At 69.7% G+C, this 56,224-nt stretch carries 57 protein-coding genes (2 of these 57 only partly in view); 24 read left to right on the plus strand and 33 right to left on the minus strand.

Annotated features, from left to right (window positions below):
• From VF557_13990 to VF557_14000, 3 genes are all read right to left on the minus strand, one after another.
• Positions 1-1,071, minus strand: the start of a protein-coding gene (locus VF557_13990; GenBank protein HEX8081316.1) for a hypothetical protein. The gene continues 1,395 nt to the left of window position 1, outside the view; 1,071 of the gene's 2,466 nt are visible here — the first part of the coding sequence; it begins with the start codon at positions 1,069-1,071; its stop codon lies off the left edge, out of view.
• A 149-nt stretch (positions 1,072-1,220) separates the two neighbouring features.
• Positions 1,221-1,532, minus strand: coding sequence for a contact-dependent growth inhibition system immunity protein (locus tag VF557_13995; GenBank protein HEX8081317.1), 312 nt, complete (start codon positions 1,530-1,532; stop codon positions 1,221-1,223).
• Positions 1,529-2,824 (minus strand): RNase A-like domain-containing protein, encoded by a 1,296-nt coding sequence (locus VF557_14000; GenBank protein HEX8081318.1) that lies wholly within the window; start codon positions 2,822-2,824, stop codon positions 1,529-1,531. The genes VF557_13995 and VF557_14000 overlap by 4 nt, the downstream gene beginning before the upstream one ends.
• 282 nt (positions 2,825-3,106) lie before the next feature.
• Between VF557_14000 and dnaK the strand changes: the two genes are divergently transcribed.
• The 4 genes from dnaK (at position 3,107) to VF557_14020 (ending at position 7,144) form a co-directional block, all read left to right on the plus strand.
• Positions 3,107-4,960, plus strand: a complete 1,854-nt coding sequence (dnaK, locus tag VF557_14005) for a molecular chaperone DnaK (protein ID HEX8081319.1) — start codon at positions 3,107-3,109, stop codon at positions 4,958-4,960.
• 48 nt (positions 4,961-5,008) lie between these two features.
• On the plus strand, positions 5,009-5,647 hold the full coding sequence (gene grpE, locus VF557_14010) for a nucleotide exchange factor GrpE (protein HEX8081320.1): 639 nt from the start codon (positions 5,009-5,011) through the stop codon (positions 5,645-5,647).
• Positions 5,648-5,717: 70 nt separating this feature from the next.
• Complete coding sequence (locus VF557_14015; GenBank protein ID HEX8081321.1) at positions 5,718-6,707, plus strand: DnaJ C-terminal domain-containing protein; 990 nt, start codon at positions 5,718-5,720, stop codon at positions 6,705-6,707.
• Positions 6,704-7,144, plus strand: coding sequence for a helix-turn-helix transcriptional regulator (locus VF557_14020; GenBank protein HEX8081322.1), 441 nt, complete (start codon positions 6,704-6,706; stop codon positions 7,142-7,144). The genes VF557_14015 and VF557_14020 overlap by 4 nt, the downstream gene beginning before the upstream one ends.
• 36 nt (positions 7,145-7,180) lie before the next feature.
• Here VF557_14020 and VF557_14025 read toward each other — a convergent pair whose 3' ends face one another.
• Positions 7,181-7,954 carry a hypothetical protein gene (locus VF557_14025; protein ID HEX8081323.1) on the minus strand — a complete coding sequence of 258 codons (774 nt, stop codon included), beginning with the start codon at positions 7,952-7,954 and terminating at the stop codon, positions 7,181-7,183.
• Between the two features lie 152 nt (positions 7,955-8,106).
• Positions 8,107-8,628 carry an RNA polymerase sigma factor gene (locus tag VF557_14030; GenBank protein HEX8081324.1) on the minus strand — a complete coding sequence of 174 codons (522 nt, stop codon included), beginning with the start codon at positions 8,626-8,628 and terminating at the stop codon, positions 8,107-8,109.
• A 248-nt stretch (positions 8,629-8,876) separates the two neighbouring features.
• Here VF557_14030 and clpB point away from each other — a divergent pair, with 248 nt between their 5' ends.
• On the plus strand, positions 8,877-11,471 hold the full coding sequence (gene clpB / locus VF557_14035; GenBank protein ID HEX8081325.1) for an ATP-dependent chaperone ClpB: 2,595 nt from the start codon (positions 8,877-8,879) through the stop codon (positions 11,469-11,471).
• Between the two features lie 88 nt (positions 11,472-11,559).
• Here clpB and VF557_14040 read toward each other — a convergent pair whose 3' ends face one another.
• Positions 11,560-12,234 (minus strand): hypothetical protein, encoded by a 675-nt coding sequence (locus VF557_14040; GenBank protein HEX8081326.1) that lies wholly within the window; start codon positions 12,232-12,234, stop codon positions 11,560-11,562.
• Between the two features lie 148 nt (positions 12,235-12,382).
• Between VF557_14040 and VF557_14045 the strand changes: the two genes are divergently transcribed.
• From VF557_14045 to VF557_14075, 7 genes are all read left to right on the plus strand, one after another.
• Positions 12,383-13,174 (plus strand): RDD family protein, encoded by a 792-nt coding sequence (locus VF557_14045; protein ID HEX8081327.1) that lies wholly within the window; start codon positions 12,383-12,385, stop codon positions 13,172-13,174.
• 66 nt (positions 13,175-13,240) lie between these two features.
• Positions 13,241-13,603, plus strand: coding sequence for a DUF2752 domain-containing protein (locus VF557_14050; GenBank protein HEX8081328.1), 363 nt, complete (start codon positions 13,241-13,243; stop codon positions 13,601-13,603).
• Positions 13,604-13,625: 22 nt separating this feature from the next.
• Positions 13,626-14,354, plus strand: a complete 729-nt coding sequence (locus VF557_14055) for a hypothetical protein (protein HEX8081329.1) — start codon at positions 13,626-13,628, stop codon at positions 14,352-14,354.
• On the plus strand, positions 14,351-15,136 hold the full coding sequence (locus VF557_14060) for an SDR family NAD(P)-dependent oxidoreductase (protein HEX8081330.1): 786 nt from the start codon (positions 14,351-14,353) through the stop codon (positions 15,134-15,136). The genes VF557_14055 and VF557_14060 overlap by 4 nt, the downstream gene beginning before the upstream one ends.
• Positions 15,137-15,145: 9 nt before the next feature.
• Positions 15,146-15,685 carry an orotate phosphoribosyltransferase gene (locus VF557_14065; protein ID HEX8081331.1) on the plus strand — a complete coding sequence of 180 codons (540 nt, stop codon included), beginning with the start codon at positions 15,146-15,148 and terminating at the stop codon, positions 15,683-15,685.
• Between the two features lie 12 nt (positions 15,686-15,697).
• The gene (locus VF557_14070; GenBank protein HEX8081332.1) at positions 15,698-16,381 is read left to right on the plus strand and encodes an RNA methyltransferase; all 684 of its coding nucleotides are present in this window, start codon (positions 15,698-15,700) and stop codon (positions 16,379-16,381) included.
• Positions 16,382-16,445: 64 nt separating this feature from the next.
• Complete coding sequence (locus VF557_14075; GenBank protein HEX8081333.1) at positions 16,446-16,811, plus strand: hypothetical protein; 366 nt, start codon at positions 16,446-16,448, stop codon at positions 16,809-16,811.
• An 8-nt stretch (positions 16,812-16,819) separates the two neighbouring features.
• On the opposite strand, the gene VF557_14080 is transcribed toward VF557_14075, so the two are convergent.
• The 3 genes from VF557_14080 to VF557_14090 are packed head-to-tail and all read right to left on the minus strand — an operon-like array spanning position 16,820 to position 18,365.
• A complete protein-coding gene (locus tag VF557_14080) occupies positions 16,820-17,131 on the minus strand; it encodes a contact-dependent growth inhibition system immunity protein (GenBank protein HEX8081334.1) in 312 nt (103 codons plus the stop codon).
• On the minus strand, positions 17,128-17,508 hold the full coding sequence (locus tag VF557_14085) for an RNase A-like domain-containing protein (protein ID HEX8081335.1): 381 nt from the start codon (positions 17,506-17,508) through the stop codon (positions 17,128-17,130). The genes VF557_14080 and VF557_14085 overlap by 4 nt, the downstream gene beginning before the upstream one ends.
• A gap of 8 nt (positions 17,509-17,516) precedes the next feature.
• Positions 17,517-18,365 (minus strand): hypothetical protein, encoded by an 849-nt coding sequence (locus VF557_14090; protein HEX8081336.1) that lies wholly within the window; start codon positions 18,363-18,365, stop codon positions 17,517-17,519.
• A gap of 277 nt (positions 18,366-18,642) precedes the next feature.
• Between VF557_14090 and VF557_14095 the strand changes: the two genes are divergently transcribed.
• Positions 18,643-19,635, plus strand: coding sequence for an IS1595 family transposase (locus VF557_14095; protein ID HEX8081337.1), 993 nt, complete (start codon positions 18,643-18,645; stop codon positions 19,633-19,635).
• Here VF557_14095 and VF557_14100 read toward each other — a convergent pair.
• Together VF557_14100 and VF557_14105 are read right to left on the minus strand one after the other, a co-directional pair.
• A complete protein-coding gene (locus tag VF557_14100; protein HEX8081338.1) occupies positions 19,632-19,805 on the minus strand; it encodes a hypothetical protein in 174 nt (57 codons plus the stop codon). The two genes, VF557_14095 and VF557_14100, sit on opposite strands and share 4 nt — an antisense overlap.
• Entirely contained in the window at positions 19,806-20,465 is a 660-nt protein-coding gene (locus tag VF557_14105; protein ID HEX8081339.1) for a hypothetical protein, read from the minus strand.
• A 540-nt stretch (positions 20,466-21,005) separates the two neighbouring features.
• Between VF557_14105 and VF557_14110 the strand changes: the two genes are divergently transcribed.
• Positions 21,006-21,767, plus strand: a complete 762-nt coding sequence (locus tag VF557_14110) for a hypothetical protein (GenBank protein ID HEX8081340.1) — start codon at positions 21,006-21,008, stop codon at positions 21,765-21,767.
• Between the two features lie 246 nt (positions 21,768-22,013).
• On the opposite strand, the gene VF557_14115 is transcribed toward VF557_14110, so the two are convergent.
• From VF557_14115 to VF557_14125, 3 genes are all read right to left on the minus strand, one after another.
• Positions 22,014-22,316 (minus strand): helix-turn-helix transcriptional regulator, encoded by a 303-nt coding sequence (locus VF557_14115; protein ID HEX8081341.1) that lies wholly within the window; start codon positions 22,314-22,316, stop codon positions 22,014-22,016.
• The gene (locus tag VF557_14120; protein HEX8081342.1) at positions 22,309-22,788 is read right to left on the minus strand and encodes a hypothetical protein; all 480 of its coding nucleotides are present in this window, start codon (positions 22,786-22,788) and stop codon (positions 22,309-22,311) included. Before VF557_14120 ends, VF557_14115 begins: the two co-directional genes overlap by 8 nt.
• A gap of 310 nt (positions 22,789-23,098) precedes the next feature.
• Entirely contained in the window at positions 23,099-24,748 is a 1,650-nt protein-coding gene (locus VF557_14125; protein ID HEX8081343.1) for an FAD-binding dehydrogenase, read from the minus strand.
• A gap of 92 nt (positions 24,749-24,840) precedes the next feature.
• Here VF557_14125 and VF557_14130 point away from each other — a divergent pair, with 92 nt between their 5' ends.
• The gene (locus VF557_14130) at positions 24,841-26,664 is read left to right on the plus strand and encodes a gamma-glutamyltransferase family protein (GenBank protein HEX8081344.1); all 1,824 of its coding nucleotides are present in this window, start codon (positions 24,841-24,843) and stop codon (positions 26,662-26,664) included.
• A gap of 12 nt (positions 26,665-26,676) precedes the next feature.
• Here VF557_14130 and VF557_14135 read toward each other — a convergent pair whose 3' ends face one another.
• The 3 genes from VF557_14135 to VF557_14145 form a co-directional block, all read right to left on the minus strand.
• Positions 26,677-27,027: a hypothetical protein gene (locus VF557_14135; protein HEX8081345.1), complete on the minus strand. Its 351-nt coding sequence runs from the start codon at positions 27,025-27,027 to the stop codon at positions 26,677-26,679.
• 149 nt (positions 27,028-27,176) lie between these two features.
• On the minus strand, positions 27,177-28,055 hold the full coding sequence (gene map / locus VF557_14140) for a type I methionyl aminopeptidase (protein HEX8081346.1): 879 nt from the start codon (positions 28,053-28,055) through the stop codon (positions 27,177-27,179).
• 1 nt (position 28,056) lies between these two features.
• Positions 28,057-29,823: a ribonuclease J gene (locus VF557_14145; GenBank protein HEX8081347.1), complete on the minus strand. Its 1,767-nt coding sequence runs from the start codon at positions 29,821-29,823 to the stop codon at positions 28,057-28,059.
• A gap of 102 nt (positions 29,824-29,925) precedes the next feature.
• Here VF557_14145 and VF557_14150 point away from each other — a divergent pair, with 102 nt between their 5' ends.
• Both VF557_14150 and VF557_14155 read left to right on the plus strand, forming a co-directional pair.
• The gene (locus tag VF557_14150; protein HEX8081348.1) at positions 29,926-30,234 is read left to right on the plus strand and encodes a hypothetical protein; all 309 of its coding nucleotides are present in this window, start codon (positions 29,926-29,928) and stop codon (positions 30,232-30,234) included.
• A 178-nt stretch (positions 30,235-30,412) separates the two neighbouring features.
• The gene (locus tag VF557_14155; GenBank protein ID HEX8081349.1) at positions 30,413-30,655 is read left to right on the plus strand and encodes a hypothetical protein; all 243 of its coding nucleotides are present in this window, start codon (positions 30,413-30,415) and stop codon (positions 30,653-30,655) included.
• Between the two features lie 61 nt (positions 30,656-30,716).
• Here the strand turns inward: VF557_14155 and VF557_14160 are convergent, their stop codons facing one another.
• The 7 genes from VF557_14160 to VF557_14190 form a co-directional block, all read right to left on the minus strand.
• Positions 30,717-31,583: an oxygenase MpaB family protein gene (locus VF557_14160; GenBank protein ID HEX8081350.1), complete on the minus strand. Its 867-nt coding sequence runs from the start codon at positions 31,581-31,583 to the stop codon at positions 30,717-30,719.
• A gap of 60 nt (positions 31,584-31,643) precedes the next feature.
• Entirely contained in the window at positions 31,644-32,501 is an 858-nt protein-coding gene (locus VF557_14165; protein ID HEX8081351.1) for an amino acid ABC transporter permease, read from the minus strand.
• Positions 32,498-33,145: an amino acid ABC transporter permease gene (locus tag VF557_14170; protein ID HEX8081352.1), complete on the minus strand. Its 648-nt coding sequence runs from the start codon at positions 33,143-33,145 to the stop codon at positions 32,498-32,500. The genes VF557_14165 and VF557_14170 overlap by 4 nt, the downstream gene beginning before the upstream one ends.
• Positions 33,146-33,177: 32 nt before the next feature.
• Positions 33,178-34,062, minus strand: a complete 885-nt coding sequence (locus VF557_14175) for a glutamate ABC transporter substrate-binding protein (protein HEX8081353.1) — start codon at positions 34,060-34,062, stop codon at positions 33,178-33,180.
• Between the two features lie 61 nt (positions 34,063-34,123).
• Positions 34,124-34,885, minus strand: coding sequence for an amino acid ABC transporter ATP-binding protein (locus VF557_14180; GenBank protein HEX8081354.1), 762 nt, complete (start codon positions 34,883-34,885; stop codon positions 34,124-34,126).
• Between the two features lie 131 nt (positions 34,886-35,016).
• Positions 35,017-35,679 carry a VTT domain-containing protein gene (locus tag VF557_14185; protein ID HEX8081355.1) on the minus strand — a complete coding sequence of 221 codons (663 nt, stop codon included), beginning with the start codon at positions 35,677-35,679 and terminating at the stop codon, positions 35,017-35,019.
• Between the two features lie 63 nt (positions 35,680-35,742).
• Positions 35,743-36,747: an NAD-dependent epimerase/dehydratase family protein gene (locus tag VF557_14190; GenBank protein HEX8081356.1), complete on the minus strand. Its 1,005-nt coding sequence runs from the start codon at positions 36,745-36,747 to the stop codon at positions 35,743-35,745.
• A 104-nt stretch (positions 36,748-36,851) separates the two neighbouring features.
• On the opposite strand from VF557_14190, the gene fbaA reads away from it, so the two are divergent.
• The gene (gene fbaA, locus VF557_14195; protein ID HEX8081357.1) at positions 36,852-37,889 is read left to right on the plus strand and encodes a class II fructose-bisphosphate aldolase; all 1,038 of its coding nucleotides are present in this window, start codon (positions 36,852-36,854) and stop codon (positions 37,887-37,889) included.
• A gap of 17 nt (positions 37,890-37,906) precedes the next feature.
• Positions 37,907-38,299 carry a DUF3151 domain-containing protein gene (locus tag VF557_14200; protein HEX8081358.1) on the plus strand — a complete coding sequence of 131 codons (393 nt, stop codon included), beginning with the start codon at positions 37,907-37,909 and terminating at the stop codon, positions 38,297-38,299.
• A 1-nt stretch (position 38,300) separates the two neighbouring features.
• Here the strand turns inward: VF557_14200 and VF557_14205 are convergent, their stop codons facing one another.
• The gene (locus VF557_14205) at positions 38,301-38,720 is read right to left on the minus strand and encodes a hypothetical protein (GenBank protein HEX8081359.1); all 420 of its coding nucleotides are present in this window, start codon (positions 38,718-38,720) and stop codon (positions 38,301-38,303) included.
• A gap of 160 nt (positions 38,721-38,880) precedes the next feature.
• A complete protein-coding gene (locus tag VF557_14210) occupies positions 38,881-39,462 on the minus strand; it encodes an XRE family transcriptional regulator (protein ID HEX8081360.1) in 582 nt (193 codons plus the stop codon).
• 92 nt (positions 39,463-39,554) lie between these two features.
• On the opposite strand from VF557_14210, the gene VF557_14215 reads away from it, so the two are divergent.
• Positions 39,555-41,252, plus strand: coding sequence for a methyltransferase domain-containing protein (locus VF557_14215; GenBank protein ID HEX8081361.1), 1,698 nt, complete (start codon positions 39,555-39,557; stop codon positions 41,250-41,252).
• A gap of 57 nt (positions 41,253-41,309) precedes the next feature.
• Here the strand turns inward: VF557_14215 and VF557_14220 are convergent, their stop codons facing one another.
• Genes VF557_14220 through VF557_14230 form a run of 3 tightly spaced genes read right to left on the minus strand, consistent with a single transcriptional unit; the run spans position 41,310 to position 43,991 of the window.
• Positions 41,310-42,170, minus strand: a complete 861-nt coding sequence (locus tag VF557_14220) for an ABC transporter permease (GenBank protein HEX8081362.1) — start codon at positions 42,168-42,170, stop codon at positions 41,310-41,312.
• Positions 42,167-43,048, minus strand: a complete 882-nt coding sequence (locus VF557_14225; protein HEX8081363.1) for an ABC transporter permease — start codon at positions 43,046-43,048, stop codon at positions 42,167-42,169. The genes VF557_14220 and VF557_14225 overlap by 4 nt, the downstream gene beginning before the upstream one ends.
• The gene (locus tag VF557_14230) at positions 43,038-43,991 is read right to left on the minus strand and encodes an ABC transporter ATP-binding protein (GenBank protein ID HEX8081364.1); all 954 of its coding nucleotides are present in this window, start codon (positions 43,989-43,991) and stop codon (positions 43,038-43,040) included. The genes VF557_14225 and VF557_14230 overlap by 11 nt, the downstream gene beginning before the upstream one ends.
• Positions 43,992-44,082: 91 nt before the next feature.
• On the opposite strand from VF557_14230, the gene VF557_14235 reads away from it, so the two are divergent.
• On the plus strand, positions 44,083-44,412 hold the full coding sequence (locus VF557_14235; protein HEX8081365.1) for a PadR family transcriptional regulator: 330 nt from the start codon (positions 44,083-44,085) through the stop codon (positions 44,410-44,412).
• Positions 44,412-45,050, plus strand: a complete 639-nt coding sequence (locus VF557_14240) for a hypothetical protein (GenBank protein HEX8081366.1) — start codon at positions 44,412-44,414, stop codon at positions 45,048-45,050. Before VF557_14235 ends, VF557_14240 begins: the two co-directional genes overlap by 1 nt.
• A gap of 31 nt (positions 45,051-45,081) precedes the next feature.
• On the opposite strand, the gene VF557_14245 is transcribed toward VF557_14240, so the two are convergent.
• The 4 genes from VF557_14245 to VF557_14260 form a co-directional block, all read right to left on the minus strand.
• Positions 45,082-45,531 carry a hypothetical protein gene (locus VF557_14245; protein ID HEX8081367.1) on the minus strand — a complete coding sequence of 150 codons (450 nt, stop codon included), beginning with the start codon at positions 45,529-45,531 and terminating at the stop codon, positions 45,082-45,084.
• Positions 45,532-45,582: 51 nt separating this feature from the next.
• The gene (gene thpR / locus VF557_14250) at positions 45,583-46,155 is read right to left on the minus strand and encodes an RNA 2',3'-cyclic phosphodiesterase (GenBank protein ID HEX8081368.1); all 573 of its coding nucleotides are present in this window, start codon (positions 46,153-46,155) and stop codon (positions 45,583-45,585) included.
• 19 nt (positions 46,156-46,174) lie between these two features.
• Entirely contained in the window at positions 46,175-47,371 is a 1,197-nt protein-coding gene (locus tag VF557_14255) for a PrsW family intramembrane metalloprotease (GenBank protein HEX8081369.1), read from the minus strand.
• A gap of 74 nt (positions 47,372-47,445) precedes the next feature.
• A complete protein-coding gene (locus VF557_14260) occupies positions 47,446-48,192 on the minus strand; it encodes a hypothetical protein (GenBank protein ID HEX8081370.1) in 747 nt (248 codons plus the stop codon).
• 111 nt (positions 48,193-48,303) lie between these two features.
• Here VF557_14260 and VF557_14265 point away from each other — a divergent pair, with 111 nt between their 5' ends.
• Positions 48,304-49,590: an adenylosuccinate synthase gene (locus tag VF557_14265; GenBank protein ID HEX8081371.1), complete on the plus strand. Its 1,287-nt coding sequence runs from the start codon at positions 48,304-48,306 to the stop codon at positions 49,588-49,590.
• 191 nt (positions 49,591-49,781) lie between these two features.
• Positions 49,782-56,224 carry the 5' portion of a DNRLRE domain-containing protein gene (locus VF557_14270; GenBank protein ID HEX8081372.1) on the plus strand. 3,154 nt of this gene lie beyond the right edge of the window, so only the first 6,443 of its 9,597 coding nucleotides appear in the window; its start codon is at positions 49,782-49,784; its stop codon lies beyond the right edge, outside the window.

Consider the following 56,224-nt stretch of genomic DNA (forward strand, 5'->3'; position numbering starts at 1 on the left):
GACGATCGCAGCCGGCAACTCGTTGGCCTGGCCGTCCCACAGCCGTGGCACGAAGGGCCCCGAGATGACCGCGTCGAGGATCCCCAACCCCACCAGGTCGAGCCAGGATTGGGTGGCGGCCAGGCCGCACACCCACGTGGTAACGCGCAGTCCTGCCGTCCGGGCAGCGATCCCCAGCGCTGCCATGCCGATCACCGCGACGCCGAACTGCAGCCAGAGGGTGGCCCCGGTTCTGGCAACCGCGCACAGCAGCCCGACGTAGGCCGCGCCACCCAGAATGAGCTGGGTGCTGACCAGCGGGCGTCCTAGCGCCGAGCGTCGGGTGGCCACCGTGCTGCCCAGCGCCGCCGCCCCCACCGCTACCGCGCCCAGGGCGGTGAAGACGCGCGCGTCCACCGATGACCACCCGGCCAGATCGACCCGGCGGATCGCCCAGACGTCCAGCGTGAGATTCAGCAGGGTGCTGGCCCACAGCGTTTCGGCGGAGCCGCGCAGACCCCTGCGGGTCACCGCCGCGGCCGCGAGGCCGAAGATCGCGGTCACCGCGGCCAGCACCGCGGCCTTCGCGCCGAGCGACAGCGTTCCCCAGGACACCGACACGAAGATGACCGCCGCGACCAGCAGGCACAGCCCCCCGAGGCCGAGCACGATGGCCGCCCCGCTCGCCGCCGGCAACCGCCTGCCGCCGGCGGCGACAGGGGCCGGATAGCCGGGGAACGCGCCGGCGCCGCCGACCTGCCCTGGCGCGGCGGTCGCTACGGGCGCCGCCGACACCCACTCACCCTGCTGCTGGGGAACGCCCTGCGGGGGAACGCCCTGCTGGGGAACGCCCCGCGGGGGCACGGCCTGCGGGGGCACGGACTGCTGGGGGACGGCCTGGGACTCGAATCGCAGCTGCGCCATCGTCTGGTCAGCCGCGACCAGTTGCTCCGCGAGCCGGCTGGCGGTGGGGCTGGTCAGCAGCAGCCCGCATCCGGCGCACCTCGGTGTAGCGGCGGTGATCGGCATGCCGCAATCCGGACAGCGGTGGGGTGTGAAGAACCGGTGGCGGTCGGCGGTGGGATAGGTCACGACGCTCCTATCGGTGAAGTCCGGCCGCCGGACAGGCCCGGTAGGGGCGAAGCTAGCCCACTCACGTCATCGCGGTACAGGTCCTAAGGGCAGCAGTACCGCGTAGTGCAGGCTCGGGGGCGGGCACCCTGTCGTGTCGGGAGCGGGCCTCAGGCAGCCGGGGACTTGCGCAGGACCTTCTCGACCCGGTCGGCGACCGCCAGCAGCCAGTCCCGATGCGATGTCCAGCCATTGAACTGAATCCGGTACCCGAGGCCGAGCCGCGTCAGCTGGGCGTCCAAGGCGTCCTCGGACGGGTACTGACGGATGATGTCCGTAATCTCGAGACGCAGGTTCACGGCATCGCTGTGTTCCGATTGCACGAAGTCGTCTACGGCCTGCCATGGATCGGCATAATCGTCGGTCCAGTCCTCGTTCAAATAGCCGCCGAGGAGCTGTTCCAACGCTTCGTATTCCGTCACATGATCACCATCGCAGTATGAATCCGGTACCCGAGGCCCAAAGCATCAGATCTCCGGAGCACAACCCGTATCACCGAGGATTCTAGGGGATCAGCCGCAGGGGCGAGTAGCACGGAGCCACATACCTGTGGGGTGGGACTTGAAATCAAAAGCGTGCGTTTCGGCCCTGCAAGCCAGCTCTGAATTCTCTTGTCATGGGCGTTTAGAACTTCGGCGATGGAGTTCTCGGCGACTTCTCGGTTGTAGAAAGTGGATGCGCCTTTGATCTCCGGTTCGGTGGCTAACCGCTTGCGCAGGAACTCGGGACTCTTGCCGACATGCTTGGCCAGGGTGTGGCCGCCGTTCACGCCTTCGTGGGCTGCCAGGCCGCCGCCTGGAACAAGGTGGGTGACGTTGCCCGCAGCTCGCAAGCCGCGGACGGCGCTGCCGCCGATAGGAATGGCGGCGGCTAGTTGCAGGCCGAGGGTGGCGTTGCTGACCTGTTCGCCCTGGGTCCGGCGGGTGGCGTCGACGGCTAGCTGGGTCAGGGCCAGCACGGTGGCCACGGCCAGGCACGCGCCGGCCGCGGGTGGGCAGATGAGCAGCAGGCCCAGGCCCAGCACGGTGAGGTCGGTGGCGAGGGTGCTGAGGCAGTCGGAGATGTTGGCCAGGGTGGGGTTGGCCAGGGCCCGCTGGTAGGGGCTGAGGTGGCGGGCGACGGCGCCGGTCAGCTGCTGCGCCCATGCCGCCCAGCCGGACCGGTCCCGGGTCGGGTCCGCTTCGTCGGCCTCGAACAGCGCCCGGATGCAGCGGTCCAGGGCGTCGGCCCACCGGTCGTAGCCGGCCTTGAAGTTCCGGGCGAGGAGCAGCAGTTCGGCGGTGTCCGCTCGGCTGGCCGACAGCCCGGTGGCCTCAAGATCGACCCTGGTGACATCGCGTGAAGCCAGCTCGTCGTGGCGCTGTCGCAGCCGGTGACGGACGGCACGCAGCCAGGGCGCGGTCTCGTCCAGGGCCCCGGCGTAGGCGTGCAGCGCGCTGGCGTAATGCTCGTAGCGGTCGGCGGTGGCCGACATGGAGGGGGTCCGGTCTCGGAGCTGCTCGACGAAGGCCCGGTGAGCGGCGCCGGTCCACAGCGGCGTGTCAGCGCTGGACAGCAGCGCCGAGGCGGCGCGGCGCAAGTCGGCGGCAGTGCGGCCGCAGCGGTGGGCGGCGGCGCGGATCCGCACCGGGTCACCGGCCGGCATCCGCTGGTCCAGGCAGGCCCGCGCCGCCAGCAACCCGTCGCCGGGCAGCTCGAACCGGCTAGCCGTCATGACCGCTTACCGGTCGCGCTCCCCATGCCGGCCGACGCTAGGCAACCAGCCGAGTCCATGCGCTGAGTTATCCACAACCCGGCGGCGGTCGACTGAGTCCGCTCGCGCCCCGCCAGATGTGACGCAGGCCACGGCCCTTCAGGGAACTTGAGCGTACTCGACTCAGTTCTTTTGACAGAAGGCCGATCCAGGTAGCACCATCGGAGCTGCCGTTACTTGGCTGACAGACCACAGACCAGACCACAGACCATAGACAGATAAGCACTCACTGAGGAGTTCACCATGGCACGCGCGGTCGGAATCGATCTCGGCACCACCAACTCCGTCGTCGCCGTCCTGACCGGTGGCGAGCCGGAAGTCATCGCGAACGCGGAAGGCTCCCGGACCACCCCGTCCGTCGTCGCCTTCGCCAAGAACGGCGAGGTGCTGGTGGGCGAGGTAGCCAAGCGCCAGGCCGTCACCAACGTCGACCGCACCATCCGGTCGGTCAAGCGCCACATGGGCACCGACTGGTCGGTGGACATCGACGCCAAGAAGTACACCGCTCAGGAGATCAGCGCCCGCGTCCTGCAGAAGCTCAAGCGTGACGCCGAGGCCTACCTGGGCGAGACCATCACCGACGCCGTGATCACCGTTCCGGCGTACTTCAACGACGCCGAGCGGCAGGCCACCAAGGAGGCCGGCACCATCGCCGGCATGAACGTGCTGCGGATCGTGAACGAGCCCACCGCGGCCGCGCTGGCCTACGGCCTGGACAAGGGCGAGAAGGAGCAGACCATCCTGGTCTTCGACCTCGGCGGCGGCACCTTCGACGTCTCGCTGCTCGAGATCGGTGACGGCGTCATCGAGGTCAAGGCGACCAACGGCGACAACCACCTCGGTGGCGACGACTGGGACCAGAAGATCATGAACTGGCTGGTCGACAAGTTCAAGGCCGCGCACGGCGTCGACCTGACCAAGGACAAGATGGCCATGCAGCGCCTGCGCGAGGCGGCCGAGAAGGCCAAGATCGAGCTGTCCTCGAGCCAGCAGACCTCCATCAACCTGCCCTACATCACCGTGGACGCCGAGAAGAATCCGCTGTTCCTGGACGAGCAGCTGTCCCGCGCCGAGTTCCAGCGGATCACCTCCGACCTGCTCGAGCGGACCAAGGTGCCGTTCCAGAACGTGCTGCGTGACGCGGGCATCCCGCTGGACCAGATCGACCACGTGGTCCTGGTCGGCGGCTCGACCCGGATGCCGGCCGTCGTCGAGCTGGTCAAGGAGCTGACCGGCGGCAAGGAGCCCAACAAGGGCGTCAACCCCGACGAGGTGGTGGCGGTCGGCGCCGCCCTGCAGGCCGGCGTGCTCAAGGGCGAGGTCAAGGACGTCCTGCTGCTCGATGTCACCCCGCTGTCGCTGGGCATCGAGGTCAAGGGCGGCATCATGACCAAGCTGATCGAGCGCAACACCACCATCCCGACCAAGCGCTCGGAGATCTTCACCACCGCCGATGACAACCAGTCCAGCGTGCAGATCCAGGTGTACCAGGGCGAGCGTGAGATCGCGGCCTACAACAAGAAGCTGGGCGTCTTCGAGCTGACCGGCATCCCGGCCGCTCCCCGGGGCGTTCCGCAGGTCGAGGTCACCTTCGACATCGACGCCAACGGCATCGTGCACGTCTCGGCCAAGGACCTGGCCTCGGGCAACCAGCAGGGCATGACCATCACCGGCGGCTCGGGCCTGTCCAAGGACGAGATCGACCGGATGATGAAGGACGCCGAGGTGCACGCCGCCGAGGACAAGGCACGCCGCGAGGCGACCGAGATCCGCAACTCCGGCGAGCAGCTGGTCTACCAGACCGAGAAGTTCATCGCCGACTCGGGCGAGAAGATCCCGGCCGAGTCCAAGACCGAGCTCGAGACCGCGCTGGCCGAGCTGAAGACCACCCTGGCCGACGCCAACGCCAGCAACGACACGATCCAGGCCAAGACCACCGCGCTCAACGAGGTCAGCGGCAAGGCGGCGACCGCGGTCTACGCGGCCCAGCAGTCGACCCCCTCGGCCGACGGGGCCAGCCCCAACGGCAGCGGGCCGGCCGCCGAGGGCGCCGACGATGACGTGGTCGACGCCGAGGTCATCGACGAGCAGCGGTAACCGGCGATGAATCAGAAAGATCCGGCTGCCGCGGAGCAGGAGCCCGACATGACGCAGTCAAGTCCGGCGCCCGAGGAGGAGACCGGTGCTGGCCCCGAGAAGGCAGCACCGGGCTTCACCTTCGCCGACAAGCGAAAGATCAGTCCGGACGGTTCGGCCAAGCCGCCGGCCGGCGGGGCGGACCCCCCGCCGGCCGGCGAGGCGGCGACGGCCGAAACCGGCGGCGCCGACCCGGCTGCCGCGCAGGCGCCGGACCCCCACGAGCTGCTGGCCGCCGAGCGGCTGGCAGACCTGCAACGCCTGCAGGCCGAGTACGCCAACTACCGCAAGCGGGTAGACCGGGACCGGACGATGACCCGGGACCTGGCGGTGGCCTCGGTGATCGAGTCGCTGCTGCCGGTGCTCGATGACATCCACCTGGCCCGCCAGCACGGTGACCTGGAGGCCGGCCCGCTGGCCAGCATCGCCGACAAGCTGGAGACGACGCTGGCCAAGTACGGGGTCGAGCGCTTCGGCGAGCCCGGCGTGGCTTTCGACCCGGCGGTGCACGATGCGCTGATGCACGTCGACGAGGAGCTCGCCGAGGGCACCGAAGTGACCACCGTGGTGGGCGTGCTGCAGCCGGGGTACCGGATCGGTGACCGGGTGGTGCGCCCGGCCAGGGTCTCGGTCGCCGATCCCGCCTAGCGGTCGCCGATCGGTAGTACCAGCACCACTGGAGCAACACAGGCAAGAGCAGTGAAGGAGGCATGACGTCATGGCAAGCCAGGACTGGTTCGACAGGGACTTCTACAAGTCCCTCGGCGTCGCCTCTGACGCGACGGATGCCGACATCAAGAAGGCCTACCGCAAGCTGGCCAAGGATCTGCACCCGGACAAGAACCCCGGCGACGTCAAGGCCGAGCAGCGGTTCAAGGAGATCAGCGAGGCCTACTCGGTGCTGTCGGACCCCGGCCAGCGCAAGGAGTACGACGCGGTGCGGGCGATGGCGCACGGCCGGGCCCGGTTCACTGCCGGCAGCGGGCCCACCGGTGGCTTCTCCGACGACGTGTTCTCCGGTTTCTTCAGCCGCCAGTCCGGGCGCCAGCCGGGTGGCGGCTTCGGCAACCAGGGCGCGAACATCAGCGTCGAGGATCTGCTGTCGGGGATGTTCACCGGAGGCGGCGGCGCGGGTGGTTTCGGGCAGGCGCCGCCGCGTACCGGCGCCGACGTCGAGGCCACCACCACGCTGAGCTTCCGGCAGGCCGTCGAGGGCGACACGGTGAGCCTGCGGCGCGGTGACGGCTCCACCATCACCACCCGGGTGCCCGCCGGGGTGAAGGACGGCCAGAAGATCCGGTTGCGGGGCAAGGGCAATCCCGGGCCGGCCGGCAACGGCGACCTGATCCTGACCGTGGCCGTGCAACCGCATCCGCTGTTCGGCCGGTCCGGTGACGACCTCACCGTGACGGTTCCGGTCACCTTCGCCGAGGCCGCTCTCGGAGCCCAGATCGCGGTGCCGACCTTCGACGGCTCGACGGTCACCCTGAAGCTGCCGCCCGGCACCCCGTCCGGCCGGGTGCTGCGGGTCAAAGGCAAGGGCGTCGCGCGCAAGGACGGCTCGGCGGGCGACCTGCTGGTGAACGTGTCGGTCGCGGTTCCGCAGAAGCTGGACGGCGCCGCCCGGGAGGCCGTGGAGGCCTACGCCGCGGCCACCGCCGGCGATGACCCTCGAGCCGGATTGCTGGAGCAAGCGAGGTCGTCATGAGCGTGCCACGATTCGCCGAGTCAGCCGCCGTCTTCGTGATCTCGGTGGCGGCGGAGCTGGCCGGGATGCACCCGCAGACGCTGCGCCAGTACGACCGGCTGGGCCTGGTGTCACCGCACCGGACCCCCGGCCGTGGCCGCCGGTACTCCCCGCGCGACATCGCGCAGCTTCGCGAGGTGCAGCGGCTCTCGCAGGAGGAGGGCGTCAACCTGGCCGGCATCAAGCGCATCCTCGAGCTTGAGAACGAGGTGCACGCGTTGCGGGCCCGGCTCGCCGAGGTGGAGGAGGACCGCCGTCGCTCCAGCAGGATGCAGCCCAAGCTGGGCGCCCGGCGACTGTTCGCGGCCGGACCGGCCGGTGACATCGTCTCGGTCCCGATGGGCCGGCCGTTCAGCAAGCCGTCCGGCGAGCTGGTGGTCTGGCGGCCGCGAAGCTGACCGATCCCTCGGGTCGAGATTCGGCCGCCGCGTCCGCTAGCGCATGCTGTTCGCGATCCGCAGCAATTCCTTGGCGCTGAGCGAGGCCCGCGGCGGATTGGCCCCTACGGAGCAGATCGACCACCAATATTCGGAGTCGTTCCAAACCACGCATATCACATTGGGCGCGGCGTTGTACGTGAACACCTTTGCCGGATGTCCGAGCACCTTTGCGGTGGTGAGCACCTTGTCACTCGACGTGGTCGGAGATTCGGGACCGCGCCCCACCCGGAGCAGGCCATCGGGGCCGTCGTATTCCTGCATCACCCCTCCTTGCGGGCTGTCGTCCTGCCACCGGATGATCCGGTCGACGTAGCCGGCTGGCAGCCAGGACGGCGTCGGCAGCGTTCCCGCTTCGAACACCGGATGCCGGGTGCCGGTCTTGGCGTCGAGAAGGGATCGCGTGCCGAGCGGCTGCTCGAGCTGCACCGTCACCGTCACCGGCCGGTAGCCGCGGCCCGAGCAAGCAAGAACGGCCCCAGCCGGCACGCTCTGCGTCGGCGAGGGGTTGCTCGGTCGGAAGGCACGGGCTCGGATGGATACCTTCGTCGCGGTTTCCGATACCACCGGGCGCAGATCGGGCAGCCCGGAGTCGAAGCAGTAGGAGCCCGCGATCGTGTTGATGTCGACGGCGATGGTCAGCTTCCTGGGGTCGATCTGCAGCACGGCGCCGCTCCATTCGACATCGGCCAGAAAGCCGGCTGGGCGGGCTGACTGGTGCGAGCCGGAGATCCCCACCACGGTCAGCAGCGGAATCACCAGCAGCGCCACGGCGGCGGCCGACGGCCACAGCCAGCGGGTGCGGTGGTGCGTCTGAGTGGTAGCTACGGCCAGCATGCCTTCCAGCGGTGGTGGCCCGAACGTGGTGAGCCACTGCTTACCGTGCCGGTCCAACAGCTGGTCGATGGGATCAGGGTCCAGGCTCATCGGTAATCCTCTCCGAGTAGCGCGCGGATCCGACCGCGCGCGTCGGCAAGCGTTGATTTCGCGGTGCCCTCGGCACAGCCCATCACCGTGGCGACGTCCGCCACCGGCAGGCCGAGGAAGTACCGCAGCGTGACGGCCAGTCGCTGCCGCGGCGCAAGCAGGGCGATCACCCGCTCCAGGTCAAGGTGGAGCGCCGCGTCGCTGCCCGCAGTGGCATGCTCGACACCCTCCAGTGCTACCGCCTGCGGCCGCCGGCGGTTCTTGTGCGCCTGATCAGCGGTGATCGCGAGCAGCCAGTTGCGAGGCGTTCCGCGGTGCGGGTCGAACTGGGCACGCTTGCGCCAGGCTGCGCTCAGCGATTCCTGCAGCACGTCCTCCCAGTCGGGAAGGCCCGACAACCGGCGGGCGAGCGCCGACATGGCCACCCAATGCGGCCTGACCCAGGCGTCGAAGTCCTGCTCGGCCGACACCGGGCTGGCCGGGTCACCCACCGGCGACGGTTCTGGCAGAACGTGCATACCCACCTCTACCCGGCTGTGGCATGTTCGGTTGGGTCGAACGCTGGATCAGATCAGGCCAGCATTCCCCGGCGCAGGTAGCCGCTGGGTGGATTGTGACCTGCCAGCCACGAGAATGCCGTCCATACGATAAAGTTGAGCGGAACAGGCTCAACTTCTCGAGCGTTTAATGCAGCAGAGGCCGGCCAGGCGCCGCCTGGCCACGTCCTGAACAACCAGTCGAGTACGCACAAGAGGTAGAAACAGCTATGGACCTGACCACTCGTAGCCAGCAGGCCGTTTCCGCGGCCGTCCGGACCGCTGCCGACAAGGGCAACCCCGCCGTAGAGCCGGCCCACCTCGCGGCCGCCCTGCTCAGCGACGAGCAGGGCCTGGCGCGTCCGATGGTGCAGGCGGTCGGCGTGGACCCGGTGAACCTGATCCGCGAGATCGACTCCCTGCTGAGGGCTCTTCCCGCCGCCGCCGGTTCGACGGTGTCGGCCCCGCAGACCTCGCGCAACCTGCTCAACGTGCTGGGCGCCGCCGAGCGGATCGCCAAGGACGCAACCGATGAGTACGTCTCGGGTGAGCACCTGCTGCTCGCGCTGGCCGAGGTGCCCTCCGAGGTCGCCAGCACGCTCAGCCGGCTCGGCGCCACCCCCGCCGCGCTGCGGGCCGCGCTGACCCAGGTGCGCGGCTCCACCCGGGTCACCAGCCCGGACCCCGAAGGCACCTACCAGGCGCTGGAGAAGTACGGCGTGGACCTGACCGCCGCCGCCCGCGAAGGAAAGCTCGACCCGGTGATCGGGCGTGACGCCGAGATCCGCCGGGTCATTCAGGTGCTGTCCCGGCGTACCAAGAACAACCCGGTGCTGATCGGCGAGCCCGGCGTCGGCAAGACCGCCGTGGTCGAGGGGTTGGCCCAGCGGGTCGTCGCCGGCGACGTGCCGGAGTCCTTGCAGGGCAAGCGGCTGGTCTCGCTGGACCTGGGCGCGATGGTCGCCGGCGCCAAGTATCGCGGCGAGTTCGAGGAGCGGTTGAAGGCGGTGCTGACCGAGATCAAGGACTCGGCCGGCCAGATCCTCACCTTCATCGACGAGCTGCACACCGTCGTCGGGGCAGGCGCCACCGGCGAGGGCGCGATGGACGCCGGCAACATGCTCAAGCCGATGCTGGCCCGCGGCGAGCTGCACATGGTCGGCGCGACCACCCTGGACGAGTTCCGCGAGCACATCGAGAAGGACCCGGCCCTGGAGCGCCGGTTCCAGCAGGTGCTGGTGGGGGAGCCGTCCGTCGAGGACACCATCGGCATCCTGCGCGGTCTGGCCGGCCGGTACGAGGCGCACCACAAGGTGCAGATCTCCGACGGCGCCCTGGTGGCCGCGGCGACCCTGTCCGACCGTTACATCACCTCGCGGTTCCTGCCCGACAAGGCCATCGACCTGATCGACGAGGCCGCGTCCCGGCTCCGGATGGAGATCGACTCGCGGCCGGTCGAGATCGACGAGCTGCAGCGCTCGGTCGACCGGCTGAAGATGGAGGAGCTGGCGCTGTCCAAGGAGACCGACCCCGCTTCGGTGGCCCGGTTGGAGGTGCTGCGCGCCGAACTGGCTGACCGGACCGAGTCCCTGGAGGCGCTGAACGCCCGCTGGGAGCGCGAGAAGTCCGGGCTGAACCGGGTCGGTGAGCTGAAGGAGAAGCTGGACGAGCTGCGCACCCAGGCCGATCGGGCCCAGCGCGAGGGCGATTTCGAGGCCGCGTCCCGGCTGATGTACGGCGAGATACCGCAGACCGAGAAGGAGCTGGCCGAGGCGGCCGCCGCCGAGCAACCGGCCGACGTGATGGTCAAGGAAGAGGTCACCGCCGACGACATCGCCGAGGTGGTCAGCGCCTGGACCGGCATTCCGGCCGGCCGGTTGATGGAGGGCGAGACCGCCAAGCTGCTGCGGATGGAGGAGGCCCTGGCCCTGCGGGTGAAAGGCCAGAAGCAGGCCGTGCAGGCGGTCTCGGACGCGGTTCGCCGGGCCCGGGCCGGCATCAGCGACCCGAACCGGCCCACCGGCTCGTTCCTGTTCCTGGGCCCGACCGGTGTCGGCAAGACCGAGCTGGCCAAGGCGCTGGCCGCGTTCCTGTTCGATGACGAGCGGGCGATGGTCCGCATCGACATGAGCGAGTACTCCGAGAAGCACTCGGTGGCCCGGCTGGTCGGCGCGCCGCCTGGTTACGTCGGCTACGACGAGGGCGGCCAGCTGACCGAGGCGGTGCGCCGCCGGCCGTACTCGGTGGTGCTGTTCGACGAGGTCGAGAAGGCCCACTCGGACGTCTTCGACATCCTGCTGCAGGTGCTCGACGACGGCCGGCTGACCGACGGCCAGGGCCGGACGGTGGACTTCCGCAACGCCATCCTGGTGCTGACCTCGAACCTGGGATCCCACATCCTGGTCTCGGAGCTGGACGACGCCCTGAAGAAGGACGCGGTGATGGATGCCGTCCGCTCGCACTTCAAGCCGGAGTTCCTGAACCGCCTGGATGACATCGTGGTGTTCGACCCGCTGACCACCGCCGAGCTGGCCGGCATCGTCGACGTGCAACTGGGCCTGCTGCAGAACCGGCTGGCCGGCCGCCGGCTGGTGCTGCAGGTCAGCGACGCCGCCCGGGAGTGGCTGGCGATCAACGGCTTCGACCCGCTGTACGGGGCCCGGCCGCTGCGCCGGCTGATCCAGACCGCGATCGGGGACCGGCTGGCCAAGGCGCTGATCGCCGGCGAGATCACCGACGGCGACCAGGTGCGCATCGACGTCACCGAGGATCGGTCGGCCCTGACGGTCACCGCCGCTTCGATGGCCGAGGTCGCCGTCGGCTGACGGCGGCGCTCGGCCGGCGCCGGCTCACCGCGGCCGGCTTCGGCTCACCGCGGCAGGCGCCGGCTCACCGCGGCAGCTCCGGTAGCGCTCACTCGGGCTGGGCGGCGGGCAGCACGCCCAGCCACCGGGTGACGCTTGCCTGGTAGCTCAGGGCCAGCATGATCAGGCTCAGCAGCGCGATCACCAGTGGCACCCAGCTGTTGACCGCGGCCTGCAACCACCAGAACCCGCACAGGGCGATCATCGTCCAACCCGCGATGGTGATCGCCAGCCGGCCGACCAGCCGGCCGGTCAGCAGCGCGATACCGCCGACCGCCAGGCAGGCGCCCAGGGCGAAGTTGAGCAACGCCAGCAGCAGGTAGCTCGAGTCGCTGCCCCGGTAGAACGAGCGGTCCGGCGCGCCGTACTCGTCCTGCAGGCTGATGATGGCCAGCAGCAGCAGGCCGAACAGGCCCAGCGCCGCGCCCAGGCTGATCGCGATGATGCCGGCCATGACCGCCGGCCCGGGGGCGCGGTTGCCGGCAGGCAGCGGGTGGTAGTCGACGGAAGTGCCCGGCCTGGGATCGACCGCTCGGGTCGCTTGACCGGGCCGGGTTGGCGGCGCGACGGCCCCGGCAGGCGCGAGTTGCCCGGCGGTGGAGGCCGCTGGCGCCACCTGGCCGGTGTACGGGTCGGTCAGCGCGCCGCGGTAGGGGTCGGCCGGCCGGGTGACGGCCAGCTCGCGGGCGTCGCGGCGCGCTTTTTTTCCATCAGCGGCCATCATGGTTGTCAACGCTAGTCGCCGTTATGGGCGATGCGGGTGCCGGGTTGACGATTTTGGCGATAGGTTTTGGGGGCAGCAGGCGGATGGGACGCGTCGATGAGCCAGCGGTTTTCCTCGGCGTAACCAACTTCAACGCGAGGGGAAAGCCATGACGCAGTGGGGCAAGGGTCCCAATGACGAGTCGGGTGACGGGCAGCCGGCCCAGCCCGATCCATGGGCTCAGCCGGCCGGCGGCCAACAGCCGGGCCAGCATGACCCGTGGGCTCAGCCGACCGAGGGCCAGCCGTCCGGCGGGCAGCCGGGTTATGGCCAGCCGCAGCCCGGTTACGGCCAGCCCCAGCCGGGTCAGTCTGACCCGTGGGCCCAGCCGACCGGCGGGCAGCCTGGATACGGCCAGCCGCAGCCCGGCTACGACCAGCCGGGTTACGGTCAGCAGCCGGGCTATGGCCAGCCGGGTTCTGGCCAGCCGGGTTACGGCCAGCCGCAGGGCTACGTCCAGCAGCCCGGTTACTACCCGCCGGCCCCGGGCTACAACCAGCCGGGCGCCGTAGCGGGCGCGGGCGCGATTGCCAGCATGGGCACCAGGTTCGGCGCCTTCGTCATCGACGTCATCATCCTGGCGGTGGTCAGTGTCATCGTCGACCTTCTGTTCAATCAGACCCTGAGCACCCTGCTTCAGCTGATCATCGGCTTCGGATACTTCGGCTACCTGATCGGCGTCAACCAGCAGACGGTCGGCATGCGGCTGCTCAACATCAAGGTCGTCGACGCCACCAACGGAGGAGCCATCGGCCTCGGTCGGGGACTGTTGCGCTACCTGGTTCAGGCACTCACCGGCCTGCTGTGCCTGGTGGGTTACTTCTCGCCGTTCTTCGACGGGACCAAGCGGAACCAGGGCTGGCACGACAAGGCCGCCGGTGACTTCGTCGTCCGCGCCTGATAGCTCTCCCGCTCGCTGGTAGCGATGATCGCCGGGCAACTCAGGCTCAGGGCCGCCCCCGTCCTCATGGCGGGGGCAGCCCTGACCGCTGCCACGGCGCTGTGGTTCTTCGATCCGAGCGCCCGCCGGATCCCGCTGTGCCCGCTGCACGCGATGACCGGCCTGTGGTGCCCGCTGTGCGGCAGCACCAGGGCCAGCCACGCCCTGCTCCACGCCGAGCCGGCTGCCGCGCTGCAGTACAACGCGCTGTTCGTGGCGGCGCTGCCGCTGCTCGCGCTGCTCTGGTGGCGCTGGCTGCGCTCGCCCGTCCCACGCCCGACGGCCCGGGCGCTGCCCCGTCCGGTGTTCTGGGCGGGGGTCGCCCTGGTGCTGGCGTTCGGCGTGCTGCGCAACCTGCCGATGGGCCACTGGCTGGCGCCGCCGGCCTGAGGCCGCCGGTAGGCTCGTTCAGATGAAAGCCAACACCACACCCGAATCCGATCCAGGCGCAACTCGTGCCCGGCCGCGGAACGTCGACCTGGCGCTGGGTGCGATCGTGCTGCGGTGCTTGCTGGCGCTGGCCTCGGCATTCGCGTTGTTCGGCGCCAAGGACGAGCTTCGGCGCAACGCCGCGGAGCTGCACCCGGAGTGGTCGGCGGCCACGCTGGTGGAGCGGGTCGACAGCGAGTTGCGCTCCAATGTGCTGTTGACCCTCATCTACATCGCCCTGGTGTTGCTGATCGCCAAGTTCATCCGGGACGGCCGCAACTGGGCGCGCTGGCTCTATGCCTTCGTCGCGTTCCTGGTGGCCGGTGACGTGCTGCGGGTGACCGGCTTCTTCACCGGCGACAACCTGCTCTTCCGGCTGCTGTCCGGGTTCACCGGGGTGGCGTCCCTGGCGTCGATCGTGTTGCTGTTCTCCCCCTCCAGCACCGCCTTCTTCCGTCCGGTCGGGGGCCCGGGCTCGATGTCGCCGCTGCGGACGCTGTTCGGCAGCCGGGCCGCGGCGGTCGCATCCCGCGGCGATGCCGGCCGGCCGGGCGGCGGGACCCAGGGCGCCGCGACCAAGGGCCCCGGAACGGCCACGGCTGAGCCGGTGTCACTGAGCAAGCCGGCGGCCAAGCGCGCCCCCGATCGCCGCCCGAACGGTTCGAAGCGGCCGGCGCCGCGGGCCAAGTCCCGCAAGCAGGCCGCTGAGTGAGTGATCTGGCGCGGCCATCACCGGGCTACGCCCTGGTCACCGGCGCCACCGCCGGGCTGGGCGCGTCCTTCGTCCGCCGGTTCGCCGCCGAAGGCCGCGACCTGGTGCTGGTTGCCCGGACTCTCGACCGGCTCGAGAGCATGGCCGCCGACCTGCGGGACCAGTTCGCGGTGCAGGTCGAGGTGCTGGCCGCCGACCTGAGCACCGCTGACGGCTGCGCCGCCGTGGCGGCCCGGGTGGCCCAGGCCGAGCGTCCGGTCGACACCCTGGTCAACAACGCCGGCATCGGCCTGTACCGCGCCTTCGGCAAGGCCCCGCTGGCCGACGAGCGACGGTTGCTCGATCTCAACGTCGGCTCGGTGCTGGCGCTGACCCACGCCGCGGTCGGCGCGATGACCACCCGCGGCCACGGCGAGATCATCAACATCTCCTCGGTCGCGGGCTTCGTGCCACGGGGCGCCTCTGCCACCTACGCCGCGGGCAAGGCCTGGGTCACCTCGTTCAGCGAGGGGATCTCGCTGCTGCTATCGGGCACCGGCGTCAGCATCACCGCGATCTGCCCCGGCTTCACCCGCACCGAGTTCCATGCCCGGGCCAAGGCCGATATGAGCGCTACGCCGTCCTGGCTGTGGCTGGACGCCGACCGGGTGGTCGCCGAGGGGCTGGCCGACGCCCGGGCCGGGCGCGTGATCAGCGTGCCCAGCAAGCGGTACAAGGCTCTGCTGTTGCTCGTCAGGGTGCTGCCCCGCTCCGTCGTCCGCTGGGTGCTGAGCCGTCGATAGGGTGTGCGGATGAGCCCAGCGAGCAGCGACCGCGACGAGCTGCTGGCCCTGATCAAGGAACTGGCCGTGGTGCACGGCCGGGTGACCTTGTCATCGGGGCAGCAGGCCGACTACTACATCGACCTTCGCCGGATCACCCTGCACCGCCGCGCCGCGCCGCTGGTCGGCCGGGTGCTGCGCGAGCTCACCTCGGACTGGTCCTACGAAGCGGCCGGCGGCCTGACCCTGGGTGCGGACCCGGTCGGCGCCGCGATCATGCACGCCAGCGCAGGCGAAGTAGACGCCTTCGTGGTGCGCAAGGCCGAGAAGCAGCACGGCATGCAGCAACGCGTCGAGGGGCCGTCGGTGGCCGGTCGCCCGGTGCTGGTGGTGGAGGACGTCTCCACCACCGGTTCCAGCCCGCTGACCGCGGTGCAGGCGCTGCGCGAGGCCGGCGCCGACGTGGTGGGGGTGGCATTGATCGTCGACCGGGGGGCCGGCCCGACGATCGAGGCGGCTGGTCTGCCGTGCCGCGCGGCGTACTCGCTGGCCGACCTGGGCCTGGCCTAGAGGGGCTGGGCGGTGCCAGCCGAGACCGGCGCGCACGAGTTCGAGCCGGTGCTTGAGAAAGCCGAGCCCGAGGACGCCACTCCCGACCTGGTGGTCGGCGTCGGACCGCATCCGCACCCGTGGCCGACCGGAGCGCGCTATGACCCGGAGCTGCTGGAGCGGGGTGACCACCGCAACGTCAGCGACCGGTACCGCTACTGGAGCGTCCCGGCGATCGTCGCCGACCTCGACACCCGACGGCACGAGTTCGTGGTGGCGATCGAGAACTGGCAGCACGACGCCAACATCGGCACCGTCGTCCGGACGGCGAATGCCTTTCTGGCACGCGAGGTGCTGATCGTCGGGCGCAAGCGCTGGAACCGGCGCGGCGCGATGGTGACCGATCGCTACCAGCACCTGCGGCACCTTCCGACGATCGCCGACCTGACGGGCTGGGCGGCCGAGCGCGGCTGCCCGATAGTGGCCATCGACAACACCCCGGGCGCGACCCCGATCGAGACTGCTGAGCTGCCTCGCAACGCGCTGTTCCTGTTCGGTCAGGAAGGCCCGGGGCTCACCGCGCAGGCGCAGGCCAGCGCCGCGATGACGCTGTCGATCGCCCAGTTCGGCTCGACCCGGTCGATCAACGCCGGGGTCGCGGCCGGAATCGCGATGCACGCCTGGATCCGGCAGCACGCCGTCCCCGGCAACAGCTGACGTGGCCTCGGGCTGTCAGCACGACCGGGTGTCACCGGGCCGGCGGTCGTGGGATGGTTCTGGCATGGCTCTCCAGTTGCAAGGCCTGCGCACTGTGATCTATCCCGTTGCCGATCTGGCCGCCGCCACACTCTGGTGGACCACCCTGCTCGGCTACGAACCGTACTTCGACCAGCCGTTCTACGTCGGCTTCGAGGTGGCCGGCTACGAGCTGGGGCTGCTGCCCGAGGCGAGTCCCGCCGACGGCGCGCTGACCTATTGGGGGGTCGAGTCGGTGCAGGAAGCGATGGACGCGGCCATCGGGGTGGGCGCCGTCGAGCACACGGCGGCCACTGAGGTGGGCGAGGGCATCGTCACCGGCTCGGTGCTGACCGCGACCGGCAACGTCGTCGGGTTCATCCGAAACCCGCACTTCCGGTTGCCGGACTGAGTCTTTGATCAGGCGGCCGGCGAACTACGCAGGATCTCCTCCACCCGGTCGGCCACGGCAAGCAACCAGGTCCGGTGGCTGGCCCAGCCATCCCCGGTGGGCAGATAGTCGAGGCCCAAATCGACGAGCGCGCCTTCCAGGGCTGACTCCGACTCGCAAGTGCTGAGCAGTTCGGTTATCTCCCGGCGAAGCTGCGGCGCATACTCGGGCTCGTCTCGTGCGTACTGGTCCACGGCACCCCAAGCGCTGCCGTAAAGATCAGCGAAATCTTCATGAAGGTAGGCAGCCACGAGGTAGTGCAACGCTTTCAGATCGTTCATTCGATCACCATCGCAGTAATTAGTAGATAGCCGCTTCCGATCTCCGCATTCCGTCGAAGAACGATCTTAATACCGTGGACGGCGTGGGAGTCCGTATATCCACGAGGCATCAGGGTGCCGGCAGGGACGGGGAGCCTATCTTCGAGCATAAGCACATCCCTGTGGCCAGCACGCCAGCGATCCACCGTCCGCTGCTGCGCCCTCAGCAGGCCGGAAATCGAATTCTCCGCCACCTGCCGGTCGTAAAAGGTGGAGGCACCCCTGATGTTCGGCTCGGTTGCGAGCCGGGTGCGCAGGAACTCCTCGGACTTGCCGACGTGCTTGGCCAAGGTATGGCCCCCGGCGGCTTCGTGAGCGGCCAGACCGCCGCCCGGCACCAGATGTACTACATCATCGGCCGCCCGCAGGGTGCGGAAGGCGTTGCCACCGAGCGGGATTGCCGCGGCCAGTCCCAGACCCAGGCTGGCGTTGCTGACCGGTTCGCCCTGGGCCCGGCGGGTGCTGTCCACCGCCAGCTGAGCGACGGCCAGCACCGTGGCGGCGGCCAACAGGCCGCGCCGGCTGCTGGGCAGATGAACAGCAGGCCCAGCCCCAGCACCGACAGCCCGAGGTTGAGCTCGCCGAGGCAGGCCGAGATGTTGCGCAGGGTCGGGTGCGTCATGGCCCGCTCGAACGGGCTCAAGGCTGCCGCCGCGGCATTGCCCAGCTGATGAGCCAACGCCCGGAGCCCGTGCCGATCCCGGGTGGGGTCATCCTCGTCAGCGCGCAGCAATGCCCGCACGCAGCGATCCAGCGCGTCGGCCCAGCGGTCATAACCGGCCTTGAACGCTCGCGCGATGGGCAGCAGGTCAGCACCCGGGTCCTGCCCCGCTGGCTGCTGGCTGACAGGCACCGCGGCTATCGGCTGCAGCGACGCGTAGTGCTGCCGGCTGGCAAGCTCGTCGCAGCCCTGCCGCAGTTGACGGCGCGCGGCTTCGAGCGGCGCCGCGGTCTCGTCCAGGGCGACGGCATAGTGGATCAGCGCCTCGGCATAGCCGGAGTACCGGTCGGCGGTGGCTGTCAGCTGGGGCGCGTGGGAGCGCAACTGCTCGACCAGCGCCCGATGCGCCGGGCCGCGCCACAGGCTCGACTCGGCGCCGGACAGCAGCACGTCCGCGCTCTGTCGCAGCTCAGCGGCGAAGGCGCCCGACCGGCGGGCAGCCGCCCGGAGCCGCACCGGATCGCCGGCAGGCACTCGATGCGCCAAGCAGAGCTGCGCCGCGGGTAGGCCCGACGCTGGTAACTCGAAGCGGTCAAGCGCCATCGCCGTGCCTGGGGGTAGTTCGCATGACGCGGCACGTTAAGCCACTTCAGCGAAGCGGCGCCGGAGTTATCCGGCGCTATGCGGGTTGGAGGACCCAGCGCTAGGATTCGGGCCTTGGCATGGCAGGGTTTGACAGGGTAGGCGCGGCAGGGCTTGGCAGGCATCGACAGAATTAAAACTGTCAGACCCATAGGCCAGAATTAGGGGCATGAAGCAGGAATTCAGCGTCCCGAAACTGGCTGCTCAACTGCGGTCGGAGTTGGATGCTTACCTGCTGCTGGAAGATCTCCGGTGGGGCGAGGGTGGCTCCAAGTCCTGCCCCAAGTGCGGCGCGGTGGGCCGTCAATACTTCCTGAACCCCGCGAACGGTGTCAGCCGTAAGACCAGCACCGGCAAGGCGTCAGAGCGCCGCATCTGGAAGTGCGGGCACTGCCGCAAGAAGTACAGCGTGCTGACCGACTCGATCTTTCATGGCACGAAGATCAGCATCCGGACGTGGCTGCTGGTGATGTTTGAGGTCTGCGCGTCGAAGAACAGCGTCAGTGCGTGGGAGATCAGCCGGAAGTACGAGGTCACTAACGAAACGGCTTGGCACATGCTGCACCGCATCCGTGAGGGGATGCAGATGGAGCCAGTCGCCGGTTTGCTCGGCGGCGCGGTTCAAGTCGATGAGACTTGGATCGGTGGCGAGCCGAAGAACCGGCACCGCAACGACCCCCGCGAGCTGCCACGCCGTTACGCCACCACCGACAAGCAACCGATTGTGTCCTTGGTGCATTACGAGTCCCGCTCGGTCCGGTCGAAGGTGGTCGCGGACGTGACGGCGAAGTCGCTGCTGCCAGCCATCCGGGAAGTCATGGACCCGAAGCGGACCCACCTGCACACCGACTCGGCGCGCGCCTACCGGCAGATCGCTGGCGAGTTCGCCGCTCACGAGTACGTCAACCACTCACTCGGGGAGTACGCGCGCGGCAACGTGTCCACCAACCTAAATGAGGGGTACTTCTCGCAGTTGAAGCGGTCGCTGGACGGCACCCACCACCACGTCAGCGTGGTGCACCTACAGCGCTACTTGAACCAGTTCGACTTCCTCTACACCCATTGCAAGCTGACCGACTCCGACCGAATGCGGGTGCTGGTGGGCAACGTCGAAGGCCGTCGCCTCACCTATAAGCCACTCGTGGCGAAGGTGGACTTCTAGTCCTCCGGGCTGTCCTCGCCGTAGTCGTGGACCGGTCCCTCCGGTGGCTTGCGCTTCCGGGCAGCCGGCGACTGCTCCCGCGCCTTCTTGGCGTCTTCCGGGCTGATGTGCAGCATGGCGCGCACGAACTCCCGAGGGTCTACCTCGGGCGCGTCAGGGTTATCGCTCATTCAGCACAGCCCCTTGCTTCTCAGAACTTCCAGCGCGACTTCCGGGTTTCGCCGCACCGCTGCGCGGAGCTGCGCCTGCATGAACCGGTCGCGCCCAGCCTCTACGTGCGTCGTCCAGCCGGGGTGCCCATCTGCTAATCCCTCGGTCACGAGGAAGTCAATCATGTCCTCCACCGTGGGCCGGTATCGACGCCCGCCAACGGGTAGGTGAGCCTTGGCAAGAGGCATGTCGCCAAGGCCGCGAGCTGCCGCTAAGCGTTCCCACACCGGGCTGCTCGCGCTGACCTGCAAGTGAGCTTCCGGGTAGGCATCTGCCTTCTCTCGCTCATAGTCGTAGTGCAGGAGTTCTTCGCTCAGATCCCGGTCGGCGCAAAAGCTGTAGAACGAACTGACGACCATCAGGTGTTTGCCTTCGGTGTCGTCAGCGGTGAGCCGACACATCAGGCCGAGGTATCCCGAGGGTGGCTTGTGGCCGAGGGTCAGCGGCAGACCCTTGGACATGAGGTCATCGTTACTGAGGTTGTAGCCGATCATGGCTACGCCGGTGTGCTCGTCTATAACCGGTCGAAGGCGGATGCCGTTGCAGACCGTGTTGTTGAGCAGGGTGCTGAGGTCATCAGCGAATTGCTCGGCTTTGCCGCGTAGGTCGAACCAGCTCACAGGTCAGGCGTACTCGCGCAGGCCGCCTATCGCCACCCACGCCATCCGAGCACGGCTGGAAGTGAAGCGGCCCGAGCGTGCTTGCTCGGCCAGCTCATCGAAGGACTTGCACCCGGCTTGGTCTAGCGCCCGCTTCACGGCGCGCTGTAGCTCAGCCTCAGAGGGCTGTAGTGCGCCGTCGTGGCGCAGGGTCGCGGTCATGCGCTCTGCAGCTCTCTGAGAGCGGTCAGAGGCCAGGGCAGGCCGTCTGGCTCGTCCCCCGCCCCCTGGGCGCGCTCGTATTCGTCCTCGGTGCAGACCCATAGGATGGGGAAGTCGCGCCCCTGTTCCGGGGAGCCGATAGCCCGCATCACGACGTGCTCGCCGTCAGCGGTTGTGACCTCTACCCGGTCACCCACATGAATCGCCATATGTCAAGTGTTGGTGCACGCGCTTGTCATTGGAAGAACTATCTGCCGGATGCCACACCGACACGTGTTGTGGCCAGACGTTGTGGCAGAACTTATGGCAGAATGATGTTCCTGCCATAAGGAGGCACAGATGAGAGACGAGTTCGACGACGCGGAGCCGAAGCCCGAGAGCTTCAAACCGCCGTACATGTCCTTCCAGACGTTCTGGCGCTTCATCGAAGAGCTGCGGGCCAAGCCATTACCGCCGCAGATCGACCGCTCACTTATGCGCAGCAAGTCGGGGACCGATCAGGCCAACCTCAACGCGACCTTGGACGCGCTGGGCCTGGTGGGACCGGCGGGAGAGGTCCGAGCGGAGCTGAAAGCCCTTGTGCACGGCGATGACGAGGGTCGCCGCCGCGTGCTGGCCGAGATCGTCCGCCACTTCTACCCGGCACCCATTGCCGTGTCAGACCAGAACGGAACCAACCAGCAGTTGCAAGAGGCGTTCCGGGACGCTTATGGCATGACCGCAGGTGAAACGCGCCGTAAGGCGGTGACGTTTTTCCTGCACGCCTGCCGCGAGGCTGGCATCGAGCTGAGCCCCTACTTTCCGTCTACCCGCGCCGGTGCCGGGGCACCCGGTGCTGCTAGAGCCCGGAAGCCGCGCCCCCGGCGCACCGCAGCGCCGACCGTTCCGGAAGCCACCAGTCAACCGGCTACGGTCACGCATTCCGATGTGGCAGGCGACCGGTACAGCGTTCCTCTTGCATCCGGTGGCACGGTCGCCGTGATCGTGGACGTCAACCTCTTCGACTTGACGACCGATGACCGCAACTTCGTCATCGAGTTGATCGACAAGCTCAAGGGCTACGGACCGGCCAAGCCCGCTGCTGCGGAGGTTCCGTCATGAGGAGGGCCTAAGCCCCCGCCGCGAGCGCCTTGACAGAGGAGCGGCGGGGGCCAAGCGGTGCCCGGTTCGGCTGAGGCTGTCACCTTGCCGGATCGGGCACTTGTACGGGCCGGGGCATGGTTGCCAGGAGCACCCTTGGAAGTCTCCCCAGCGGGTCCGATCCCCGTCCGGTCCACATTCTAGCCGCACAGCGGAGCGGCAGGTGAGGCAACGCCGCACCTGCCGCCGTGGTGTGTTCGCTGGTGCTCAGCGCCACCAGGGCGTGCGGCACGCCGCACAGAGCCGCCGTACCTCCGCACCGGTGGCCGGGCTGTCCTCCCCTCGCCACAGCCCGAAGAACAGCAAGGTCAACTCCTGCTGCGAGTCCACCCGCAGCTTGCCGAACACGGCCGACAGGTGGTTCCGGACGGTGCTCTGGCTGATGAACAGCTGCCCGGCGATCCAGCTCACCCGGTGCCCGGTCAGCAGCAGCCGCACCACCTGAGCTTCCCGGTCAGACAGCACGCACCGGTTGTCCTGGTGTACCTGTCCGGGCTCCCGGTCAGGCATCGCCCTGGCTGACCTGACGGGGCGGTCGCCACCCCTCTTCCACGTCGGCCGTGTGGGTCAGGTACGCCGCCAGGTTGCGGATGCTGGACGTGTGGACCGTGCAGCGGAACAGCTCTCCGCCCCCGTCCTCGGCCGGGTCGAACTCCACGGCTAGCCGCGTCTGATCCGCCGTGTGCCCGAGTTCGCCGAACCGGAACGGGCGCACCAAGTAGGCCGAGAAGTACCCCGGCCGTCCGGTGTCGTCCAGCGCGCCGAAGAACCCGTCGTAGGACCGGCATTCAGTGCGGTGGTGATTCGGCGAGGGGTATCCGCCGTGGAACTGCGGATGATTGGCCCGGTCCACGCACCAGGGCGCGCCTTCGTCGTACTGGTAGGGGTCGCCGCTGTCGTCGTCGGTGACGGGTCGCCAGGGCTGCTCGGTAGTGGGCACCCATTCCGGTCCGGAACGGTCGGTGCCGCTAGATTCGCTCATGGGTCGTTGCCTAACTCGCGTAGGTAGCGATCAAGGCTCCGGTCGGTGTTCACGCACCGGCCGGGGCCGCCTAATTGGGGGTGGTTCTAGGCCCCTTCACCCGACCGGGCCACCCGGCTCCTTCCGCCACGTCGTCAACATGGCGGGAACGTAGGACACCCCTACGACAACAACGACCGGCCGAAACCCGCCTCAGAAGCTGGGTCCTCCAACCCGCATAGCGCCAGTTATCCACAGCCGGCGGCTCAGGCCACCCGAAGACTCACGCTCGCTGGCTCAGGCCACCGCCCGAGCTCTCGAGCCCGCGGGCTCAGGCCACCGCCGCGGCGGCAGCCCGGCCGGCGACCCGGCCCGAGAAGATGCACCCGCCCAGAAAGCTGCCCTCCAACGACCGGTAGCCGTGCATGCCGCCACCGCCGAAGCCGCTGGCCTCGCCGGCGGCGTAGACGCCGGGCATGGGCTGCCCACCGGGTGCGAGCACCCGGGCGTCGAGGTCGGTCTCCAGGCCGCCGAGGGTCTTGCGGGTGAGCACGTTCAGCCGGACGGCGATCAGCGGCCCGGCCGCCGGGTCGAGCAGCCGGTGCGGCTTGGCGACCCGGATCAGCCGGTCACCGAGGTAACCGCGGGCCCCCCGGATGGCGGTGACCTGCAGGTCCTTGCTGAAGCGGTTGTCGATCTCGCGGTCGCGCGCCTCGACCTGCCGCTGCACCTCGGCCAGGTCGAGCAGGTCCTCACCGGTCAGGGTGTTCATGGCCGCCACCAGCTCGCGCAGCGTCACCGCGCTGACGAAGTCCGCTCCGCGTTCCTGGAACGCGGCCACCGGCGCCGGCGCGCCCCGCCCCCGGCTCAGCACCTGGCGCACCGACTTGCCGGTCAGATCGGGGTTCTGCTCCGATCCGGAGAGGGCGAACTCCTTCTCGATGATCCGCTGGGTGAGCACGAACCAGCTGTAGTCATAACCGGTCTTCATCAGGTGGGCCAGCGTCCCCAGGGTGTCGAAGCCGGGGAACAGCGGCACCGGCAGCCGCTGGCCGCGGGCATCGAGCCACAGCGAGGACGGCCCGGGCAGGATCCGGATCCCGTGGTTCGGCCAGATCGGGTCCCAGTTCCGCAGGCCCTCGGTGTAATGCCACATCCGGTCCGGGTTGATGACGCTGGCGCCGGCGGCCTGGGTGATGCCCAGCATCCGGCCGTCCACGTGGGCGGGCACGCCGGCCACCATCCGCGCCGGCGGCGGGCCCAGCCGCTCCGGCCAGTTGCGGCGCACCAGCTCGTGGTCTCCGCCGATGCCCCCGGAGGTCACGATCACCGACGGGGCCCGCAGTTCGAACTCCCCGATCGCGGTGCGTGAGCTGGGCCGGCCGCGCTCGGCGTCGCTGGGCTCCAGCACCGCTCCGTGGACGCCGTCGAACGCCGCGCCGGTGCTGGTGAACCCGTCCACCCGGTGCCGGAACCTGATCGTCACCAGGCCATCGGCCTCGGCCTGCCGGACCCGCCGGACGAACGGCGCCAGCACGCCGGGTCCGGTGCCCCAGGTGACGTGGAACCGCGGCACCGAGTTGCCGTGCCCGGTGGCCAGGTAACCGCCGCGTTCGGCCCAGCCGACCACTGGGAAGAACCGCATGCCCTGGGCGTGCAGCCAGGCCCGCTTCTCACCGGCCGCGAAGTCGACGTAGGCCTCGGCCCAGCGGCGTGGCCAGTGGTCCTCGGGCCGGTCGAAGCCGGCGGCGCCCAGCCAGTCCTGCATCGCCAGCTCGCGCGAGTCGCGGATCCGCAGCCGGCGTTGCTCGGCCGAGTCGACCAGGAACAAGCCGCCGAAGGACCAGAACGCCTGGCCACCCAGGGACTGCTCGGGTTCCTGATCGAGCAGGATCACCCGGCGGCCGGCGTCGGCGAGCTCAGCGGTGGCGACCAGGCCGGCCAGGCCGGCTCCGATGACAATCACGTCCGCGTCGGTCATCGGGTCAGGCTATCGGCTGGGGTTGTCGAGGCAGCTCGCGCGCCCAGCAGCTGTTCGGGGCCAAGGCCGGGCGTGATAGGACTGATCCGGTGATGACCACCCGGCCCGAGCTGCAGGGCAGCTTCGGCATGATCGCCAGCACCCACTGGCTGGCCTCGGCCGCCGGCATGAGCGTGCTCGAACGCGGCGGCAACGCCTTTGACGCCGCCGTCGCAGGCGGCTTCGTGCTGCAGATCGTCGAACCGCACCTCAACGGCCCGGGTGGTGACCTGCCGGTGATCCTGTGGAGCGCCACGGAAGGGCGCGCGCACGTGGTCTGCGGTCAGGGACCGTCACCGGCGGCCGCCTCGCCGCGGCACTTCAGCGACCTCGGCCTCACCCTGGTGCCGGGCAGCGGGCCGCTGGCCGCGACCGTCCCGGGCGCGTTCGGCGCGTGGACCCTGATGCTGGAGCGCTGGGGGACCTGGGAGCTGGCCGACGTGCTCGCCTTCGCGCTGCACTACGCCGAGGACGGCTTTCCGGTGCTGCCCGCGATCAGCCGGACGATCGGCGCGGTCAGCGAGCTGTTCACCGAGCACTGGCAGCCCTCGGCCGCGGCCTGGCTGGACGGCTCGGCGCCGCCGGCCCCGGGCGGCTGGTGGCGCAGCCCGGCGATCGCCGCCACCTACCGGCAGATCCTGCGGCATGCCACGGGCGGCTCCCGCGAGCAGCGGATCGCCGCGGCCCGCGACGCCTGGTACCGCGGCTTCGTCGCCGAGGAGGTCGAGTCGTTCTGCCGCAGCGCCTGGCGCGACACCTCCGGACGCGACCATGCCGGCCTGCTCACCGCCGAGGACCTGGCCCGCTGGCAGCCCACCGTCGAGGAGCCGATCGCGACCCCGTACGCCGAGCGTTACCAGGTGCTCAAGACCGGCCCGTGGGGGCAGGGGCCGGTGGTCGGGCAGCAGCTGCGGATGCTGGACGCCCTGGGGTTGCAGGCCGAGACCTCGCTGTCCGCGCGCTGGATCCACCTGGTCACCGAGGCGGCCAAGCTCGGCTACGCCGACCGGGAGGCCTGGTACGGCGACCCGCTGGCCAGCGACATCCCGCTGGCCGCCCTGCTGTCCGCCGAGTACGCGGCCGAGCGGGCCGCCCTGGTCGGCGACCGGGCCGACCTCGAGTTGCGACCCGGCTCGCCGGACGGCCGGACCCCGCGGCTGGCCACGCTGCCCGAGGCCGGCAGTCCGTCACCGGGAATCGGCGAGCCGACGATGGGCAGCAGCGAGCCGATTGCCGCTGAGGCGGTTGTCGATCCGCGGCTGTCCTCGCCAGGGCCGCTCGGTGAGAACCGGGGCGACACCTGCCACCTCGACGTGGTCGACCGGTGGGGGAACCTGGTCTCGGCCACCCCCAGCGGCGGCTGGCTGCAGAGCTCGCCAGTCATCGCGGCGCTGGGCTTTCCGCTGGGCACCCGGGCCCAGATGTTCTACCTGGAGCCGGACCTGCCCAACTCGCTGCGCCCCGGCGTCCGGCCGCGAACCACCCTGTCGCCGTCGCTGGCGCTGCGCGACGGCCAGCCCTGGCTGGCATTCGGCACGCCGGGCGGTGACCAGCAGGACCAGTGGCAGCTGGCGTTCTTCACCGCCCTGGTCAACGCCGGCGACGGGGCGAACCTGCAGGCGGTGATCGACGCCCCGATGTTTCACACCAACCACTTCCCGTCCTCGTTCTACCCGCGCGAGGCGCACCCCGGCGAGCTGGTGGTCGAGGACCGGCTGCCGGCCGAGGTGCTGGCCGAGCTGCGTGAACGGGGCCACCGGCTGACGCTGTCCGGCGCCTGGACGCTGGGCCGGCTCAGCGCGGTGGCCATCGAGGGCGGGCGGCTCAAGGCAGCGGCCAACCCGCGCGGCGCGCAGGGCTACGCGATCGGCCGCTGATCGGACCCAGGATCAGTCGATCGGGCCGCCGCATAACGCGTAGGCCGTCTGCGACCTGGTCGCGTTGCTGCTGTCCTTCACGGTGAAGGTGACGTACGTGGAGTACTCGCAATGGATGGTGATCATCGACCAATTGGAGTAGTCGCTGCGCGTCTGGGCCGTCTCGCTCCAGGTGAACGTGTAACCGCCGGTGCCGCCGCTGACGTGTCCCTCGCACCGCGCGCCCCACAGCGTGCGTTCGCAGCCGAGCTCGGTGATGGTAAGCGCGGTGGCGTGAGCCGGCAGCGGGGCGATCATGCTGGCCAAGCCAACGCCAATCATGACGGCGACTTTCAGCGATCGGATACGGCGGGCAGTACGCATAGCGACTCCAGCTGAGGGAAGTAGTGACCTGGGACACACACCATACGAGGTCTAATCATCAGTAAACAAGACATAGCGGCCCAACAGATCTTATGCTGGCGTGCCGGCCGAGAAGCCTGCCGGACGCACCCGTTCCCCAGGTGGCCGCCTCAGCTGGCCAGCGTCAGGATCTCCGCGCCGTCCTCGGTGATGTGCAGGGTGTGCTCCCACTGGGCCACCCAGGACTTGTCGCGGGTGACCACCGTCCAGCCGTCGTCCCACATCTCCCAGGCGTGCCCGCCCAGGGTGAGCATCGGCTCCACGGTGAAGGTCATGCCGGCCTGGATGATCGTCGTCGCGCGCGGCTCGTCGTAGGGCCAGACGGTGGGCTTGGTGTGGAAGGAGTAGCCGACGCCGTGGCCGGTGAAGTCCCTGATCACGCCGTAGTCGAAGCGCTTGGCATAGGACTCGATCACCCGGCCGATCACGCTGATCGGACGGCCGGGGCGGGCCGCCTTGACGCCACGCATCATCGCCTCGTGGGTGCGTTCGGACAGCAGCTTCACCTCCTCGCTCGGCTCGCCGGCGAAGAACGTCGCGCAGGTGTCGCCATGCACGCCGTCGACATAGGCGGTGATGTCGATCTTGACCACATCGCCTTCCAGCAGCGCCAGGTCATCCGGGATGCCGTGGCAGACGACCTCGTTCACCGACGAGCACAGCGACTTGGGAAAGCCCTTGTAACCCAGCGTGGACGGAAACGCCCCGTGGTCAAGCAGGAACTCGTGCCCGATCCGGTCCAGCTCGTCGGTGGTGACGCCCGGTGCCACGTGCCGGCCGACCTCGTCGCGGGCCAGCGCGGCGATCCGGCCGGCGTTGCGCATCCGCCGCACCGTCTCGGGGTCCTTCACCGCCGGGTCGTCGCGGTCCCAGGGCGCGCCGGTGGGCCGGCCGGCGTTGTCGACGTACTCCGGCGGGACGACGGCCGGAGCGCTGCGCATCGGCGAGATCCGGCCGGGTCGCACCGGTGGTCGGGAACGGCTCGTCACGTCATACCTCGATCACCATCGGCATCAGCATCGGCCGCCGTCGGTAGGTCTTGTCGACCCACCGGCCCACGGTCCGGCGCAGGATGTGCTCCAGGGCGTCGGCGTCACGCACCCCGTCGGCCACCGCCGCCTCCACGGTCTTGATCAGCTCCAGCCGGATCGGGTCCAGCGCCTCGGGGTCGTCGGTGAAGCCCTTGGCGGTGACCTCGGGCCCGTAGACCACCTTGCCGGCCCGCAGGTCCACCGCCACCAGGATCGAGACGAAGCCCTCGTCGCCGAGGATCTGGCGTTGCTTGATGACGGCGTCGCCGATGTCACCGACCTGCAGGCCGTCGACATAGACGTTGCCGATCTCGATCTGCCCGACGATCTCGGCGGCGCCGTCGCTCAGGTCGACCACCACCCCGTTCTCGGCCAGCACGATGCGCTCGTCCGTCATCCCGGTCGAGCGGGCGATCGCGGCGTGCGCCCGCAGGTGGCGCCACTCGCCGTGCACCGGCATCAGGTTCTTCGGCCGCACCGCGTTGAGCAGGTAGCGCAGCTCACCGGCCGGGGCGTGGCCCGAGACGTGCACCAGCGCCGTGGACTTGTGCACCACCGTCGCGCCGAGCCGGGACAGCCCGTTGATCACGGTGAAAACCGAGTTCTCGTTGCCGGGGATCAGCGAGGATGCCAGCAGGATCGTGTCGTCGGACACGATCCGGATCACCGGGTGCTCCCGGTTGGCCATCCGGCTCAGCGCCGACAACGGCTCGCCCTGGGAGCCGGTGCAGATCAACATCACCCGGTTGGACGGCAACTGCTCGGCGTCCTTGAGATCGACCAGGACGCCCTCGGGCACCTTGAGCAGGCCCAGGTCGCGCGCGATCTGCATGTTGCGGACCATCGAGCGGCCCACCAGCACCGCGTGCCGGCCCGACTCGACGGCGGCGTCGAGCACCTGCTGCACCCGGTGCACGTGGCTGGCGAAGCAGGCCACGATGATCCGTCCGGTGGCCCGGGTGATGACGTCGGCGACCACCTTGCCGACCTCGCGCTCGCTCGGGATGAACCCGGGCACCTCGGCGTTGGTGGAGTCCGACAGCAGCAGGTCCACCCCCTCGTCGCCGAGGCGCGAGAAACCGGGCAGGTCGGTGATCCGGCCGTCCAGCGGGGTCTGGTCCATCTTGAAGTCGCCGGTGTGCAGCACGGTGCCGCTAGAGGTGCGCAGCGCCACCGCCAGCGCGTCCGGGATCGAGTGGTTCACCGCGTAGAACTGCAGGTCCCACTCGCCGACGGTGAGCCGGTCGCCCTCCCGGACGATCCGCAGGTCCGGGCGCAACCGGTGCTGCTCCAGCTTGGCCGACACCAGGGCCATCGTCAGCCGGGAGCCGATCAGCGGGATGTCGGGCCGCGAGCGCAGCAGGTAGGGCAGCGCGCCGATGTGGTCCTCGTGGCCGTGGGTGAGCACGATGGCGTCGATGTCGGCCAGCCGGTCGTTGTAGGCCGACCAGTCCGGCAGGCCGAGGTCCACCCCGGGCGCGTTGGTCTTGCCCAGCAGCATCCCGCAGTCCACCACCAGCAGCCGGGACCGGCTGTCGCGCCGGCGGCCGGTCGCGCTGGCTACCGCCTCGCCGCCTGCCGCCTCGCCGGTGGGCACGGCTGGGGACCGGCTCTCGAACATGGTCATGTTGCGCCCGACCTCGCTGATGCCACCGAGCGCGACGACCCGCAGCACACCCGCCTTGAGTTTCGGGGGGTTTCCGAGCCCTCGTTCTGGTGTGCTCACGTGAGATGGCCTCCTGGATGCTGGCTTGGTCAAGCGCGCCGTCCGGTCAAGGACGCGGGTGTCTGACGCGAGTTTATCTATCAGCTGGACTACGGTTCGCCCATGAGCTCACCAGCCCCCGCGACGGTGATCGACGCACTCGACAGTAGCCAGGTGCAGAACATCGGCCTGGGCGCCATTGTGGTGATCATCCTGCTCGGCCTGCTGCTGGCCCGGCTGGCCAGAAAGATGATCATCAGGGTGGTGGTGCTGGTGGTCGCGCTGGTGCTGGCGGTGGCTGTCTACCAGCAACGCGACCGGGTGGCCACGGCGATCTCCGATGCCGGCAAGCGGTGCGAGGCGACCTTCTTCGGGATGCACGTGGAATCTGACAACCCGACGGTGCGCAAGGCCTGCGAGCAAGCCTCCTAGGTGCCCCGCGAGTGAACTGACGCTGCCCATCCGCTGAGGCACTTATCGACGCTGAGTGCGACTCTTCTTATTTATTCCTCTTATTGCTATGAATTGGACGTTACATTCATAGCGCTTAATTGTGGCGCTCGCACTCTTCTACACAGCCTGGGAGCTGACGATGCGTATACCCCTTCGCGTGACCAAGTCCGTTGTGGCGATGGTGGTGGCAGCCGGGGCGCTGGTGGCGCCCGCTGCGACCAACCCGGCAAGTGCGCTACCGCCATGCTGTGGGGTGAATTACATAACGAACTATTACGCGACCGCAGATATGTCAGGTTCGAAGGTGGGCCAGTTCGACCAGGACGACTGCGAATTCACCAGCTGGGGAGTGCGGACTGCCTATTACAAGATCACCAAGCAATATTGCTCAACTCAGTGATGATCTTGAGCTGACTGACTGACCGGCCGCGCACGGCCGGTCAGTCAGTCAGGCCACCGGCTCAGGCAGCCTCGGTGGTCGGGGTCATCACCCAGCGGATGCCACGGACCAGGCCGTCGCCGGCCAGCCGTACCACCGTGGCCTCGGCCAGTGGCAGGTAGGGCAGCCGCAGCGGCCAGCGGGCCCAGCGCGGCAGGCTGGCCACCGCGGCGGCGGCGAGCACCCCGTACGGAGCCCGGACGGCCAGCGGCAACGGCGGCTTGAGCAGCATGAACCTGGCCGCCTCCCGCGCCTCGCGGGTGCCCCGCAGCTCGGGCCGGTAGCCGTGCAGCTCGGCCCGGATCTGTGCCTCGGTGGTGGGTGGGTCCAGCACCCCGAGCGCGGCGGCCACCCGGGCGGCGTCGGCGACGTAGCCGTCCCGGCCGGCCTGGTCCAGCGAGCCGGCGCCGTAACGCTGGTAGGCGTAGAGAAAGCTGTCCACCTCGGCCACGTGCACCCAGCGCAGCAGGTGCGGATCAGAGGCCGCGTAGGGCCGGCCGTCCGGCGCGATGCCCCGGACCCGCTCATGGATGGCACGGATCCGGTTGATCATCGCCTGGGCGTCGGCCTCGGTTCCGAAAGTGGTGACCGCCAGAAAATGGCTGGTGCGGTGCAAGCGCCCCCACGGGTCGCCGCGAAAGCCGGAATGCCCGGCCACCCCGGCCATCGCCAGCGGGTGCAGTGACTGCAGCAGCAGCGCGCGCAGGCCGCCGACGAACATCGCCGCGTCGTTGTGCACCTGGCAGATCGGGCGGTCCGGGTCGAACCAGCGCGGGCCCTGCGACAGCTGGATCCGCTCGCGCCGGTCAGGCCCCTCACGGCCGGCCACCTGTTCGAACAGCGCTGATCCCAGCCGCTCGCGGACGCCGGACAGCACGGGAAGAGTCATACCTCGACAGTACTTCGGCGCCGCGAGGCGGCTCGAGCTGTCAGGAGGCCGTTCGAGCTGTCAGACCGTGCCCAGACCGGTCTCGACCTGGGTCGGCGCGACCGGGGTGCGGCCGCTGGTGCGGCGCTGGCGTCCCTCGACATAGCTGGCCAGCCCCGACAGCAGGGAGTTGATGATGATGTAGATCAGCGCCACGGCCAGGTAGAGCTGCAACGGGTTGTTCAGCGCCTGCACCAGCTGGCCGCCGGTGCGCAGCAGCTCCGAGAACCCGATCACGAAGCCCAGCGAGGTGTCCTTGAGCAGCACCACCAGCTGGCTGATCAGGGCCGGCAGCATCACCCGGATGGCTTGCGGCAGCAGCACCATCCGCAGGGTCTGCCCGCGACTGAGCCCGATCGCGTAGGCGGCTTCGGTCTGGCCCTTGGGGATCGACTGCACGCCGGCCCGGATGATCTCGGCGATCACCGCGCCGTTGTACATCGTGAGGGCCAGCACCAGCGCCCAGAGCGCCGGCAGGTCGGTGCCCACCACGATCGGGAAGGCCAGGAACAGCGCGAAGATCAGCAGCAGCAGCGGGACGCCGCGGAAGAACTCGATGACCGCGACAGCCGGCAGCCGGATCAGCGGTTGCCGGGACAGCCGCCCGAAGGCCAGCAACACTCCCAGCACCGAGGCCAGCACGATGGCGTACCCCGCGGCGTTCAGGGTGTTTTTCAGGCCCTCCCACAGCCGCTCGTACAGCTGCGGCTCGTTGAAGAAGGGCTCGTACTTGGCGTACTCGAACTGCTCGTTGGCCGCCAGCCGCTGGACGGCCAGCCCGATCAGCACCAGCAGGATCAGCCCGCCGACGATGCTGCCGATCAGCACCCGCCGCCGGGCCCGCGGACCCTGGACGTCGTAGAGGACGGGGGTGGTCATCGGCCGGCCGACACGGCGCGCTCGAGCAGGCCGAACAGGAAGGCGCTCAGCAGCGCGAGCAGCAGGTAGGCCAGCGCCGCGGCGGCGATGATCGGGATCACCGCGTTGCCGAAGCTGTTGATCAGCTGGTTCATCGCCTGCACCCCTTCGAAGATGAAGAACGCCGAGGCGATGGAGGTGTTCTTGAGCAAGGCGATGAACACGCTGGCCAGCGGCGGCACGATGTTGGCGAAGGCCTGCGGAAGCACCACCAGCCGCAACGTCTGGCCGAAGGTCATCCCGATCGAGCGGGAGGCCTCAGCCTGGCCGGCGGCGACCGAGTTGATGCCCGAGCGCACCGCCTCGGCGACGAAGGCCGCGGTGTAGATCGTCAACGCCAGCACCGCGAAGCGGAAGAACGGCAGCTTCACGTCGACCTCGGGCAGCCCGAAGACGACCAGGAAGAAGACCACCGTCAACGGCGTGTTGCGTACCAGCCGCACGTACGCCGCACCGGCCCACCGCAGCGGCGGGACCGGCGAGACCCGCATCGCGGCGATCAGGGTGCCCACTATGAGCGCCCCGATCGCCGCGAGCAGCGTCAGCGAGACGGTGGTGCGAAAGCCTCGGACGAAGACGTCGAGGTTGTCGAGTACCTCGTTCATCGCGGTGCTCGACCTTCTCTAGGCCGGGGTGGCTACTTGTCGCAGCCGCGCGGCTCGGGCAGCGTCGGAGTGGTGTCGATGACCTTGCCGGCGGTGTCCTTGAACGCCTTCTCGTAGCTGCCGTCGGCCACCGCGTCCTTCAGCGTCTGGTTGATGAAGTCACAGAACGGCTCCTGGCCCTCGGGGATGCCGATGCCGTAGGGCTCCTCGGAGAACGGCTTGCCGATCAGCTCGAACTTGTCCGGGGCCTGGTCCACGTAGCCGGAGAGGATGACGTTGTCGGTGGTCACCGCGTCGACCTGGCCGTTGGACAGCGCGTCGCGGCACTTGGTGTAGGCGTCGACCAGCACCAGCTCGCTGGTGCTCAACCCGTACTTCTCCTGCATGGTGGACGCCGGGGTCGAGCCGCTCACCGAGCAGGTCTTCTTGCCCTTGAGCGACTCGGGGCCGTCGATGCCCTTGGGGTTGCCCTTGGCGACCAGGATGTCCTGACCGGCCACGAAGTACGGGCCGGCGAAGTCGACCTTCAGATCACGCTTGTCGTTGATGGTGTAGGTGGCCACCACCATGTCGACCTTCTTCTGCTCCAGGAAGGGCTCCCGGTTGGCCGACACCGACTCCACGAAAGTGATCTTGTCCTCGGAGATGCCCAGCTTGGCGGCGATGAGCTTGGCGATCTCGACGTCGAAGCCCTCGGGCTTGCCGGACAGGCCCTTGAGCCCGAACAGCGGCTGGTCGAACTTGGTGCCGACGGTGAGCTTGCCGGCCGAGGCGATCTCGGCCATCCGGCTGCCGGCCGCGAAGCTCGGGTTGTCGACGGGCTTCGCGGTGTCGTTGTCGTCGTCGCCGCCACAAGCGGTCAGGGACAGCAACAGCGCTGCGGCCGGGACGAGTGACATCAAGCGCATGGAACGCATGGCGGGGTCCTTATCTGGTTAGGGCCTGCTTCGGGCGCGGCAGGGCCGGCCCACGGGTCGGTCAATGGGTGAGGATCTTGGACAGGAAGTCCTGGGTTCGGGCGGATTCGGGGTTGGTGAAGAACTTCTCGGGGTGGGCCTCTTCGATGATTCGGCCGTCGTCCATGAACACCACCCGGTGGGCCGCCCGCCGGGCGAAACCCATCTCGTGGGTGATGACGACCATCGTCATGCCGGTCTCGGCCAGCGCCGTCATGACATCGAGGACCTCGTTGATCATCTCGGGGTCCAGCGCGGAGGTCGGCTCGTCGAAGAGCATCACCATGGGGTCCATCGCCAGGGCGCGAGCGATGGCGACCCGCTGCTGCTGGCCGCCGGACAGCTGGGCCGGGTACTTGTCGGCCTGGCTGGCGATGCCGACCCGCTCGAGCAACTCCCGGCCGCGAGCCTCGGCGGCGGCGCGCTTGACGCCCTTGACCTTGACGGGGCCGAGGGTGACGTTCTCGAGCACCGTCTTGTGGGCGAACAGGTTGAACGACTGGAAGACCATGCCGACCTTGGCCCGCAGCTGAGCCAGTTCCTTGCCCTCGGCCGGTATGGGCTTGCCGTCGATGGTGATGGTGCCGTTGTCGATCGACTCCAGCCGGTTGATGGCCCGGCACAGCGTCGACTTGCCGGAGCCGGACGGGCCGATGACGACCACGACCTCGCCGCGATCGATGGTGAGGTCGATGTCCTTGAGCACGTGCAGCGCCCCGAAGTGCTTGTTGACGCCGGACAGGACGACCAGCGGCTCACCTGAGGGCGCGTTCGAGGCGGTCATCTGTTGATCACGAGCGGTAGCCTATCCCCGCCGTAGCGCGCCTAGGCAGCCCCGGTAGGTCACCGCGCGCCGATCGTGACCCGACCGTTGCCCGCCCAGGCGCTCGTCCAGCCGCTCGTCCAGCCGCTCGTCTAGCCCCGGACTTTGCTGGGCCGGCTGCGCCACCAGTGAACGGCGGTGGGCAGCAGCGAGATCACCACGACGCTGACCAGGATCAGGTCGATCTTCGGGGCGACGGTCTTCTGCACGAAGTCGATGTGGCCCAGCGCCCGGCCGAGCAGCACGATGCCGTCGGTCCAGAGGATCCCGCCGATCACCGAGTACAGCGCGTACACCGAGAACTTCATCTTGCCGACGCCGGCCATCACGGTGGCCACCGTCCGCACCACCGGCACGAACCTTGCCAGGATGATGGTGGAGCGGCCGAACCGGTCGAAGAAGGCCTGTGAACGGGTGACGTACTCGGGTTTGAACAGCCGTGACTGCGGCCGGTCGAACACCTTGGGACCGGCCTTGTAACCGATCCAGTAACCGACCAGGTTGCCGGCGATGGCGGCTATCGGCAGCACGATCAGCACCACCCACAGGCTGGGAAAGTTGATCGACGGGTCGTCGATGGCGATCAGCAGGCCGGCCGAGAACAGCAACGTGTCACCCGGCAGGAAGAAGCCGACCAGCAGGCCGCACTCGGCGAACAGGATGAGGGCCATCCCGATCAGGCCATAACTGCCGAGCAGGTGCTTGGGCGAGATCGGGTTGGCCATCAGCTGGGTCGCGAGGTCATACGTCGTCATAACCAGCAAGCTTACGGACGGCGCGGAGGTGTTCGAGCCACCTCATCCGGCGGGGCGCGAGGCTCAGCCGGTCCAGCCGGCCAGCAGTTCCCGCTCCCGCTCGGGCGCCAGGCCCGGCGTCCGGTCCGAGGGCTGCCAGCCGCCCTCGATCGAGCGCATCCACTCCCAGGTGTCCAGCAGGGTGTCCCGGACCGGTCGGCAGGCCAGCCCGGCGGCTTCGGCACCCGTGGTGTCCTGCGCCCAGAGCCCCGGCGCGTCGGCGGTGGGCACCCACAACGGCAGCTCGGTCCAGCCCTCGACGCCGGCCTGAACCAGGTACTCGTCGCTGACCCAGGTGAACTCGGCGTCCGAGGCGGTGACCTCGCGGGCCTCGCCCAGCAGCTGGCCGCGGTTGATCTGGTGGGCCGGCCCGGTCACCTCGAAGGCGCCGGCCGGGCGCAGCAGCGCGAACTCGGCGATGTCGCGGGCGTCGATCAACCGCAGCTCGTCCTCAGGGGCGCCGGGGGCCAGCACCTGCCCGCCCCGGGACACCCGGTCCAGCCACCACGGCAGCCGTCCGATCCGGTCGTTCGGGCCGACGATCAGGCCGGCCCGCAGGATCGAGCTGCGGTGCTCGCCGAAGGCCCGCAGGACCGCCCGCTCGGCGCCGACCTTGCGCCAGCCGTAGGGCGCGCTCTCGTCCAGGCCCTCGGGCACCTCCTCGCCGACCGCGTCCGGGTCGCCGTCATAGAGCCCGTGCTGGTGGTAGTCGGCGTGGGCCGGCCAGCCGGAGTAGGCGTTGACCGAGGAGGTGAAGGCGTAGTGGCCGGCGCCGGGTTCGAGCAGTTCGGCGCTGGCCTTGACCAGCTCGGGCAGGTAGCCGGTGTCGAACACCAGGTCGAAGCTCATGCCGGCGAGCTTCTTCAGGTCCTCCGGGTCGCTCCGGTCGCCGGTTATCGCCCGCGCTCCGGTGACCGGCGGCCCGGTCTGGCCGCGGTTGAAGGTGGTCACGTTGTGGCCGCGGGCGACGCCGAGCTCGGCGACGGCGCGGGAGAGGAACACGGTTCCGCCCAGTACCAGGATCTCCATCGGGCCACCCGATCAGACCAGCGCCGCCACAGGCAATGGGTGTTCGCCCCCAGCGCAGTGGAATACTTCTCCCAGACGCCCCGCGAGACCAAAGGGAGACATCGATGCCCATCGCCACCCCCGAGATCTACAACGAGATGCTCGATCGCGCCAAGGCCGGCGGCTTCGCCTACCCGGCGATCAACTGCACGTCCTCGGAGTCGATCAACGCCGCCCTCCGGGGGTTCGCCGACGCCGGCAGCGACGGCATCATCCAGTTCTCCACCGGCGGGTCGGAGTTCGGCTCGGGCACCGCGGTCAAGGACATGGTGACCGGCGCGGTGGCGCTGGCCGAATTCGCCCACGTGGTGGCCGCCAAGTACCCGGTCAACGTCGCGCTGCACACCGACCACTGCCCCAAGGACAAGCTGGACGGCTTCGTCCGCCCGCTGCTCGCGATCTCGGCCGAGCGCGTCCGGTCGGGCCGCAACCCGCTGTTCCAGTCGCACATGTGGGACGGCTCGGCGGTGCCGCTGGATGAGAACCTGCAGGTCGCCGCTGAGCTGCTCAAGCTCACCCACGATGCCCGGATCGTGCTCGAGGTCGAGATCGGCGTGGTCGGCGGCGAGGAGGACGGCGTCGCCAACGACATCAATGACAAGCTCTACACCACCGACGAGGACTACGCCGCCACCCTGCAGGCGCTGGGCTCCGGTGAGAACGGGCGCTACCTGCTCGCGGCGACCTTCGGCAACGTGCACGGGGTGTACAAGCCGGGCAATGTGAAGCTGCGCCCGGTCGTGCTCAAGGGCGGCCAGCAGGTCGCCTCCCGCGCGCTCGGCCTGCCCGAGGGCTCCAAGCCGTTCGACCTGGTGTTCCACGGCGGCTCGGGATCGTCGCTGGAGGAGATCCGCGAGGCGGTCTCCTACGGCGTGGTCAAGATGAACGTCGACACCGACACCCAGTACGCCTTCACCCGGCCGATCGCCGCTCACATGTTCACCAACTACGACGGCGTGCTCAAGGTCGACGGCGAAGTGGGCAACAAGAAGGCCTATGACCCGCGGTCCTACCTCAAGGCAGCCGAGGCGGGGATGGCCGCGCGGGTGGGCCAGGCGTGCGAGGACCTGCTCTCGGCCGGAACGTCGGTCTCAGGCTCCTGAGGCGGCACAATGACGGCATGGACCTGCTAGCACCACGAACCCTGCTGCCCGTCGACCCCGCCACCGCCGAGCTGGAGGGCGGCGCCGATCCGGTTCAGGTCGCCACCGCGCACCCGACGTCCTCGGCCGCCTGGGCGGTGCTGGCCGAACAGGCGCTCGGCCGGGAGTCCTGGATCGAGGGCTACGCCTACGCCCGCACCGGCTACCACCGCGGGCTGGACGCCCTGCGCAAGGCAGGCTGGCGCGGTACCGGCCCGGTGCCGTGGTCCCACGTCCCCAACCAGGGGTTCCTGCGGGCGCTGCATGCCCTGGCCGTCGCGGCAGCCGCGATCAACGAGACCGACGAGGCCACCCGGTGCGCGACCTTCCTCAACGACTGCGACCCGGCCGCGGCGGCTGCGCTGTCCTGAGCTAGTCCTCGGTGGTGGCTCGCCGTCGGTAGTCGTTCATGAGGGCCGCCAGCGCTTCGGACGAGATGCCGGCGTAATCGGCCAGCAGTGCCTCATCGCCACGGGCAAGACGACGGCTGAGGTGCGGCAAGGCTGGCGCGCCCACGCGGTCGGTGGAGTAGGCGATCACCGGCACTCGGCGGACTTTCGCGGCGTGAAAGCCGGTGCATTCGCTCCACGCGCGCCGGTAGTTATGGCGCCGCGATATCCCGAGTGTGAACTCGAAGCCGGATTCGGTCAGGCGCAACCGTTGCGGGTGAAGTAACAGAAAGACGAATACCAGCGTTCCCAGCACCAAGAAGGACTCACCGGCCCAACCGATCGGGCCGTCCATGATGAACGCGCCGCGAATCAAGAAGGCGCACGTGATGACCAGGCCCACGACGGGCCGCCTTCGCAAACCCGTGAAGTTCCGGATGGGTGTCACCGTCGGCTGCACAGTGCGATGTTCGCACCAAGGCACGCTCCCGACCGGTCTATTTCTCAAACAGGCGCCGACGACCTGCCTCGCTGCGGTGTCAGCCATCCCGACAGCGCACTTCTCAGCGGGTGACCCGGGCCCGGACGTGGGCGCGCTCGCCCTGCCGTCCGAACAGGCTCAGAAACTCGACCGCGGCGTTGTCGGCGCTTCCGAACCAGTGCGGCACCCGGGTGTCGAACTCGGCCGCCTCGCCCGGCGTCAGCACCAGGTCACGCTCGCCGAGCACCAGCCGCAGCCGGCCGCTGAGCACGTAGAGCCATTCGTAGCCCTCGTGCGTCTTGGGCTCGCAGACCGCGGCGGTGCGACTGGCCGGGATCACCATCTTGTAGGCCTGCACGCCACCGGCCCGACGGGTCAGCGGCACCATTGTCCTGCCGTGGCGGGTGATCGGACGCAGGTGCACCCGCGGATCGCCGGTCGGCGGCGCCCCGACCAGCTCGTCGAGCGGAACGCCGTGCGCCCGGGCCAGCGGCAGCAGCAGCTCCAGGTTGGGCCGGCGCTGACCGGACTCCAGTCGGGACAGCGTGCTCACCGAGATGCCGGTTGCCGCGGACAGTTCGGCCAGGGTGGTCTCGCGACGCTGGCGCAGCGCCCGCAACCGCGGTCCGACCGCGCTCAGCACGCCGTCCAGGTCATCGTCCATGCTGTCAGTCTGCCGATTTAGTTGCCAGATCAGCAAGCTTTCTTGCCTTTTCAGGGGTGGGCGCTGCACGGTGGTCCCAGGAGGTGGTCACGGTGACCGAGCAGGCGAGGCAACCGAGCGGGCAGCGATTCGACGTGGTGGTGGTGGGTGGTGGCGCGGCCGGCCTGAGTGCCGCGCTGGTGCTGGCCCGAGCACGGCGCGCGGTCGCGGTGATCGACGCCGGCCAGCCGCGCAACGCCCCGGCCGCCGGCGTGCACGGCCTGCTCGGTCGCGAGGGCATCAGCCCGGCCGAGCTGGTGCAGACCGGGCGGCGTGAGGTGCAGGGCTACGGCGGCCTGGTCCTGGACGGCGAAGTCGGCGAGGCCTGCCGTCGCGAGGACGGGTTCGAGGTGCGGCTGGCCGACGGGCGGGTGCTGGTGGCCAGCCGGCTGCTGGTCACCACCGGCCTGGTCGATGAGTTGCCCGACGTCGCCGGGGTGCGGCAACGGTGGGGACGGGATGTCCTGCACTGCCCGTACTGCCACGGCTGGGAGGTTCGCGATCAGGCCGTCGGCATCCTGGCCTCGGGGCCGATGGCGGTGCACCAGGCCCTGCTGTTCCGGCAGTTGACCTCGGACCTGGTGCTGTTCACCCACACCGCGCCGGCGCTGACCGCCGAGCAGGCCGAGCAGTTGGCGGCTCGTGGCATCCGGGTGGTCGACGGCGAGGTCGTCTCGCTGCAGGTCGAAGACGACCGGCTGACCGGTGTGCGGCTGCGCGACGGCGCGGTGGTGGCCCGGCAGGCGCTGGTTGTCGGGCCACGGCTGGTGGCCCGGTCCGAGCTGCTGGCCGGGCTGGGGGTGAGCACCGTGGAGCACCCGATGGGCATCGGGGAGCACATCGTCACCGACGCCGGCGGGCTCACCACCGCCGCCGGGGTGTGGGCCGCCGGCAACGTGACCGATCTCAGCGCTCAGGTCAGCATCGCGATCGCCGGCGGGCAAGCTGCGGCGGCCGCGATCAATGCCGATCTGATCGCCGAACAGACCCAGCAGGCCGTGGCCGCCTACCGCCACGACGCTGCCGGCCACCACGCTGCCGGTCACGACGCTGCCGGTCACGACGCTGCCGGCCACGACGGCGCCGGCCACCACGACGCCGGCCACGACGGCGCCGAGTCGCCGGAGCAGTGGGACCAGGCGTTCTGGGACGAGCGCTACCGCTCGAAGGCCAGCCTGTGGAGCCACGAGCCGAACCGGTACCTGGTCAGCGAGGCGTCCGAGCTGGCTCCGGGCACGGCGCTGGACGCCGGCTGCGGCGAGGGCGCGGACGCCATCTGGCTGGCCCGCCAAGGTTGGCAGGTCACGGCGGTGGACCTGTCGAGCGTGGCGTTGGAGCGGGCCGCGGCCAACGCGGCGGCAGCCGGCGAGCAGGTCGCCGGGCGCATCGACTGGCAGCACGCCGACATCACCGGCTGGGATCCGGGCCGCGAGAGGTTCGACCTGGTCACCTCGCAGTACCTGCACCTGCCGCCCGGCCAGCGCGAACCGCTGTTCCAGCGGCTGGCGGCCGCGGTCCGGCCGGGTGGCTCGCTGATCATCGCCGCCCACCATCCCTCGGACCTGCACACCACGATCCGGCGTCCGAAGCGTCCCGAGCTGTACTTCACCGGTGACCAGATCGCGGCCCTGCTGGACCCGGCGCTCTGGCAGATCGTGACCAACGCCGAGCCGGAGCGGACCGTCAGCGACCACGAGGGCGGCAGCGTCACCATCCGCGACACCGTGCTGCGCGCCCGCCGCCGCGACTAGCCCGGCTGCGCTTCATCGACCGTCGCGACTAGTCCGGCCGCGCTCCATCAACCGGCCTCACTTCATCAGCAGGGCGCCCAGCCGCCGGGTCGTCACCCACAGCCCGGCCAGGGCCATCACCGCGAAGTAGCAGATGTGCAGGGTCAGCCCGGCGCTGATCTGGCCGTAGGACAGGGCGCGCATCAGGGCGACCGCGTGATGCAGGGGCAGGCACTTCACCACGAACTGCAACCAGCCGGGGTAGGCGCTCAGGCTGTAGAAGGTGCCGGAGAACAGGAACATCGGGAGGATGAGCAGGTTGGCCACCTCGATGTCCTGCCAGTTGCGCATATAGGTCGTCACCGCCATGCCCAGGGCGGCGAAGCCGAACGCGATCAACAGCGCGGCGGGCACCAGCAGCAGCGCCCACGGCGACAGGATGAGCCCCATCGCCAGCATCACCACGACGAAGGCGACCGAGTACATGCCGCCGCGGGTCAGCGCCCAGCCCATCTCGCCGAGCGCGACATCCATCGGGCCCAGCGAGGTGGCCAGCATCCCGTCGTAGAGCTTGGCGTACTTGAGTTTGAAGAACACGCTCATCATCGAGTCGTTGAGCGCCCCGTTCATCGCCGACGAGGCCAGCAGGGCCGGGGCGATGAACTCGGCGTAGGTCAGCGGCTGGCCGAGCGGCCCGCTCACCCCGCCGACCAGGGCACCGAGGCCGGCGCCGAAGGACAGCAGGTAGAACAGCGGCTCGAAGAAGCCGGACACGATGATCAGCCAGGCCCGGCGATAGACCCGGGCCGAGCGTTCCATCATCACCGTGGCCCGTCCGGCGTAGACGCTCGGGGGCAGGATCCGCAACAGCAGGCCGCGCCGTGGCGGGTAAGCGGTGTCAGCCGACGCCGGCGGGCCGGCCAGCTCCAGCCGGCTCACCGGCTCAACCTGACCCGGAAGCGCCAGCTGGTCAGCAGCACCCCGGCCACCGTCAGCACGGTCAGGAACGCCAGGTGCCCGAGCAGGGCGGCAGCGCTGGACTGCCCGACGCCCGAGGACAGCTCCAGCGGCCCGAGCGAGGCCCACCGGGCCAGCTCGGTGGCGTGCCAGAGCGGCGAGAGCCACGCCAGCGCCTGCCCCCACTCCGGCAGCGCGCTCACCGGATAGAAGGTGCCCGAGAACAGGAACATCGGCATGACCAGGAACCGGGTTATCGCCGCGAAGCCGCCGCGTTCGGTTTCGACGGTTGCCGAGTAGACAGCAATCGGAGCAGCCAGAGCCATCGCGCCCAGGGTGGCGATGGGGACGCACAGCAACGCGCCGAAGCTCCGTACGCCGCCGAAGCAGGCCACCACGGCCAGGTACAGGGCGGCCGAGAACGCCGTCCGCGTCGCGATCCAGCCGAGCACGCCACTGGCGATATGCCGGGGCGTCAGCGGGGTGGCGTTCATCGCGTAGTAGATCCGGTCGAACTTGAAGCCACTGAACAGGATCGGGTACATCGACTGGCCCACCGCCACCTGTAGCGCGGTAGCGGCGATCAGGGCCGGGGCAAGGAAGCTCAGATAGGAGGTGCCCAGGCTCTGCCCCCCGGAGCCGCCGTTGACGATGCTGCCCAGGCCGATGCCCAGCGAGAGCAGGTAGAGCACCGGTGTCCCGAGCTGGGACAGCGCCGCGATCTTGAGGTAAGGCCGGGTGGAGGCTAGCAGGTATCCGAACATCGACGGCACGCCGCCACCGTGCGCGCGCACCAAGTGCCGGGTGGGGGTGTGCCGGCCGGCCACTGGCGCCGAGATCGCGGGCGCTTCAGTCGACAAGGCTTCGTCCCGTCAGCCGCAGGAACACGTCTTCCAGGCTGGCTCGGCGCACCAGGCTCGACACCGGTTGCAGGCCGCGCTCGTGCACCGCCCGCAGGACGTCCTCGCCGTTGTCGACGTAGAGCAGCAACCGGTCGGCCAGCACCTCGACCCGCTGGGCCAGGTCGGACACCTGCGCCGCCCGGACCTCGTTCTCGTCGATGCCGAAGCGCAGCTCGGCGACCTCGCGGCTGACGTGCTCGGTGATCAACTGGGCCGGCGAGCCCTCGGCCACGATCCGGCCGTTGTCCATCACCACCAGCCGGTCGCACAGCTGCTCGGCCTCGTCCATGTAGTGAGTGGTCAGCACCAGGGTGACGCCCTGGTGCTTGAGCCGGTACAGCCGGTCCCACAGCACGTGCCGGGCCTGCGGATCCAGCCCGGTGGTGGGCTCGTCCAGCAGCAGGATCTCAGGATCGTTGATCAGTGACCGGGCGATCGTCAGTCGCCGTGTCATGCCGCCGGACAGCGACTCGACCTTGTCCCGGGCCCGGTCGGTCAGCTGGGCGAAGTCCAGCAACTCCTCGATCTTGGGCCGCAGCGCCCGCCGCGGAATGCCGAAGTACCGGCCGTAGATGTAGAGGTTCTCCCAGACCGTCAGCTCCTGATCGAGGTTGTCCTGTTGCGGAACCACCCCCAGCCGCGACCGGATCGCCGGGCCGGCGGCCACCGGGTCCAGTCCCAGCACCCGCAGCCGGCCGCTGGTGGCCGGCGAGACCGCGCCGACCATCCGCATGGTGGAGGACTTGCCCGCGCCGTTGGGGCCCAGAAAGCCGAACGACTCGCCGCGGGCCACCGAGAAGTCCACGGCCTTGACGGCCTCGAAGCTGCCGAACCGCTTGCTCAGCCCGACCGCCTCGATGAGCGGGCCGGCGCTGTCGCCGGATGGGTCGGTGCTTCTCACGCCCGCGAGCGTACAAGTCGCCGCCGATACTCCGAGACGCGCCGTACTGCGTTCTTGATGGTAGTGCGTATTCCATAGTAGTGTCCGCCGTATGGACAGCACCCAACTGCTCAAGGGCGTTCTCGATCTGGCGGTACTGGCCGTGCTTCGGGACTCGGACGGCTACGGCTATGACATCGTCCGCCGGTTGCGGGCCGCCGGGCTCGACGAGGTCGGCGACGCCTCGGTCTACGGCACCCTGCGCCGGCTGTTCCAGGCCGGCTCGCTGACGACGTACGTGGTGCCCAGCGAGGAAGGCCCGCATCGCAAGTACTACGCGCTCAACAAGGCGGGCCGCAGCCAACTCGAACTCTCCAGCAAGCTCTGGAGCGAGTTCGCCCAGTCGATGGACCGGCTCCTGAACGGAAAGGTGGCGGCATAGTGACCACCGATAGGACCACCCCTGAGAACTCCGGCCAGCCGGCCGGGACGAGCTCCGCCGGAAGTCCAGCCGGGACGAGCCTCGCCGGGACCAGTTCAGCCGAGCCGGACTCCACCGAGGTGAGCCGGTACTACGACCAGGTGGTCGCGGCGCTGGCTGGCCTGCCGCCCGCTGCCCGGCAGGACCTGGTCGAGGACCTGCCTGACCACCTGGCCGAGGTGGCGGCGGAGGTCTCGGCCGAAGGCGCCGGATCGCTGCGGGAGCGCCTCGGCGCGCCGGAGGTCTACGCCCAGACGGGGCTACTGCGCGGACGGGTCGCAGGCTCCCGGCGTCGACTTCAACGGCGGGGCCTGGAGCTATCCGCTGTGCCCGGCCGACGCCGGCCCGTTCCGGTCCGGACCGGGGCCGCTCACCGCGCCGCCCAGCCAGCCGGCGCCGACCCCGTCGTCCAGTTCCTCCGTGCCCAGCCAGTCCGGAACCGGCAGTGCTTCGCCGACGGCAGCCAGCGTGGCGCCGACCGCTGCCACCTCACGCCCCGGAGCGACCGGAAAGCCCACTCCGACCGCTATCCCGACTGCCAAGGCCACCCCGACTGCCAGGTCAACGACGCCCTGATCTGTTCGACGGTGGCACCCTGAGCAGGACGACGAGGGCGCTGAGCAGGACGACTCAGGACCGCGGGGCCGCCAGCGCGACCAGGAACTGCCCACCGCCGGGCTCGACGGAGGCGGTGACGTCCAGCGCCGGCGCCAGCCGGGAGAACCGGTCGACCAGCCAGCCGGCGGTCTGATCGGCGTCCGACCGGCTGGGGCAGCGGGCGACCACCTCGCGGCCGCCCTTGCGCTCCAGGCGCTCGAGGACCCCGATCAGCGGCGCCGGATCGGAGACGAACAGCTCCGGCGGCCAGGGGACGACCGGTTTGACCGCGCCCTTCTTGGTGTTGCAACCGCGGTGGGCCAACCGCTCAGCGGGGGCAGCCTTGCCGCGTGCCTTGGCGGTGCTCAGGCTGTCCACGCTGGGCCCGCGCGCGTCGTTCACCGACATCTCCGGATCGACCGGCTCGTCGCACAGCCAGCATCGCCAGCCGTCCCGCTCGGCGACCTCCTCCAGCCGGCTCACGAGGTGGGCGTCCGGGAAGCGGGCGGAGCGTGGCTTATCACGGCCGTCACGCTAGCCTGCCTCTTCCCGCGCGCCGACGCCGAGCGCGAACGTCTCGTGCAGCTGGTACTTCGGACGTCCCTGCCCCAGCTGGGACTGGACCAGCGCGATCTCCTCGACCTGCCAGCCCGGCCCGGTGTAGAGGTCGAAGACCCGCAGCCACCTGGTCAGCTCCAGCGGCCGGTTGGCCCGCGCCAGCGTGAGGTGCGGGCGGAACTTCGAGCCGTCCACCTCGACGCCGGCCCGCACCGCCGCCGACCGGCAGCCGCCCGAGAGCCGTTCGAGCGGCTCGGTGTCACCGGTCACCCCGGTCCACAGCACCTTGCCCTGCGCGGGGTTGGGAAAGCTGCCGGCGCCCTGCAGCCGCAGTTCGAACGGCTGCCGGCGGCCGGCGGCGTCGGCCAACCGCTCGATCAGCTCGTCGAGGTCGCGGTCGGCCACCGCCGGCAGGAACGCCAGCGTCAGGTGCCACTGCTCCTGCCCCGCCCAGCGCAACGGGTCCTCGCGCTGCTGCCGGGGCTCGACGAACTCGGCCAGGTCCTCCAGGACCTCCAGCGGTGGCAGCACCGCCACGAACATCCGCATGCTCACTGGCCCGCCCGGCTCAGCGGCCCGACAGCGACGCCGGACGGGCCGGCGGGATCGGCGGGGCGGACCTGGCGTTCTCGACCAGCGGCCGGGCCGCCTTGGCCCGGCTGGTCAGCAGCGCCTGCACCAGCTCGGCGTGCAGGTCGTAGGCGTCAGCCGGCCCGACGCCACGCTGAACCCGGTCCCGCAAGAAGGCCAGCTCGGTGGCCGCGGCCTGGAAGTCGCGCAGCGCCTGGGCCGCCGGCTTGCCGGAGCGGGCCGTCACCGACTTCAACCAGGCGCGCCGGGCGGCGATGCTGTCCAGCCAACCGGCCTCGGCGGGCGTGACCAGCCGGAAGTACACCAGCTCGGGCAGCTGCCGCCGGACCACGTCGCGCTCGCGGCTGCGGTGGTACCGGGCGATCAGCAGGGCAGCCACGAACGCCGGGATCATGATGACGACGTAGACGAACAGGTAACCGCCGAAGCCGAAGGTCAGCGAGCCGTTCCACAGCGCGTGCAGGGCCACCGCGGCCAGGTAGCCCAGCAGCGGGTAAAGCCAGCGGGCGGGCTGGTTCGGCCTGCTCACCGCCAGTCCCACCCCGAGCCCGATCATCGAGGTGAACAGCGGGTGCGCGAATGGGGCCATCACCAGCCGCAGCACCACGGTGGCGATCGTGGTCTCGGTGCCCTGGCTGAAGCTCTGCGCGATGTAGCCGATGTCCTCGACGAAGGCGAAGCCGACCGCGACGAACCCTGCGTAGACCAGCCCGTCCACCACGCCGTCGAACTCGCGACGGCGGGCTCCGGTGAGCATCACCAGCAGGAACGCTCCCTTGGCGGCCTCCTCGATGGCCGGCCCCACCAGCGTCAGCACCACCCCGCGGCCGAGCACCTCGCTGCTGGCCAGCTCCAGGATCAGGCTGATCACGATCGCCACGCTGGCGCCCCAGAGGAAGGCCAGCAGCAGCAACCGGCTCGGCTCGGGCTCCCACCGGTCCAGCCAGAAGTAGCAGGCCAGCACCAGTCCCATCGACAGCGCCGTCAACGGCACCGCGACGATCAGCCCGACCGGGTCCTGGATGCCGGTGAGGAACAGCACGCCCGATGCCAGCGCGGCCAGCAGGATCAGCACGGCGATCGGCGCGCCGGTGGAACGGGTCTGCTTGTTCAGCGACGACTGGAACTGCGGCGGTCCCGGCGCGAGCGGCGCCGGCCTGGGGTCAACGCTCATACGCCGACTCTATTGCCCGCCGCCAGCGCGCGAGCGCCCGCCGCCGGTACGGCCAGTGCCTGCCACCAGTACGGCTAGTGCCCGCCGCCAGTGCGCGAGCGCCACCAGCTCTGGCCCGCGACGTTCTCGGCCGGCAACGCCAGCCACCACAGCGCCGGCTCGGACCAGAAGGTGCGCTTGCCGCGCGGGCGCTCCCGGGGTAGGCCGTCGGTCACGATCAGCGCCGGATCACTCGCCAGCTGCAGCGACCGACCCCGGCAGGTCCGGCTGCGCAGCCGGCCCAGCCGCACGGTGGCCTCCAGCTCGGCCGGGCCCAACCGGCGCAGCCGGAGCCCGTGGGCGCCTCCGTCGGCCAGCCGCTGGTCGTCCACCACCGCCCGCAGCCACCAGCGGGGACCGGCCGGCTTGCCGTCCCACGGGCCCATGCTCGCGGCGTCGACGCAGACGCCGCCGGAGTCGTCCTTGACCACGCCGACCAGCCGGGCCGGGGCCGAACCGGCTACCCGCAGCTGGCCGTCCAGATCTGCCGGCAGTCCCAGCCGGGACAGGTAGGGCACCGGTTCCCGGGCCAGCACGGCGGTCTCCAGCGTCTCCAGCAGTCCCCGGCGCAGCAGCCGGTGCAGCGCCAGGTTGAGCCCGGCCAGGCCCGCGTCGATCACCAGCCGGGTGTCGGAGCCCAACCGGCCGGGGCCGGCCTCCAGGGCTGCCAGCGCCGCGTCGACGCCGGCGGCGTCGGCGGCGGTGTGCCGGCTGGCGAACGAGCCGGGCACCTCAGCTCGCGGCGCGGGTCCGGAGTCGACACTGAGCAGCGCCAATCGCACCTTCGTTACCCTTCTCTGCGGGCGGGGCGCGTGGGAGCGCCTTGCGAGCTCGCTCACCGAGACCCGGGGCCTCCGGGGATCGGCGTCCGCCACAGGTCAGGAGTCTGCTACATGCCCGCGATCGTTCTGGTGGGAGCCCAGTGGGGCGACGAGGGCAAGGGCAAGGCCACCGACCTGCTCGGCAGCCGGGTCGACTACGTGGTGAAGTTCAACGGCGGCAACAACGCCGGGCACACCATCGTGATCGACGGCGAGAAGTTCGCGCTGCACCTGCTGCCCTCGGGCATCCTGAGCCAGAACTGCATCCCGGTGATCGGCAACGGCGTGGTGATCGACCTCGAGGTGCTGTTCAGCGAGATCGACGCGCTGCAGGCCCGTGGCCGGTCGGCCGAGAAGCTGGTGGTCAGCGCGGACGCCCACGTCATCCCGCCGTACAACACCGTCATCGACAAGGTGACCGAGCGGTTCGCCGGCAGTCGACGAATCGGCACCACCGGACGCGGCATCGGCCCCACTTATGCCGACAAGATGAACCGGATCGGCATCCGGGTGCAGGACCTGTTCGACGAGGTGACCCTGCGCGAGAAGGTGACCAGCGCCCTCAACCTCAAGAACCAGGTGCTTGCCAAGATCTACAACCGCCGGGCGCTGGACCTGGACTCGGTGGTCGATGACCTGCTGTCCTACGCCGACCGGCTGCGCCCGATGGTGGCCAACACCGCGTTGCTGCTGCACGAGGCGCTCGAGGCGGACAAGACCGTGCTGCTCGAGGCCGGCCAGGCCACCATGCTCGACGTCGACCACGGCAACTACCCGTTCGTCACCTCCTCAAGCGCCACCGCCGGCGGCGCCTGCACCGGCAGCGGCATCCCGCCGACCCGGATCGCGCGGGTGATCGCGGTGGTGAAGGCCTACGCCACCCGGGTCGGTGAGGGCCCGTTCCCGACCGAGCTGCTGGATGACAAGGGCGACGAGCTGCGCAACGCCGGCTCGGAGTTCGGCACCACCACCGGGCGGCCGCGGCGCACCGGCTGGTACGACGCCCCGGTCGCCCGGTACGCCGCCCGGATCAACGGCGTGACCGACTTTGTCCTTACCAAGCTGGACATTCTCACCGGCCTGGCCGAGATCCCGGTCTGCGTGGCGTACGAGATCGACGGCGTCCGGCACGACGACATGCCGATGACCCAGGCCGAGTTCAGTAAGGCCGTGCCGGTGTATGAGACGTTTCCGGGCTGGCACGAGGACATCTCCGAGGCCCGTACGATGGCTGGCCTGCCAGCCAACTGCCAGGCCTACGTCCAGGCGCTGGAGGCGATGTCCGGCGCCCGGATCTCGGTGATCGGGGTGGGGCCGGGCCGTGACCAGTCGATCGTGCTGAACGACCTGCTGGCCTAACCCGGCGGCGTCTGCGCATTGTCCAAATTCATAGCTTTTTCTTTGAAAGGGCTTTCGCATCCGATTCGGACATTATAGAGTCCGGCTACCTTCGGATAGGCAAACTGCGCAGTTGGAGCAGGAATGTCCTCGCCAGAGGACACAAACTGGTTAAAGGCGACCAGTAGCCCCTGCCGCAGAGAGACCTCCCCATGGCACGTACGCCGTTTCCGGCTGCCCGTTTCGTCAGCGTCATCGCCAGCATGGCACTGCTTGCGGGCCTCCTGTCGGTCGCCGGCCCACCGCCACTGGTTCCCAAGGCGGCAGCGGCGCCGGTCAGCGACGCCCGTCCGGGTGAGCTGGTCGAGAAGCGAACCCGCACCTCGGTCACCACCCGTCAGGCCGACGGGATGCTGCGGACCGCCGTCTCGGCCGGAGCGGTGCACTACCGCGACGGGGCCGGCGCGTGGAAGCGGATCGACAGCGGCCTCGTCGAAACCAGTGAAGACGGATATGCCTTCCGCAACAAGGCAAACAGCTTCCGCGCGCTGTTCAAGGGAGCACTCGACGGCGAGCACCTGCGGTTCACCTCGGGTGGCCGCGACTTCGGCCTGCGGCTGGAAGGGGCGAACCGCCGCCCGGCGAACGCCAAGGGGAACGGCCTGCTTTACGCCGACGCGGTCGGCGGGGTGGACCTGCGGTACGACGTGCTCTCCGACGGCGTCAAGGAGACCCTCGTCCTACCGGACGCGTCCTCGCCGACGACTTACCGCTTCCTGTTGAGCGCCAGTGGTGACGCCGCGATGCGGGCGGAGCGCCGGCCTGGCGGCTCGTGGGCCTTCTTCAGCGGCACCTCGCTGGCGCCGGCCTTCGTGCTGGATGCGCCGGTGGCCGTGGACGCCGACCTCAACGGCCAGCCGTCGAGGTCGACCGGGCCGAACGCGACGCTGGACGTCCGCAAGGTGGGCCGCGACTTCTCGCTGGTGCTCGACCTCGACCGGGCCTGGCTCAAGGCGCCCGAGCGCCGCTTCCCGGTACTGCTCGACCCGACGGTCACCCTCGACCCACCGGCGGAAGACGCCAACTTCCGGGCGAACTGCTCTTCCTGCACGCCCGACGTCGATGACTTGATCGCTGTCGGCACAACCAGCGCCGACGTCTGGCGCGGCGCTCTGCAGTTCGACCTCGGCAACTTACCTGCCGGAGCCGACGTCACCAACGCCACGCTCGAGGCCTTCTGGCAACCGCTGTGCCTGGGGGCGGGCACCGGGTTCTGCAACAGCACGTCGCACCAGATCGACGCGCATGCGATGACCACCTCCTGGAGTACGACGACGACCAGCGGCGCGCTGCAGTTCGCCCCGACGCCGTTCGGCAGCGCCACGGTCACCCCGAGCGTCGCCGGCACTCCGGCCAGCTGGGTGAGCTGGCCGATCACCGCCACCCTGCGCGACTGGCAGTTCGCGGCCAAGCCGAACTTCGGCGTCCTGCTCAAGCGCAACACCGAGGCGCTCAAAGCCAGCGGGCCGGTGTTCTACGGCCGCCGGCACAGTGATCCGGCGCTGCAGCCGCGGCTGGTGGTCACCTATCCGGGGGACGGCGTCAACCTGTTCCCACCCGCCACCCTGCACAGCGATGGCGCTGACCTGCGGTGGAGCGGCTACCCGAGCGCCGCGACCGCGCCGTTCACCGGCTACGAGGTGCACCGCTCGACGTCGGCTTCTTTCACGCCTGGTGCGAGCACCCGGCTCACCACGGTCACCGACCGCAGCGTCACGAGCTTTCAGGACACCACTGCCGCGGCGGGGAAAACTTTCACCTACAAAGTGGTGACCGGCGCGGTGGCGAGCACTGGACGCACCGTCACGCTGCCCGCTCTCGGACAGGCCACCAAGATTCTTCAGCCGTCAGCCGAGGAGGGCAGCGCCACCACCATCGTCCACTTCCCGGGGGTTGTTAGCTGTGCGGGGTACGGTGCGGAGGATCAGCTTTGGGTCGGTCCATATAGCGATTCCACGAGCCGCGCGCTGCTGCGCTTCGACCTACGCGACATTCCCGCTGGTGCGACGATCTCAAAGGCCGTCGTCTCCCTCTGGCACGCTTATAACATCAAAACGGCGCAGACCGTGCAAGCCTTCCCAGCCACCGCCGAATGGCGCGAGGGCGCCGCGCGGAGCACCTGTAGTCGAGACAGCGCCACGTGGTATGAGGCCTACGGTGGCGTGCCCTGGGCAGCCCAGGGCGGTGACCCGGCGGCGGCGGCCGCCGCGACCGTCACCCATATGGTCGATCAGCCGGCGGGCTTCGACAACTTCGACATCACGGGTGTGGCGGCGCGGTGGGTCAGCGGCGCCATGCCGAACCACGGCCTGGTGTTGCGACAGGATCAGGAGACCCCGGGCACCGGCTCGTTGCTGAACTACCACTCCGACGACTTCTCCGTAGCTCCCAGCCTGCGGCCGAAGCTGGTCGTCAGCTACGCCGACGGCAGCCGTCCGGTCGCGCCGACCGCGACGGTCGGCGCACCGGTGAGCGGCGCGACCGTCAGCGGCGCCGCCGTGGCCCTGGACGCCGCCGCGACCGATGACCGTCGGGTGGACCGGGTCGACTTCCTGGTCGACGGCGTCATGATCGGCGGCGACACCACGGCGCCCTTCACCGCCACCTGGAACAGCACCGCGGTCGCCAACGGCGCGCACACCGTGACGGTCCGGGCCACCGACGACGCGGGCAATCAGACCACCTCGAGCCCGACCCCGGTCGCCGTCGACAACTCGGCCCCGCCGAGCACCGGCGTCACATCCCCGACCGGCAGCGGTGTGACCGGTTACCGCGACGCGGTGGCCGCCGACAACCCGACCGGATGGTGGCGCCTCGGTGAGGCCTCCGGCCCCACGGTGGCCGACGCCTCCGGTGGCGGCCATACCGCCGCTCTGGTCGGCACGCCGGTCCTCGGCGCCCGCGGAGCGCTGGGACGCGATCCCGACTGCGCCATGCAGGCGAGTGCGGACGGCTACGCCTCGGTGCCGCCCAGTTCACAGTGGGCTCTGGCGAACTCTTTCACCCTGGAGTGGTGGGGAGCAGCCGCGTCTACGTTGGCCGCCACACATCCCGGCAGTTTTCGCAGCGGGAACTGGGCCGCGCCCGGCGACGGCTGGATGGTGGCCTGGGCGCGGGTGAACCGCAGCAGCAACCCCATCTCCTACTACCGCGATGGCCAGGAGTACCTGGGCGGAGCATATGCGGACAGCGTCCTGCGGCATAACGCCATCGTCTACGACAAGGCCGCCCAGACCCTGAAGTTCTATTCGGACGGACAAGTGGTGGCGTCCCATACCGGCGTTGTCTTCCATGCCGGGAACGGCGTCAGCCATCCGCTCGACCTGGGTCGGGGCGCCGATCCGTCCGTAGTGCGGGTGGACGAGCCCGCGGTCTACGCCAGCGCGCTGCCGGCCGCCCGCATCGCGGCTCACCGCGCCGCCGGCGCCGCTGCCGCCGCCGAGGTGGCTGGCGTCGTCCCGGTGACGGCCGACGCAACCGATGACCGGGCGGTCACCCGGGTGGAGTTCCTGGCCGACGGCGTCCGCTTCGCCGAGGACGCCATCGCGCCCTACTCGGCCTCCTGGAACACCCTTGACCCGGCCGCGCCGGCGCCCGACGGCGTGCACGTGCTGACCACGAAGGCCTATGACGCCAGCGGCCAGATGACGACGTCGGCCGCCGTGCCGGTCACCGTCGCCAACGCCAAGGGCACCCAGTACCTCGCGACCTCGGGCACCAGCCAGGTGCCCGAGTTGGTGCCAGCAGATCCGGCCGTCACCCAGCCTGTCGAGGTGAGCGTCACCAACGACAGCGCGGTGACCTGGCCGAGCACCACTGCCGTGGAGTACAGCTGGATCAGCCACGACGCCACGCCGATCACGACGCCCGGCGCCTCAGTCGCCCTCGGCGTCAGCCTGGCGCCGGGGCAGACCCACAAGGTTCGCCTGGACGTCACGGCGCCGGTGCTGCCCGACGGCGCCGAACGGGCTGCCTACACCCTCAAGACCGACCTCAAGGACACCGCGACCGGGACGACGTACTCGGCCAAGGGCAGCAAGCCGGTCACCAATGACGTGCAGGTCGCCAAGTCCCTGGAGGACACCCTCGGCCTGGAGCGCTGGCACGAGTACCGGGGCAGCGACCTCGGCGCCGGCGTGCAGAACCTCGTCGACGTCGCCAACGGCAACAACCTGTGGCGCTGGACGCCCAGCGAGTCACCCGGCCGCGGTCTGTCCACGGTCGTCGACCTAACCTACAACAGCCTGGAGAAGAGCAGCCCGTCGCCGGTCGGCCCGGGTGTCAACCTGTCGATCAGCTCGCTGACCCGCTTCGGCCTGCCCATCGACATCCATCCGAACAAGGCCGACAGCATCGGCGGCAAGGCCAACCGCTACGTGGTGTTCACCGACGGCGATGGCACCACCCACCGGTTCAACGGGGCCGCCAACGCCGACGGCACCTACCGCTACGAGGCGCCGCCCGGCGTCCACCTCTACCTGCGGCCCACCGGCTCGACCGATCCGGCGCGGGCGTGGGCCTTCAGCCGTCCCGATCGGGTCACCTACTTCTACGACGGCGACGGCTACCCGACCCTGGTCGAGGACGCCAACGGCAACCGCATCACCTACACCCTGGAGCGGATTCCGCCCGGTGAGGACGGCGGTCCGGTCAAGAAGCGCATCACGGCCGTCACCGACGCAGGCGGCCGCAGCTACTTGCTGGACTACTGGAGCAAGGACGAGGTGAAGAAGGCCCACGTCCGCGGCAAGCTGCAGCGTCTGACCGACCATAGCGGCAGCGCCTGGGACTTCGACTACTACGACGACGGCAACCTGCGCATGGTCACCCAGCGTGGCGGCACGAAGGCCGACGGCTCGGCGCTGGCTGATCGGCGGGTGGTCTTCACCTACATGACCTCCAACGGCGACGCGCCGGCGATCAGCGACCCCGCGCTGCGCGTGGACCCGGACCCCAAGACCCCGAACCAGTCGGCGCTGGTCCACAGCATCCGCGACCCGCGCGGCGCGGAGACCCGCTTCAGCTACTACGGGCCGGGCACCGCCCAGCTGCGGGGCCGGCTGAACACCGTCACCGACCGCGCCGGCGCGGTGACGACCTACACCTATGACCTGACGGCACGCACCACCACCGAGGCGGCGCCGCTGTCGCGCACCGAGACCTACACCTGGGACGCCCTCGGACGCGCGACCATCCTGCGCAACGCGCTCGGGCAGAACACGACGTTGACCTGGAACGCCGACAACAAGGTCACCACCCTCACCGAGCCGACCGGCCGAGCGATCAATTACACCTACAACGCCAACGGCTACCTGACCGGCACCACCGACCAGCTCGGCCACGCCACCACGCTGGAGATGCAGGACGTCGCCGTCGACGCCAATGACGTAATCGGCAAGTGGCAGAGCGGGCGCACCATTCCGCACTACAGCCAGCTCAAGCACAAGACCAACCCGCGAGGCACTGCCACCGCGCTCGTCGGCGACTACCGCTGGAGCTTCGACTACGACACCCGGGGCAACCTGATAGCGACGACCGATCCGAGCGGCGCCAAGAAGACATTGGTCATCGCTGCCAACGGCACCGTCAGCAGTGAGACCGACGCGCGTGGCGGCACCACGACCTACACCGGTTATGACGCCAACGGATTCCCGACCGCGGTGACCGACCCGCTGGCCCGCAAGACCCAGTTCGGCTACGACAGCGACGGGCAGCTGCTGTGGACCCAGGACGCCAAGCACGCGGCCTTCACCGGCGGCGTGCCGCGGGACTACCGCACGTACTTCGACTACGACTCCTTCCACCGGATGGGACGGCAGAGCGCGCCGAAGTCCACCGCCACCGAACGCGGCCTGCTGATCTGGAGCGGCGCCGACTTCGACGCCAACGACAACACCGTCCTCGACATCGACCAGCACTACGGCCAGCAGTACTCACCCGGCATCGCGTTCCAGGTCAAGCACGCCTTCGATGTCATGGATCGCGAGACCCTGGCCACGGCGATGGACACCTCGGCCGACGCGGCCGGCGAGCGCACCACGACGACCTACGACGCCGCGGGGCGCAAGACACGTCAGATCCGGCCGCTGGGCGTCCAGAGCACGACCATCGCCAACGACCACACCGTCGATTTCAGCTACGACCTGCTGGACCGGACCGTCCGGGTGGCGGCCTACGAAGTCGACACGGCCGGCGTGCAGAAGAGCGTCAAGTACACCCACACCTGCTTCGACCTGGCCGGTGACGCCGTCCGGACCATCGCGCCGCGGGCCAACCGGGCGACGATCTCGTGCACCGATGACACCGTGCCGTTCGTCACGAAGATGACCTATGACGCGGCGCACCGTCCGCTGACCAGGACGGACCCGGCCGGTCGGGTGCGGCACACCGCCTACGACGCCAACGACAACGTCATCTCGCGCACCGACCAGGGCGGCAAGGTCGCGACCACCGACTTCGACCAGCGCGACCTGCCGGTCAAGAGCACGCAGCCCTTCATCGGCGGCGCCACGCCGCGGGTCCTGACGACCCGGTTGGAATACGACGCCAACGGCAACCGCAGCCGCGTCATCACCCCGCGGGCCTATGACGCCTC

It is taken from the genome of Jatrophihabitans sp. (genome assembly GCA_036389035.1).
Classification (GTDB): domain Bacteria; phylum Actinomycetota; class Actinomycetes; order Mycobacteriales; family Jatrophihabitantaceae; genus Jatrophihabitans_A.

What these genes read in the sequence shown, in the direction of transcription:
- VF557_14000 (HEX8081318.1), bottom strand. Translation starts at nt 2,824, where the DNA reads ATGACGGCTAGCCGGTTCGAGCTGCCCGGCGACGGGTTGCTGGCGGCG.
- dnaK (HEX8081319.1), top strand. Translation starts at nt 3,107, where the DNA reads ATGGCACGCGCGGTCGGAATCGATCTCGGCACCACCAACTCCGTCGTC.
- grpE (HEX8081320.1), top strand. Translation starts at nt 5,009, where the DNA reads ATGACGCAGTCAAGTCCGGCGCCCGAGGAGGAGACCGGTGCTGGCCCC.
- VF557_14015 (HEX8081321.1), top strand. Translation starts at nt 5,718, where the DNA reads ATGGCAAGCCAGGACTGGTTCGACAGGGACTTCTACAAGTCCCTCGGC.
- VF557_14020 (HEX8081322.1), top strand. Translation starts at nt 6,704, where the DNA reads ATGAGCGTGCCACGATTCGCCGAGTCAGCCGCCGTCTTCGTGATCTCG.
- VF557_14030 (HEX8081324.1), bottom strand. Translation starts at nt 8,628, where the DNA reads ATGCACGTTCTGCCAGAACCGTCGCCGGTGGGTGACCCGGCCAGCCCG.
- clpB (HEX8081325.1), top strand. Translation starts at nt 8,877, where the DNA reads ATGGACCTGACCACTCGTAGCCAGCAGGCCGTTTCCGCGGCCGTCCGG.
- VF557_14040 (HEX8081326.1), bottom strand. Translation starts at nt 12,234, where the DNA reads ATGATGGCCGCTGATGGAAAAAAAGCGCGCCGCGACGCCCGCGAGCTG.
- VF557_14045 (HEX8081327.1), top strand. Translation starts at nt 12,383, where the DNA reads ATGACGCAGTGGGGCAAGGGTCCCAATGACGAGTCGGGTGACGGGCAG.
- VF557_14050 (HEX8081328.1), top strand. Translation starts at nt 13,241, where the DNA reads ATGGCGGGGGCAGCCCTGACCGCTGCCACGGCGCTGTGGTTCTTCGAT.
- VF557_14055 (HEX8081329.1), top strand. Translation starts at nt 13,626, where the DNA reads ATGAAAGCCAACACCACACCCGAATCCGATCCAGGCGCAACTCGTGCC.
- VF557_14065 (HEX8081331.1), top strand. Translation starts at nt 15,146, where the DNA reads ATGAGCCCAGCGAGCAGCGACCGCGACGAGCTGCTGGCCCTGATCAAG.
- VF557_14075 (HEX8081333.1), top strand. Translation starts at nt 16,446, where the DNA reads ATGGCTCTCCAGTTGCAAGGCCTGCGCACTGTGATCTATCCCGTTGCC.
- VF557_14080 (HEX8081334.1), bottom strand. Translation starts at nt 17,131, where the DNA reads ATGAACGATCTGAAAGCGTTGCACTACCTCGTGGCTGCCTACCTTCAT.
- VF557_14095 (HEX8081337.1), top strand. Translation starts at nt 18,643, where the DNA reads ATGAAGCAGGAATTCAGCGTCCCGAAACTGGCTGCTCAACTGCGGTCG.
- VF557_14100 (HEX8081338.1), bottom strand. Translation starts at nt 19,805, where the DNA reads ATGAGCGATAACCCTGACGCGCCCGAGGTAGACCCTCGGGAGTTCGTG.
- VF557_14110 (HEX8081340.1), top strand. Translation starts at nt 21,006, where the DNA reads ATGAGAGACGAGTTCGACGACGCGGAGCCGAAGCCCGAGAGCTTCAAA.
- VF557_14115 (HEX8081341.1), bottom strand. Translation starts at nt 22,316, where the DNA reads ATGCCTGACCGGGAGCCCGGACAGGTACACCAGGACAACCGGTGCGTG.
- VF557_14120 (HEX8081342.1), bottom strand. Translation starts at nt 22,788, where the DNA reads ATGAGCGAATCTAGCGGCACCGACCGTTCCGGACCGGAATGGGTGCCC.
- VF557_14125 (HEX8081343.1), bottom strand. Translation starts at nt 24,748, where the DNA reads ATGACCGACGCGGACGTGATTGTCATCGGAGCCGGCCTGGCCGGCCTG.
- VF557_14130 (HEX8081344.1), top strand. Translation starts at nt 24,841, where the DNA reads ATGACCACCCGGCCCGAGCTGCAGGGCAGCTTCGGCATGATCGCCAGC.
- VF557_14135 (HEX8081345.1), bottom strand. Translation starts at nt 27,027, where the DNA reads ATGCGTACTGCCCGCCGTATCCGATCGCTGAAAGTCGCCGTCATGATT.
- VF557_14150 (HEX8081348.1), top strand. Translation starts at nt 29,926, where the DNA reads ATGAGCTCACCAGCCCCCGCGACGGTGATCGACGCACTCGACAGTAGC.
- VF557_14160 (HEX8081350.1), bottom strand. Translation starts at nt 31,583, where the DNA reads ATGACTCTTCCCGTGCTGTCCGGCGTCCGCGAGCGGCTGGGATCAGCG.
- VF557_14165 (HEX8081351.1), bottom strand. Translation starts at nt 32,501, where the DNA reads ATGACCACCCCCGTCCTCTACGACGTCCAGGGTCCGCGGGCCCGGCGG.
- VF557_14170 (HEX8081352.1), bottom strand. Translation starts at nt 33,145, where the DNA reads ATGAACGAGGTACTCGACAACCTCGACGTCTTCGTCCGAGGCTTTCGC.
- VF557_14175 (HEX8081353.1), bottom strand. Translation starts at nt 34,062, where the DNA reads ATGCGTTCCATGCGCTTGATGTCACTCGTCCCGGCCGCAGCGCTGTTG.
- VF557_14180 (HEX8081354.1), bottom strand. Translation starts at nt 34,885, where the DNA reads ATGACCGCCTCGAACGCGCCCTCAGGTGAGCCGCTGGTCGTCCTGTCC.
- VF557_14185 (HEX8081355.1), bottom strand. Translation starts at nt 35,679, where the DNA reads ATGACGACGTATGACCTCGCGACCCAGCTGATGGCCAACCCGATCTCG.
- VF557_14190 (HEX8081356.1), bottom strand. Translation starts at nt 36,747, where the DNA reads ATGGAGATCCTGGTACTGGGCGGAACCGTGTTCCTCTCCCGCGCCGTC.
- fbaA (HEX8081357.1), top strand. Translation starts at nt 36,852, where the DNA reads ATGCCCATCGCCACCCCCGAGATCTACAACGAGATGCTCGATCGCGCC.
- VF557_14200 (HEX8081358.1), top strand. Translation starts at nt 37,907, where the DNA reads ATGGACCTGCTAGCACCACGAACCCTGCTGCCCGTCGACCCCGCCACC.
- VF557_14210 (HEX8081360.1), bottom strand. Translation starts at nt 39,462, where the DNA reads ATGGACGATGACCTGGACGGCGTGCTGAGCGCGGTCGGACCGCGGTTG.
- VF557_14235 (HEX8081365.1), top strand. Translation starts at nt 44,083, where the DNA reads ATGGACAGCACCCAACTGCTCAAGGGCGTTCTCGATCTGGCGGTACTG.
- thpR (HEX8081368.1), bottom strand. Translation starts at nt 46,155, where the DNA reads ATGCGGATGTTCGTGGCGGTGCTGCCACCGCTGGAGGTCCTGGAGGAC.
- VF557_14255 (HEX8081369.1), bottom strand. Translation starts at nt 47,371, where the DNA reads ATGAGCGTTGACCCCAGGCCGGCGCCGCTCGCGCCGGGACCGCCGCAG.
- VF557_14265 (HEX8081371.1), top strand. Translation starts at nt 48,304, where the DNA reads ATGCCCGCGATCGTTCTGGTGGGAGCCCAGTGGGGCGACGAGGGCAAG.